Below are 55,598 nucleotides of genomic sequence, written 5' to 3'. Positions count from 1 at the left end.
GAGGACGGGCTCTCGCTGCGCGGCAACGCCGAGGAAATCACCGAGAAGCTCGCCACCGAGTTGCACGCGCGCGTGGAGGCGGCCGGAGTGCGGATCATCGAGTCGCGCTTCACGCATCTCGCGTACGCTCCCGAGATCGCCTCGGCGATGCTCCAGCGGCAGCAGGCCGGCGCCGTCGTGGCCGCCCGGCGCCAGATCGTCGACGGAGCCGTGGGCATGGTGGAGGCGGCGCTCGCTCGCATTGCCGAGCGGGGCATCGTGGAACTGGACGACGAGCGCAAGGCGGCGATGGTGTCCAACCTGATGGTGATGCTGTGCGGGGACCGCGCACCGCAGCCCGTACTGAACACGGGGACCCTCTACCAGTGACGGATCCCTCCGAGGAGACACCCCGGCGCCGGCCGCAGCAGCGCAAGCAGGTGCTGCTGCGGCTGGACCCGCTGGTGTACGAGGCGCTGGCCCGCTGGGCGGGCGACGAACTGCGGTCGGCCAATGCGCAGATCGAGTTCCTGCTGCGCAAGGCGCTGGCGGAGGCGGGTCGCCTACCCCGTGACACCGGTCCCCTGCCGCGCCGGGGCCGGCCGCCTGTCGCAGAACCGTGACAATCGGCCCCCACCTGCGGCGCCGTACGCCCCGCCATGATCTACACACGCCGCGTATACATGCGACGTATACACCGTGTGTAGAGTGCTCGGCATGTCCATCGGTCACACCCTCCTGGGGCTCCTGGAGTCCGGCCCGCGCCACGGCTACGACCTGAAGCGGGCCTTCGACGAGAAGTTCGGTCACGACCGGCCGCTGCACTACGGCCAGGTCTACTCGACGATGTCCCGGCTGCTGAAGAACGGGCTCGTCGAAGTCGACGGGATCGAGGCGGGCGGCGGCCCCGAGCGCAAGCGGTACGCCATCACCGACGCCGGGATCACCGACGTCGAACACTGGCTGGCGACACCCGAGAAGCCGGAGGAATACCTCCAGTCGACCCTCTACACCAAGGTCGTCCTCGCGCTGCTCACCCACCGCGACGCCGCCGACGTCCTCGACCACCAGCGCGCCGAGCACCTGCGCAGCATGCGGATCCTGACCGACCGCAAGCGCAAGGGCGACCTCGCGGACCAACTGATCTGCGACCACGCCCTGTTCCACCTCGAGGCCGACCTGCGCTGGCTGGAACTGACCGCCGCGCGCCTCGACAGGCTCCGTGAGGTGGTGGCCAGGTGAGCGCTCCCGCCGGTTCCCTGCTCGCCGCCGAGCAGTTGCGCAAGGCGTACGGCCCGACCGCCGCGCTCGACGGCGCCGACTTCTCCATCCACCCCGGCGAGGTCGTCGCCGTGATGGGCCCCTCCGGGTCCGGCAAGTCGACGCTGCTGCACTGCCTCGCCGGCATCGTGCCGCCCGACTCGGGGTCGATCACGTACGACGGGCGCGAGCTCGCGACGATGAGCGACGCCCAGCGCAGTGAGCTCAGGCGCTCCGAGTTCGGGTTCGTGTTCCAGTTCGGCCAGCTCGTACCAGAGTTGACGTGCGTGGAGAACGTGGCGCTGCCGCTGCGGCTGAACGGCACCTCCCGCAAGGAGGCCGAGCGGGCCGCCCTGAACTGGATGCAGCGCCTTGAGGTCGACGACCTCAAGGGCAAGCGGCCCGGTGAGGTCTCCGGCGGCCAGGGGCAGCGGGTCGCCGTGGCGCGGGCGCTGGTCACCGGGCCCCGGGTGCTGTTCGCCGACGAGCCGACCGGCGCGCTCGACTCGCTGAACGGCGAGCGAGTGATGGAGCTGCTGACGGACGCGGCCCGGTCCACCAACGCGGCCGTCGTCCTCGTCACGCACGAGGCCCGGGTCGCCGCCTACTCCGACCGCGAGATCGTCGTACGGGACGGGAAGTCCCGGGACATGGAGCGGGCCGTATGAAGGCCGGGCAGTGGGGCCGGGATCTGGCCATGGGGGTCCGGTTCGCCTTCACCGGCGGGCGCGAGGGGTGGATCCGGGTCCTGCTGACGGCCGTCGGCGTGGGACTCGGCGTGGCCCTGCTGCTGCTGACGACCGCGATCCCGAGCGCGCTGAGCGCACGGCACGCGCGCGAGGAGGCCCGGCTGGACTACACGTACGGCAACGCCGTGAAGCGCCCGGCCGACGACACGTTCGTCATCGCCGACGCCGACACGGTCTACCACGACAAGGACGTCCGGGGGCGGCTGGTCGAGCCCGACGGGTCGCGGGCGCCACTGCCGCCGGGTCTCGCGAAGTATCCGGCACCCGGCGAGATGGTCGTCTCGCCCGCGCTGAAGGAGCTGCTCGCCTCCGACGGGGCGAAGCTGCTGCGGGAGCGGCTGCCGTACCGGATCACCGGCACCATCGGGGAGAGCGGTCTTGTCGGCGCGCACGAACTCGCGTACTACGCGGGCGCCGAGGGGCTCGCCGCGAAGATCGACGGCTCCCGGGTGGCCCGTATCGACGCCTACGGCAACCCGAGTCCGACGACCGAGCAGACCGACCCGGTGCTGGTGCTGCTGGTCCTCGTCGTGTTCGCCGTGCTGCTGATGCCGGTCGCCGTGTTCATCGCCGCGGCCGTACGGTTCGGCGGCGAGCGACGTGACCGCAGGCTGGCGGCGCTGAGGCTGGTCGGCTCCGACAGCGGGATGACCCGGCGGATCGCCGCGGGCGAGGCCCTCGCGGGCGCACTGCTCGGCCTGGTCCTCGGCGCCGGCTTCTTCCTGGTGGGCCGTGAGGTCGCGGGCTCCGTGGAGATCCTCGACATCAGCGTGTTCCCCAGCTATCTGAACCCCTCGCCGCTGCTGGCCGTGCTCGTCGGCGTCGCGGTCCCGGCGGCCGCGGTACTGGTCACCCTGCTCGCCCTGCGCGGCGTCGTGATCGAGCCGCTGGGCGTGGTCCGTACGGCACGGCCGGCGCGCAGGCGCCTGTGGTGGCGGCCGCTGCTGCCGCTGGGCGGTCTGGCACTGCTCTACCCGATGATCGGGCAGGGCCGGGACAACGGGAGCTTCAACCAGTACCTGGTCACCGCCGGCGTCATCCTCATCCTCGTCGGCATCACAGCGCTGCTGCCGTGGATCGTGGAGGCGGTCGTCGCCCGGCTCGGGTCCGGCTCGGTCGCCTGGCAACTGGCCGTACGGCGGCTGCAGTTGAGCAGCGGCACGGCGGCGCGCATGGTCAACGGCATCGCGGTGGCGGTGGCCGGCGCGATCGCGCTGCAGATGCTGTTCGCCGGGGTGCAGGGCGACTACACCAAGCAGACGAAGAACGACCTCTCCCGCGCCCAGATGCAGGTGCACGTCCCGCGGGGTGTCCAACTCCACGACGCGGCCGGGAAGTTCGAGGCCACGAAGGGCGTCAGCAAGGTCATCGCCCTGTCCGGTGACGTCGTCGGCGACCGGCGTCGCGACCCCGAGCACACCTCGGAGATGACCATCGGCGACTGCGCGGCCCTGCGCGAGGTGGCGGTGCTGCCCTCGTGCCGTGACGGTGACGTGTTCGTCCTGAGGGGCAGCGAGTACGACTCCGACACCCCGAAGCTCGCCACGGCGGGCCGGACGATGTACTTCGACCCGTCCTACTCCGGCTCGCCCGGCGCGGCCACCCCGTGGACCGTACCGGCGCATCTGAAGCAGGCCCGGTCCATCAAGGACCCCACCGGGATCCGGCGCGGCGGCTTCCTGCTGACGCCGAGCGCGCTGCCCGCCACGGCCAAGTCCGCTCAGGGGCAGCTCTATCTGGCGCTGGACGAGTCCGTCACGGACGTGCGCGAGTACGTGCGCAACACTGCGGCCGGCATCGACCCGATGGCGGACCCGATGGTGTGGGCGGCCACTCAGCAGGCCGGGAAGTTCACCTCCATCCGCACCGGTCTGTTCGTGGGCGCGACCTGTGTGCTGGCGCTGATCGGCGCGAGCCTGCTGGTGTCGCAGCTGGAGCAGTTGCGCGAACGCAGGAAGCTGCTGTCGTCCCTGGTCGCCTTCGGCACCCGGCGCCGCACCCTGGGCCTGTCGGTGCTGTGGCAGACGGCGATCCCGATCGCGCTCGGGCTGCTGCTCGCCTCTGTGGTGGGCCTGACCCTGGGCGCCGTGCTGCTGCGGATGACGAGCACGACGGTGGCCGTGGACTGGGCGAGCGTCCTCACGATGACCGGCATCGGCGCGGCGATCGTGCTCGTCGTGACGCTGCTCAGCATGCCGCCGCTCATGCGGCTGATGCGCGCGGACGGGCTGCGCACGGAGTAGTCACCGCATGTGGGCCCTTCCCCGTCCGGGAGGGGCCCGCATGCCGGCCCACCTGCCCTGCCGTCACAGGCTGCGCTCCCGCACCACCCTCCGGGTCTGCCCGAACAGCATCCCGCACGCGGTCAGCGAGCGGGCGAGCCGGCCGTGGGGGCATATTTCAGCCGGGTATTTCCCACCTGCCCCGAGCTGACCGAAGTTGGACATTAGGGCCCTTCAAGTCGCTTTGTTCGACACGCATTCGATCGATTGCAGACGTGTTTGAACGCCTCGCTCAGGCGTCCGGACCGAGGACCCGAACCGGCAACGGACGCAGCGCCTCGCGCAGGGCGGCGGCGAGTTCCCGGTACTCGGCGCCGCGCGCCGCGCCGGTCCGCATGACGAGGGCGATACGGCGGCTCGGCGCGGGGTCGGCGAAGTACCCCGTGAGGAGCTGGTTGCTGCGGGTCGTCTCGACCTTGACGGCGGTGCGGGGAAGCAGGGTGCAGCCGAGCCCGCCGGCGACGAGCTGGACCAGCGTCGATAGCCCCGCGGCCGTGGTCGTCACCGGGGCGCCCTCCCGTCTCCCGCCACCACCCTCAACCGAGGGGCTTCGCCCCGCTCCCTTGATTGCCCTCCCCGCCTCCCGGCAGATGTCGAGAGCTTGGTCGCGCAGGCAGTGCCCCTCGTCGAGGAGCAGCAGATTGAGCTCCCTCAGTGCCGGGCGCGGGATGCCCTCGCGGCCGCCGAGCCAGTGGTCGAGCGGGGTGACGAGCACGAAGTCCTCGTCGAAGAGGGGGAGTTCGACGACGCCGGGGATGCCGAGGGGGACGGCGAGCAGCAGCAGGTCGAGCCGCCCGCCGGTCAGCCCGTCCAGCAGGCTTGCGGTCTGCTCCTCGTGCACCTGGAGATCGAGGTCCGGGTACTGGTCGTGGGTGAGGCGCAGCACCGTCGGCAGCAGATACGGCGCGACGGTCGGAATCACCCCGAGCCGGAGCGCCCCGGTGAACGGCGCCCGCACGGCCTCGGCCTCCTCGAGGAGCGCGCCGACCTCCGCCAGCACCGCCTTGGCCCGTACGGCGAGACGCTCACCGGCGGGCGAGAGCAGCACCTTGCGGGTCGTACGCTCGAGGAGGGTGACGCCCAGGGTCTCCTCCAGGGCCGAGACGGCACCGGACAGGGCGGGCTGGCTCATCCCGATGGCGGCCGCCGCGTCCCGGAAGTGCAGATGTTCCGCCACGGCGGCGAAGGCGCGCAGCTGGGCGAGACTCGGCTGTCTCGTCCTGCCGCCATTACCCCTGGTCACCAATAGCCTCCTCCGATCAACCCGACCGAGTGTAGCTATTTCACTGATCAATGCACCTTGTGCCACCATCGACGCCGTCCAACCCATGGGGAACGCCCGCGATCCGGGCGTTTCCTCGCTGCAAGGAGAGCGCGTGCTCACTGTCGGTGACAAGTTCCCCGAGTTCGACCTCACTGCCTGCGTCTCGCTGGAGAAGGGCAAGGAGTTCGAGAAGATCAACCACAAGACCTACGAGGGCAAGTGGAAGGTGATCTTCGCCTGGCCCAAGGACTTCACCTTCGTGTGCCCCACCGAGATCGCGGCCTTCGGCAAGCTGAACGAAGAGTTCGCCGACCGCGACGCCCAGGTCCTCGGCTTCTCCGGCGACTCCGAGTTCGTGCACCACGCCTGGCGCAAGGACCACGACGACCTGCGCGACCTGCCCTTCCCGATGATGGCCGACTCGAAGCACGAGCTCATGCGCGACCTCGGCATCGAGGACGAGGACGGCTTCGCCAAGCGCGCGGTCTTCGTCGTGGACCAGAACAACGAGATCCAGTTCTCGATGGTGACGGCCGGTTCGGTCGGCCGTAACCCCAAGGAGGTCCTGCGGGTCCTCGACGCCCTCCAGACGGACGAGCTCTGCCCGTGCAACTGGAGCAAGGGCGACGAGACCCTGGACCCGGTCGCCCTGCTGGCCGGTGAGTGACGAGATGTCCCTCGACTCCCTCAAGTCCCGGATCCCGGACTACGCCAAGGACCTGAAGCTCAACCTGGGTTCGGTCATCGGCAACTCCGACCTGCCGGCGCAGCAGCTGTGGGGCACGGTGCTGGTGACCGCCATCGCCTCGCGCTCCCCCATCGTCCTGCGCGAGCTGGGGCCGGAGGCGAAGGCGAACCTGTCGCCCGAGGCGTACACGGCCGCCAAGTCCGCCGCCGCGGTGATGGCGACGAACAACGTCTTCTACCGCACCCGGCACCTGCTGTCCGACCACGAGTACGGCACTCTGCGCGCCGGCCTGCGGATGAACGTCATCGGCAACCCCGGTGTCGAGAAGGTCGACTTCGAACTGTGGTCGTTCGCGGTGTCCGCCATCAACGGCTGCGGACAGTGCCTCGACTCGCACGAGCAGGTGCTGCGCAAGGCTGGCGTCGACCGTGAGGTGATCCAGGAGGCGTTCAAGATCGCCTCGGTGATCCAGGCGGTCGGAGTGACCCTGGACGCGGAAGCGATTCTCGCCGAATAAGCCGCGTTGTCGTGGGCCCCGTTCAGCTTTGCTGGACGGGGTCCTCGGCGTTGGCGCGGGCCTCGCCGGGGGCCGCGCCCCCAGACCCCCCTGCGGCCTGAACAGCCTCGTCCTCATGCGCCGGACGGGCTGTTGATTCACCGGCATTGGGCAGTGACAGTCCCAGCGAGTACGCCCGCAGATAGCCCACCACCGTGTTCGTCACCGCCACCAGCGGTACCGTCACCACCGCGCCGCCGATGCCGGCCACCATGGCGCCGGCCGCCACGGACAGCACCACCGCGAGCGGATGCACACGGACGGCGCGGCCGAGGATGAACGGCTGCAGTACGTGGCCCTCGATCTGCTGCACCGCGAGCACCACCGCCAGTGTCATCACCGCGGTGAACACGCCCTGGGTCACCAGTGCGACGACCACCGCCAGCGCGCCGGAGGCGACCGCGCCCACGAGCGGGATGAACGAGAACAGGAAGATGAACACGGCCAGCGGGACGGCCATGGGGACGTCCAGGAAGTAGATGCCGAGGCCGATGAAGATGGCGTCGATCAGGGCCACCAGGACCGTGCCGCGGACGTAGGCAGTCAGGGTGCGCCAGGCGCGCGGGCCGGCGCCGGCCACGCCCGGGCGGGCCGCCGCGGGCACCAGCTTCAGCGACCACTGCCAGATGCGCTCACCGTCGTACAGCAGGAACAGCGTCGAGAAGAACACCAGCAGGATGCCGGTCAGGGCCTCGACGATGACCTGCACGCCCTCGAGACCTGTGGACGTGATCTGGTCGGCGTTGGCGCCGATCGCCTCACGGAGGTTCTTGGCGATCTGGTTGATCTGTTTGTCGGTGACGTGGAAGGGGCTCTTCAGCAGCCAGTTGCGCAGGTCGTCGATGCCGCTCTGGATCTGGGTGGAGAGCGTGTCGATGTTCTCCATGACCTGCCAGGTCACGAACCAGCCGATCAGACCCATCACGACGAAGCCGAGAATCGCCGTCAGCGTGGTGGCGGGACCGCGCGGCACGCCGTAACGCCGCAGCCACGCGACCGTCGGCTGCAGCAGCGCGGTGATCAGCAGCGCGATGACGAAGGCGAAGACAACGAGTTGTACGGCGCTGATGACCCGCATCAGGACCCATACGGTGCCGGCGAGCACCAGCAGCCGCCAGCCCGCCTCCGCGGCGACCCGTACGCCCCACGGCACGGCCTGCGCCGGGTCGGGGCGGGGACCGCTCGGCGGCGCCGGCGTCGGCACGGGGGCGGACGGCGCCGGTACGACGGCACGGTCGGCGGGGACGGGGACGGGGACCGGCTCGGTGTGTTCCTTCTCCACCTCGGCCCTGCGCTCGTCCAGCCGCTCGCTCATCTCGGTCAGTCCGGCACCGAGCCACCCGAGCCACCCTGGCACTCGTGACATGATCCGTCCTTTTCCCCCGTGTCCCCGGGTGCTCCCCACCACTCCCCCCTGGAGTCGTCCGTCCGACCGTACAGTGCAACAGCCCCTCCCCGTAGGACGGGGAGGGGCTGCGCGGGGTTGAGAGCGGAAGGAACTTCCGTGTGTCTCAGTACCAGTGGTTGGCCTGCCAGAAGGACCAGGCCTCACACGGGCTGCCGTAGCGGCTGTTCATGTAGTTGAGGCCCCACTTGATCTGCGTGGCCGGGTTGGTCTGCCAGTCGGCGCCGACGGACGACATCTTGGAGCCGGGCAGGGCCTGGAAGAGGCCGTAGGCACCGGAGGAGGCGTTGACCGCCCGGTAGTTCCAGCTGGACTCGTGGTCCACGATGTTGCTGAAGCACTGGAACTGCCCGCTCGCGACCATCTGACGCGCCATCGCCTGGATCTGCCCGACGCTGTACGAGCTCTGGACGGGAAAGCTGGAGGCACTGACGCTCTTGCTGCGGCTCGCGGCCTCCTCGGCCGCCGCGCGCTCCTTGGCAGCCTGGGCCGCCTTCTCGGCAGCCACCTTCTTGGCGACGGCCGTCTCGGCGGCAGCCTTGCGGGCCGCCTCCTCGGCGTCCTTCTTGGCGCTCGCGTCGGCCTGGATGGCCTGCGCGTCGGCCTGCTGCGTCAGGGATGCGGTCTGCACCTGGGCCTGCTGGCCCGCGGGAATGTCCGCAAGGAGCGTCGTCGCGTCGGCTGCCGTCGCTTGGGCGTCGTTGTTCTGCGCGGTGCTGCCCGAGGCAACGCCGACGACGCTTCCGACAGCGGTGACCGCGGTGGCCGAGGCCACTGCGAATCCCCGGACCGAGATCCGGCTCACACGGTTTCCTTCCAGCATCGCCCGCTTCGGTGACCCTGGCGGACGCAATCGTGCCCCTGGCGCTGGCCTCCCAACTGCGGGGTCACGGGAGGCGCGGGCCCGGTGGGCAACTCTCGCTGGGAGAGCGCCACGTGATGCTCGGGCGGCATACGACGTCAGCTATGGAGTTGGCTGTGGTGCTTCTGTGGTGCCGTACCGCTGGGGGTACAGGTGTGTCGTATGCGGGGCCTGACAGGAGTGAGACTCTGCCGTAACCGGACGCCGCGAGGCAATTCTCTGTTGCGTGTGAAAGCTCACATCCCGTTTGGCTCAGCGGTTTCATGAATGTCCCACACGCCAAGGCGCCGCCCGGCTAGGCTCTGGGCCTTTGCCGGACGGCGCCAACCAGCGAGTAACCAACCCAAGTTGAGCACTCGGGTCAGATGTGTCCGTCCTCCAGCATTTCGGTCACAAGTGCGGCGATCTGGGACCTCTCGGACCGCGTCAGGGTGACGTGGGCGAAGAGCGGATGCCCCTTCAGCTTCTCCACTACGGCGACGACACCGTCGTACCGACCGACCCGCAGATTGTCCCGCTGGGCCACGTCATGGGTCAGAACCACCCGGGAATTCGCGCCGATCCGGGACAGAACGGTCAGCAGGACGTTCCGTTCCAGCGACTGTGCCTCGTCCACGATCACGAACGCGTCGTGCAGCGAGCGGCCGCGGATGTGGGTCAGCGGCAGCACCTCGAGCATCCCGCGCGCGGTGACCTCCTCGATGACCTCGCGGCTGGTGACCGCGGACAGCGTGTCGAAGACCGCCTGCGCCCACGGGCTCATCTTCTCGGCCTCGGTGCCCGGCAGATAGCCCAGTTCCTGCCCACCGACCGCGTACAGCGGCCGGAAGACCATCACCTTCTGGTGCTGGCGGCGCTCCAGGACCGCCTCCAGGCCCGCGCACAGCGCCAGCGCCGACTTGCCGGTGCCGGCCCGGCCGCCCATCGAGACGATGCCGATGTCCGGGTCGAGGAGCAGATCGAGCGCGATGCGCTGCTCGGCACTGCGGCCCTTGATGCCGAACGCCTCCCGGTCGCCGCGCACCAGACGGACGTTGCCCTCCGCCGTCACCCGGCCCAGCGCCTTGCCCCGCTCGGACTGGATCGTCAGCCCGGTGTGGACGGGAATCTCGGACGCCTCCGGCACATACACGTGTCCGGCCTCGAAGAGGACGTCCACCTGCTCGCCGGACAGGGTCAGTTCGGACATGCCGGTCCAGCCGGAGGAGTCCGTGATGGCGAGTTCGGCCCGATACTCCTCGGCGAGGAGGCCCACGGACGACGCCTTGATCCTGAGCGGCAGGTCCTTCGACACGACGGTGACGTCGTACCCCTCGGCCTGCAGGTTGCGGGCCACCGCGAGGATGCGGGAGTCGTTGTCCCCCAGGCGGTAGCCGGTCGGCAGCACGCTGGGGTCCGAGTGGTTGAGCTCGACACGGACGGTTCCGCCGAGTTCCCCGATCGGGATGGGCGCGTCGAGGCGGCCGTGCTGCACCCGGTAGTCGTCGAGCAGACGCAGGGCCTGCCGGGCGAAGTAGCCGAGTTCGGGATGGTGCCGCTTGGCCTCCAGTTCCGTGACCACGACGATCGGGAGCACGACCTCGTGCTCGTCGAAGCGGGTCAGGGCGTTCGGGTCGGCCAGCAGGACGCTGGTGTCGAGAACATACGTGCGCCGGTCGGGCTTACGGCGCTTTGTGCTGGTCACCACGGAAGGACGTACCCCCTCGGATGAGGTCGGGGAGCGACGAGTTGGAAGCCGGGCCGGGAGGGTGAGGAGAACCAGGCCGGTCGTCGGCCGCGCTGCACGCGCGCGGGCCGAGAACCGGCCCTCCGCGGCTGCTTCCGCGCGGTGACCGCACGGTCGGGCTGGTGCAAAGGGCCTCCCGGGCGAACGGCCCCGTGCCGCCCGCTGAGATCCGACACCCGTGGTTCGGGCGTCGACCTGCTTGGCTTATGCCCTCGAACGTGCGAGGCCATGCAAATGCATGGGACGGCGCACTGATGAACTCCTTGTTACTTCCGTCTCAACCGGGTTGTACGGTGCGTTTTCCGTACGGTGTCCGCCGGGGAGCCGGCGTCAGCCGCCGTAGCGCCGGTGACGTGCGGCGTAGTCGCGCAGGGCGCGCAGGAAGTCGACCTTGCGGAAGGCCGGCCAGAAGACTTCACAGAAGTAGTACTCCGAGTGAGCGGTCTGCCACAGCATGAATCCGGACAGCCTCTGCTCGCCGCTGGTGCGGATCACGAGGTCGGGGTCGGGCTGGGCGCCGGTGTAGAGGTGGCGGCCGATCATGTCGATGTCGACGGCCTCGGCGAGGTCCTCCATGGATACGCCCTTGTCGCGGGCGTCCAGGATCATCGAGCGCACGGCGTCGGCGATCTCCTGCCGGCCGCCGTAGCCGATGGCGACGTTGACCAGTATCCCGTCGACGCCCGCGGTGGCCTCCTCGGCCTCCTTCAGCGCGGTCTGCATCGGGGAGGGCAGCAGGTCCGGGGTGCCTACGTGGTGCACGCGCCAGCGGCCGTCGGCGGCGAGGGTGTGCACGACGTCCTCGATGATGCCGAGGAGCGGTACGAGCTCCTCCTGGGCGCGGTCGAAGTTGTCCGTGGACAGCAGCCACAGGGTGACGACCTCGACGTCCGTCTCGCTGCACCAGCCGAGGAACTCCTCGATCTTCTCGGCACCGGCCCGGTGCCCGTGAACGGTGCTGGAGCCCGCGGCCTTCGCCCAACGGCGGTTGCCGTCCATGATGACGCCGATGTGCTTGGGCACCTGAGCGTGGTCCAGGTGGCCTTCCACCCGGCGTGCGTACAGCCTGACCAGAAGGCCGCGCAGCTTGTCGCGCAGGTTCACGAGATTGTCAGCCCCTCCATGCGGTGGCGGTCCCCCATGGGCGGAAGGTTACCCGTCCCGTGCGCGACCGCGGGCTGTGAGGGGCCCGCCGTGCACAAAAAACGGGCCGGTCCGTGGGGGGGAGACGGACCGGCCCGAGGGGGGGTTTCCACCATAACCCTTCGTAAGTGATGCTGCGCGCATCGGCGGGCAACAACTACTCTCCGGAGTCACCCGGCGACGCCCCAGTGGGCATCTTGACCGTTGTTCAGGGGGTGAGTGTGACGGATTCGCAGTGGATTCCCAGGGAAATGGACCACATGGGGAGGGAATGGGAGGGTCTACGGGGGCTCGATGCCCCTTCGGCGTGTCGGTCCGCCGCCCCCCTGAAGGGCTAACCACGGCGCGAACGGCGGCTTGACGGTCGCCTCGGTGCATCACGGCACCGCACAGCCCCCTCCACCGCGCGGTGCCACCCGCGCAGCTTTGCTCACGCGAATTACCTTGGTCTGAACTTACGTGAGGCGTCGTCCGGATGCGAGCCGTTCGCGATAACAATGTGGAAACCCCGTGTCAGTCCCGGGGCTTACGTGCGTCGAAGAGGTGCCGGGTGCTGTGGGCGACGAAGGGACCCTCGGCCTCGATCCGCTCGTGCAGGGCGCGCAGTCGGGGCTCGTACTCCTCGACGGTGAAACCGGGGACCATCCAGATCACCTTGCGCAGGAAGTGGACGACGGCGGCGATGTCGTGGAACTCCATGCGCAGCCGCTCCGCCCGCAGCTCGGCGATCTCCAGCCCGGCCGCCTCCGCGTCGGCGCGCTCGCGGTCGGGGTGACGGACGCCTCGCGCCGCCCCCGGTTGAGGCCCGAGGAAGTACTCGACGAGTTCGACGACGCTGCCGGGTCCCACGTGCTGGGCGAAGTAGGTGCCGCCGGGCCGCAGCACGCGGGCGAGCTCGGTCCAGTGCGGCTGGACGGGGTGGCGGCTGAGGACCAGGTCGAAGGTGTCGTCGGCGAAGGGCAGCGGTGCGTCGTCCGGCGCGGCGACGACCGTGACGCCGCGGGGCCGCAGCAGGGCGCTGGCCTTGATCACGTTCGGCGGCCAGCCCTCGGTCGCGGCGAGCAGCACGGGGCGGGCGGGGGCCGCCGTACGAAGCGCGAAGTCGAGGACTTCGCCGCCGCCGGTCTGGACGTCCAGCGCGGCCGTGGCGCGGGCCAGGCGGCCGGCCGCCGAGCCGGCGTACCCCCAGGAGGGCCGTGCCTCGGTGGCCCGGCCCTCGAACCAGGAGAAGTCCCAGCCCTCGGTGGGCACGGCGGCGCCCTCGGCGACGAGTCGCTCGAAGGTGCGGTCGGCTTCGGAATCGGGGGCGGGGTTGGGGTTGGGGTCCATGGGCCCGATCATGGCAGGGCGTTGTCGGTGGGCGCTGCTAGTTTTCCGCGCCATGACGGCTTACACGGCAAGTGAGAAGGAAACGCTGCACGCGAGTCTCGACCGGCACCGCGATGCCGTGCTGTGGAAACTCGAAGGGCTGGACGACGAGCAGTTGAGGCGGCCGATGACGCCGTCCGGGACGAATCTGCTGGGCCTGGTCAAGCATCTGGGGTCGGTGGAGTACGGCTGGTTCGTGGGCTCGTTCGGCGGCGAGGTCGAGCCCCTGTGGTTCGACCCCTACAAGGGCGAGGACATGAGCGTCGGCCCCGATGAGACGACGGAACAGATCGTCTCCTTCTACGGCCGTGCGCGCGCCGCCGCCGACCGCACGATCACCGGCCACCCCCTGGACGCCCTGGGCCGCCCGGACTGGCGCGACACGTCCGTCTCCCTGCGCTGGGTCCTGGTCCACATGCTCGAGGAAACCGCCCGGCACGCCGGCCACATGGACATCGTGCGCGAACTGATCGACGGCGTGATGGGAGACCGCCCGCCGGTCACACGGACGGCCTGACGGTCACGCTGGCGGCGTGACGGCGGACCGCAGCACGAGCACCACGTACTCGTCGTCGCCGTCCCGCTCTCTGCCCTCCTCCTCGAAGCCGTGTCTCTTCAGGACACGGACGGAGGCCGTGTTGCCACTGAAGGGGTCGGCGTACAGGGGGCGGGTGGACTCCCGTAGGAGGAAGAGGGCCAGGGCCCGGGTGCCGATGCCGCGCGCCCAGTACGGACGGCCCAGCCAGTAGCCCAGGAACCGGCGCTCGCCCGCCCACCACGAGCCGATGTTCCCGGCGGTCTCGCCGTCCACGGTGACCGTCTGCACCAGACAGCCGGGATCCCCGAGGATCCTCTCCCGCCAGTGCGTAAGGAAGGCGTCCCGCGGCCGGGGCGTGAACCTCGACCGCCGGAGGGCCTCCGGATCGTGCTCGTAGGCGAGGAAGACCTCGAGGTCGGCGTCGATGACATCGCGCAGGGCGACGATCTCGCCGGCTTCCGCGCCGGATGCGTGTGCTCCGTTCGTCTCCGTCATGGTGAGGAGTCTGGCAGGGGGTACTGACAGTGGCCCCTGACCTGCGGATGCCCTGTGGCCGGTCTACGGCACCAGGGGCCGGACCTCCTCGGCCACGAACCGCACGAACCCCTCGGGGTCGGGCTCGTCCGCCGTCGGCTGGAGGATCACGGTGTCGGCTCCGGCCTCCGCGAGGCGCTGCACGGCCTTGGCGACGGCTCCCGCGTCCCCGGCGGCACCGAGATCCGGGACGGACTCAAGCCCCTCGGCGGCGAGTTCGGTACGCAGGCGCGGCGCGGCGTCGGCGCCGGTGACGGCGAGCAGGTAGACGACGACCTCGTGCGGGCCGCTCCGCCCGGCGGCCTCCCGGCCCTCGTCGATGAGCCGCCGCGCCCTGCGGACGCCGTCCGGCGGCGTGGCCGCGGTGAGGATCGTGCCGTCGGCGGCCTCGCCGGTCAGGCGCAGGGTCCGGGGGCCGGTGGCACCGGCGAACACGTCGACGGGGCCGGGCGGCGGCCAGTCCAGCGCCACGCTGTCGAGCTTGACGTACTGCCCGTCCACGGTGAGCCGCTCGCCCCTCAACAGGGCGCGCAGCGCGTCGAGATGCTCCCGCAGCAGCGTCAACGGGGACTCGGCGCGGGCACCGACCTGTCCCATCCAGTCCTGTACCCCGTGCCCGACCCCGAGGATCGCCCGCCCCGGGAACAGCCGGTGCAGCGTGGCGGCCTCCATCGCGGTGACGGCGACGTTCCGCAACGGCACCGGCAGCAGCCCGACACCGATCCGCACCCGCTCGGTCCAGGCGAGCGCGGCCGCGGCGGCGGAGATACCGCCCTCCAGGAAACAGTCCTCCCACAGCCACAGTTCCTCGAGCCCGGTGTCGTCCGCGAGCCGGGCGAGGGTCCGGAGCCGCTCAGGGGGGAGTTGGGGACGGAATACGGCGCCTAGGTGAGTCATGGGGCCTTCCTGGTAAGGGTGGGGGTGAGAGTTCCCGGTGCAGTGAGGTGAGTCGTGTGGCGCGTTGGCGGGACGGGCGGGGGACGCTGGCGGTGCGGGGGGTTGACGGTCGGACGGTGGTCGTTCCCCTGGAACTCGCGGTCTCCTATCGGGCGCGTACGAAAGGGCTGTTGGGGCGTGACCGCATCGACGGGGCCATGTTGCTCTCCCCCGCCGGTTCCGTGCACACCTTTTCCATGCGCATCCCCATCGACGTCGCCTATCTCGACCGCGCGCTGAACGTCATCGCCGTACATACGATGCGGCCGGGCCGCCTCGGGCTGCCGCGGCTGCGTTCGCGGCATGTGCTCGAGGCGGAGGCCGGGGCGATGGCGGGATGGGGTTTGGAGGTGGGGGCCCGGGTGACGGTCGAGAGGGAGTGACGGAGTGCCGGTCCCCTCAGGTCTCCGAGCGGGGGAACGAGACCTCCACCCTTCGGTTCTTCTTGCGGCCCGCCTCCGAGGAGTTGTCCGCGATCGGGTACTGCTCGCCGTAGCCCCGCACCTCGAACGTGATGTTCGCGTCGTTCAGGTCCTGGTCCAGGACGGCCTGTACGGCGTTGGCGCGTTGCTTGGACAGGACGTCGCCGTGAGCAGCGGAGCCCAGGTTGTCCGTGAAGCCGAACACCCTGATCTGCGTGGCGCCGTTCTTCTTGATCTCCTCGGCGATCGCAGCGATGCGCGCCTTGGCCTCGTCGCTCAGCTTCGCGCTGTCCTTGCCGAACAGCACCTCGGCCTGGAGCGCGAACTTCACGTCCGCGTTGGTGTCCTCACGGCGCTCGTCCCCGCTCTGGTCCTCCACGACCGACTTGATGTCCAGCACCTTGGGCTGGGCGAGGGTGGCGCCCTCGGGGAGTTTCAGGTCGGGGTCGGTGGGGTCGATCTCGACGGGTGCGGAGGGGGAGGCCTCGGTGCCCGGGGGGACGCTGGGGTTGCCGTCGTCGGCACGGGCGGAGGCGGCGCCGTGGAGGGTGGCGGCGAGGAGGAGGGCGGCGGTGGTGAGGGTCAGGGGGAGGCGGGGCGTGGTGGTCACTGGGGCCTCACCCGGAGATCTGGATCGTGGCGGGGGCGAACATCGGCAGCTGGAAGCTCACCTCTGCCGTGTCGGCGGGAGGCGCCGGGAACTGCATGAAGACCGGGATCGATTCCCCAGGCTTCATCGCCGGCATGCCGGTTGTCGTCAGCGGGCGGCCGTCCGTGTCGCGCAACACGTAATAACGCTTCTTGCCTTTGGAGTCCACCAGGGTGGCTCCGCCGAGCGACCTGCCATTGCGGATGATCTCCGTCTCGTTACCGCTCAACTGGGCAGGCACGTTGGCCGTCTGGCTCCCGTCGTTCTTCAAGGTGCCGTTCACGGTGACGAAGCCGCCGGAATCACGCTGAGCAGAGGTGATCTGGAGCGTCAGGCCATCGGGCCCGCGCAACTCGGCGAGCGGCTCCCCCGACTGCCCTTCCTGAGCGGTCGGTTGTGATCCACCGCCCTTGGAGGCAGAGGCGGTGGCCTCCGGTTTCTTGTCGTCGCCACCACCGCCGCCGCAGCCGGCCACACCGAGGGCCAGCCCGGCCGCAACGGTGAACGCGACCATCCCCCTGCGGGCCTTCGCTGTGAACCGAATGCTCATCACTCTGCTTCCTTCATCACTCGTGGTGCGCGTGTCAGTCGGCCAGGTGGACGTCGAAGAGATCCTTGGGCTGCGGGAGTTCATCGAGATTGTCCGGATCCAGATCCCAGTTCCGGTCCTTGCAGGTGAGTTGCGGGAGTACGTCGTCGCCGGCGTCCTCACCGGGAAGCTCGAACGTGCAGAGCGGCTCGATCACAGCGGTCGCCGATGCTTTGGAGTACGTGTTCTCTGTGCCGGGAACGATGGAGTCTCCGACCGGCTTGTCGGTCCGGATGTCGACCTCGTAGCCCAACGGGCCCGTCGGCGCACACCGCACCACGTGAGCGTCGTTCCGCCCGGCAAGGGCATCGGCGCGCCAGCAGGAAGGAGTGACCGGCACCTCGCCGTCGAAGACGTCCTGCCACTTGGCCGGATCGAGTACGTCCGTCACCCACTGACCCGCGAGCTGGTCCCGGGTGTCCTGAGCCGCTGCCAGCGCTGCCGCGTCGGCCGCCGTCTGGGCGCCGTTCCGATTCGCCGCGGCCTGGCCGACCGCGAGATAGGCGAACGCGAGAAAGAGCAAGCCCGCCACCACCGTGATGTAGATGGGGAAGGCCTGCCCTGAGTCAGCGCGGTTGCGCAACCGCCATGTCAGCCACCGGTGACTTCGGTGATCTTGTCCACGATGGCGTTGTAGATGGTCTGCCCGATGTCCGTACCCGTGATCGCCAGCACGATGGCCACGACCACCGCGATGATCCCGAGGTACTCCACCGCGGTCTGTCCCCTGTCGTTGCGGACGGCGCGGGCCTGCAGATACGCGACGGTGGTGTTGAACCAGTTGCTCATGCTGTTCCCCTCCAGGTTCGCTTCCGGTCCCCCGCATTCCCATTGCATCCCACCCCCAACCACTTCACAGTGGCCTGTGTCCGGATCGCGCCGTGGAGCTTGGCGAAGGCGTGGTTGATGATCTCCGTCCCCCTTGCGCCGAGTTGGCACAGCGACCTCACCGACTCTCCCACATCGAGTTGCATTAGCGAAAGCCTTTGTGAACGAATAGGCCATGAATGATCAGGTAGTTCAGCCCGACCGTGTGCAGTTGCATCCGTTCTCACTTCTTCCCTCACCCCACCCCGCCTACTTCCCCGTGACCGCGCCGAAGTCCACCCCGGACCCCAGAATGAGCCCCGCGCCGAGCAGCAGCATCGTCGCCGGGACCATGAACGTGGTGATCATCAGCGTGGCCTTGGGCACCGCGCGGGCGGCCTTGCGGCGGGCGTTCTGGGCGTCCGTGCGGCGCATGTCCTTGGCCAGGGCGACGAGCGTGTCGACGATCGGCGCGCCCAGTTCCTCGCCCTGCTGCAGCGCCGTGACGAACATGGCGACCTGCTCGGAGTCGTTGCGGCGGCGCAGTTCCGCGAACGCCTGGCGGCGGCTCATACCGAGGTCCATCTGGCGGAGCGTGATGCGGAGTTCATCGGCCCATGGGCCCTCGTACCGCGACGCGACCCGGTCCAGTGCCTGGCGGAAGCCGAGGCCCGCGCTCACCACCACCGCCAGGACGTCCAGGAAGTCCGGCAGGGTCCGCTCGATCACGTCCTTGCGGATCCGGATCGCCGACCAGATGCCGACCTCCGTCCAGAACGCGCCGAAGGCCAGCAGGAGTACGGCCACGAACCACTGGCCGCGCAGGAGGAACACCAGGAAGCCGACGCCGCCGAGCACGCCGTACACCGCCCGGCGGGCCGCGTAGCGGTCGATGGTCAGGCCGCCGGGGTTGCCCGCGAGGTCGATCCTGCGGCGGTACTTGGCGACCTGCTTGGGGCCCATGAGGCGCAGGACGGTGGGTGCGTAGCGCATGCCCATGCGGTCGATCAGGGAGTGCGCGGCGCCGGTGCGGGTCGCGCCGATCTCGAGGGCCAGCGCGAGGTCGTCGGGGAGTTTCGCGTCCGCGCGGTACATGCGGATCCCGGCGAAGGCGCCCCAGACGCCCAGGGCCATGAGCAGTGCCAGCAGGTATGCCATGACAGTGTCGGCCCTCTCCTCAGACGTCGATTCGGCTCATGCGGCGGATGAGGACGAAGCCGACCGCGTACAGCCCGAACGCGATCACCACGCACGCCTGGCCGACCGGTGAGCCGGTCATGCGGTCCAGGGCGCCGTCCTTGACCCCGTTCATCAGGAACAGGGCGCCGACGCCGAGCACGGGGACGGCGTACGACGTCATCGTCACCTGGGACAGCTGGGTGCGGATCTCTCGCCGGGTCTCCTTGCGCTCCTCCAGGGTCTCGGTGAGGTTGCGCAGGGCGCTCACCACCTGGCCGCCGGCCCGGTTGGCCAGGATCAGGGTGGTGACCAGCACGACGAGTTCGCGGGAGGGCAGCCGGTCGGCGAGTTCGCCCAGCGCGTCGTCCATCGACTGGCCTAGGGACAACTGGTCGGCAACCTTGGCGAGTTCCTCGCCGGCCGGTGCCTCCAACTCCTCCGCCGCCATGCCGATCGCGGTGCGCAGGGCGAGGCCGGCCTGGGTGGCGTTGGCCAGGATGCGGGCGAGTTCGGGGAGTTGGCCGATGAACCGCTCGATGCGTTTCTGGCGTTGCCAGTTGAGGAACTGCCAGGCCGCCCAGACGCCGAGCAGTCCGGCGATGGGGCCGAAGAAGGGCGCGAGGGCGGCCTGGCCGATGAGCCAGAGGCCGGCGACGGCGGCGAGCATGCAGGCGAAGAACTCGCCGGGAGTGATGTCCAGGCCGGTCGAGGCGAGGCGCAACTCCAGGCTGCGGCCTAGGCGGGTGCCGCGCAGCCGGCGGTCGAGGTTGCGGAAGTGGCGCCGACGGCCGGTGACCGGGACCTGCCCGGTGTACGACAACCGTTCGACGAGTTCGGCCCGTTGGGCCCGGCCCGCGGCGTAGGTGTGCACGCCGGCGACGGCCAGGGCGCAGGTCAGCAGGGTGCCGCCGGTGGTAAGGGTGACGAGGGTGTGGAGATCCATGGGCGTGGCCTACCTACCTGGCTTCTCGGGTGGCGAGTTCGTGCGCGTGCAGGGCGACGCCGAATGCCTGGGGCAGGGGCTGGCTCGCCATGTAGAGGCGGTCGGCGGTGCGGCGCGGGAGCGGGTGGTACTCGAAGGCGCCGTGGACGCGGCCGTCGGCGGTCATGGGCTGCGCGTGGAAGCGGGCCACGGTCGCCAGCCGGTACGGCTCGCCGCCGTGGCTGTCGAGCAGGGCGATCTCGGTGATGCGACGGGCGCCGTCGGCGAAGCGGGTGAGCTGGACGATGACGTCGACTGCGCTGTTGATCTGGTCGTGCAGCGCGACGAAGGGGACGTCCACGTCGGACATGGAGGCCAGGGTCTGGAGACGGGTGAGCGCGTCCTCCGCGCTGTTGGCGTGGACCGTGGCGAGGGAGCCGTCGTGGCCGGTCGACATCGCCTGGAGCATGTCCAGGGACTCGCCGCCGCGGACCTCGCCGACCACGATGCGGTCGGGGCGCATGCGCAGGGAGTTGCGGACCAGGTCGCGGATGGTGACCTGGCCCTTGCCCTCGACGTTCGGCGGGCGGGACTCCAGGCGGACCACGTGCGACTGCTGGAGCTGGAGTTCGGCGGAGTCCTCGATGGTGATGATGCGCTCGTGCGCCGGGATCAGCCCGGAGAGGGCGTTCAGCAGGGTTGTCTTCCCCGTGCCGGTGGCGCCGGAGACGATGATGTTGAACTTCGCCTGCACCAGGCCGGCCAGCAGGTACACCATGTGCTCGTCCAGCGACCCGAAGGAGACGAGTTCCTGGAGGGTGAAGGAGCGCGGGAAGCGGCGGATCGTGAGGATGGGCCCGGTCAGCGACAGCGGCGGGATGATGACGTTGACGCGCTCGCCGGACGGGAGGCGGGCGTCGACCATCGGATTCGACTCGTCCACACGGCGGTTGACCGTGGACACGATCCGCTCGATCGTCTGCATCAGCTGGTCCTGCGAGACGAACCGGATCGGCAGTTGTTCGACACGGCCGCCGCGCTCGACGAACACGGCGTCGGGCCCGTTGACCATGATCTCGGTGACGGACGCGTCTTCGAGGAGCGGTTCGAGGATGCCGAGGCCCAGCGCCTCGTCGACCACGCGGCGGATCAGCTGCGCGCGCTCGACCGTGGACAGGACCGGTCCCTCGCGGCTGATGATGTGCCCGAGCACCCGCTCCAGCCGTGCCCGGCGCTCGGCCGTGGCGAGCGAGCTCATCTCGGCGAGGTCGATCTCCTCCAGGAGCTTGGCCCGGTAGGAAGCGACGAGATGGCCGTCCTCGCCCCGGCTGCCCTGCTCCTCGGGGGAATTGATGCGTGCCCGCAGGCTCATGTCTCGCGTGCTCCTCGGTCAGTGGTCGAGCGGCATCGTGGCGGACTTGTGGGCGTCGCCGAAGTCCCAGCCGGGGACGACCGACGGGATGTGGACGGTGGCGTCGACGGTGACCTCGTCGCCGCCGTACGCGGACGGGCAGCTGGTGCCGTCGGCGAGCCAGCCGCTGACGGCCGCCCGGCATCCGGCCTCGGCGCTCTGCTGGAGCGAGGCGGCACGTGCGCCCGCCCTGGCCGCCGTACCGGCCTGCTGGGCGGTGTAGGCGATCAGCCCGAGCTGCACCCCGGCCAGCGCCACCAGGACCAGGATCGGGATGAACCCGAGGTATTCGAGGGCGACCTGTCCGGATTCGCGGCGATCACGGTCGTACGGCATCTCAGTCCTTCGCCTCCTCGACCGCGCCCGCGTGGCCGTGCACGGTGAACGGGAAGGCGACCGTGCCGGGGAAGAGCACCGGGACCTTGAGAGTGACGTCGGCCGTCACATAGCCGCTTCCGCCGCAGGTCACCGTCGCGTCCCCCCTCCACGCCGCCGACAGGTCCTTCATCCCGGCCTGTTCGCAGGCGCCCTGCCGCTGTCCCGGCTGCGCGGCGGTGGCCGCGCGTACGGCCTCGTCCGCAGCGTTCCCCGCGAGCGTGTAGGTGTATCCCACGAGCACGCACTGCCACATCAGCACCAGCGTGACCAGGATCAGCGGGGTCATGCCGAGGAACTCGATGCTGACCTGGCCCTCGTCTCCGTCCGGCCGTGTCATCCGCTCACTCCTTCCGCCGCCGGAAGCTCACCGAGCCGCGGTCGCCGCGTGGTCGGCCGCGGTGGGACCCCTCGGACGCGCGGGCCAGGCCGAGTTCGCCGGCGAGGGACCACAGGGCCTGTTTCACCGTGCTCCGGCCGTCCAGCTCGTGGAGGCGTCCGGCGTCCACGACGCCTTGGAGTTCCTTGAAGTTGGCGGGTATCGCCGTGCCGGCCAGGGCGGTGCCGGTGATGCGCTGGATCAGCTGGGGCTGGATCTCGGTGCCGCGGGTGTGGCGGTTGACGACGACGGTGGTCTCCTCGGCCTTGCGGATCTGCAGCCGGTCCCACATGCGCACGGTGCGTTTGGCGGCCCGTACGGCGACCACGTCCGGGGTGGTCAGCAGCAGGGCGGCGTCGGCCAGCTCGACGGCGGTGGCGCCGGCGCCGCTGAGCTGGGCGCCGCAGTCGACCACGACGACCTCGTAGCGGGAGCGCAGGGCGCCGAGGATCTGCCGGGCGGCGCGGTCGGTGACCTCCTCGCCACGTTCGCCCTCGCCGGGGGCGAGCAGCAGGGCGAGCCCGGTGTCGTGGCGGAAGACGGCGTCGGCGAGGACGCGCGGGGTGATGTCGCTGATGGTGGCGAGGTCGACGACCGAGCGGCGGAACTGGATGTCGAGGTAGGAGGCGATATCGCCGGTCTGGAGGTCCAGGTCGACCAGGGCGGTGCCGCGGCCGGACGCCTGGGCGGCGAGGGCGAGCTGGACGGCGGTGAGGGTGGCGCCGACGCCTCCCTTGGCGCCGCTGACGGTGACGAGGGTGCCGCCGACCCCGCCGAACAGGTCGGCGCCGTGGCCGAGATGGCGTCGTACGCCCGTGGACCACTGGGCGACGGCCTGGACGCGGCCGGACAGCTCCTCGTAGCTGAGGGGCAGGGAGACCAGGCCGCGGGCGCCGGAGTCCATGGCGGCGGCGAAGAGGCCGGGGCTGGTGTCGGTGGTGACGAGGACGACGCCGACGGCCGGGAAGCGCAGGGCGACCTCGCGGATCAGCTCCAGGGCCGGTACGGGGCCGATGCGTTCGTGGACGACGACGACCTCGGGCAGTTCGTCGACGGACTCGGCGGCGAGGCGGGCGAGGCTGTCTATCAGCTGAGTGGAGTCGGTGACCGGGGGGACCGGTTCGGCGTCGGGGAGCTGGCTGAGCAGACTGACGAGGGAGCGGGCGACGTCCGGGTCGGCGACGGCCGGGAGGATCCTGGTGGGCATGGGGCCGCCTCTCACTTGTCCGTGGCGAGTTCGTACGTGCGGTCCTTGTCCGGGACGGTGGTCTGGCTGCCGGGTGCCACCAGGGCGAGCCGGACGCGCTGGGCGAACGACTCGGCGTACGTGATGCGCTGGGCGTCGATGGTGGACAGCGCGAAGGTGATCGGGACGGCGTCGGTGGGCCGCTGGCTCCTGCTGTCGGGCTCCAGGGAGGTGAGCTTGCCGACGTCGAGGACCCGGGCGTTGGTCACGATGATCTTGGACTGGTCGGGGGCGCTGAGCTGCTTGCCCTCGAAGGTGGCGTAGACGTTGACCCGCGAACCCGGGGTGATCTTTCCGGCGACCCCGGTGGCCGCGTCGATCATGATCGCGACCTCCTGCTCGCCCGGCTTGAGCGCCGGCTGGTCGACGATCATGTCGGTCTGGAGCAGGGAGCCCTTGCGCAGGGTGGTGACGGCGATCTTGCCGTCGATCTCCCGCAAATTGGTGACGGCATTGGCCGAAAGCCATCGCTTCGGCATCTCGATCTTCTCGAACTGGCCGGTGTCCAGCGTGGTGTACGGCGCCACGTCCGACCTGAGCCGGTACGCGGTGACCTCGGGGCCGACCTTGGACTTCACGTCGTCGATGACGGAGAGCACGCCGGCGAACGCGCCGAGCGCGCAGACGACCGACAGGATCAGGAGTATCACGCCGCGGCGCTGACGGGAGTTCATGAACCGTGCAACCTCATTGGGGGAATCGGTCGAGCGGAAGTGGTCCGGGGTGGATGCTGGGCGGGTCAGGCGGGCGTGCGCTGTTCGAGCGCTCGTGGGGCGGGGGGCTCGTTCAGGGGCGGGGTCGCGGAGCAGAAGACGCAGCGGTCGCCGATGACGTCGATGCCGCACCAGCGGCAGGTGCTCTGCCGTACCGAGGTGACCAGCTGGTAGAGGACCGAGAGGTCGGCGAGATGGCTGCAGAACTCGATGATCCGACCCGTACCCCACCAGCTGGTGGACTCGGCGGGCAGCGGAGCCTCGCGCAGCCCGTGCACGTTCCAGGACTTGGCGAGCGAGCCGACCCACTCGGACTGCAGCTGGCCCTTGGCGACGAGCATCCAGGTGCCGAACTCGGGACCGGCCAGGGTCGCTTCGGGCGCGACGCGCACCAGTTGGGGCTCGGGGTGGGCGATCACCGCGAACTGGCTGCCGGGCACCCAGGACTTGGCGTGCGCCTTGAGCGAGACGGGGACGTGGTCGAGTCTGGCGACCGAGGCGAGGACGGCGCCGGCGTGGATGTAGTGGGTGAGGAGCCGGCCCGCCGAGGCGAGCACGCCGGGGCTGAGGTCGCAGGAGGCGAGCTGACGGAGCTGACGGGCCAGGACCGCGACGCCTAGGGGCGGCAACTCGGGCCGGAACAGGGCGATCCGGTCGCTCTCCATCAGTGAGCGCAGGGTGTGCAGCCGCCGCGTCACGGCCGCCGGGACGGCCGGTGAGCTGACGACGATCACGTGGCCGTGCTGTTCGACGAGCGCGTGGAGTTCGGCCAGGGCATGCTCGAGCGGCCGCTGGTCGAGGTCGCGCAGGACGACGGCGGGCATGGTCCGTTCGTCCTGCGGTGGCAGCGCCATGTCGGCACTGGTCACGGCGATGGCAGTTGGCACGTGCAGCTCCCCGCTCCTCACACGCGTCGGCCCACCGGTGTCACTCCTCTACGCCGGGACGACTTCACTGTGTAACTACCTCAGCACTGTAACCACGCCTTTGTGGCCGGAGAACAGCGTTTGTGGAGCTGGCCTGGATCCGTCTTTGCACAACACCTGTCAAATCGGGGCAGGTTGAACGTCATGCGTGCACCGGTTTTGGTCTGGACCTCTTGACAGCTGGATTGGTCTGGACCAACTTGGGACGCAGCGGTGGCCACCGTCCCTCACCTCTCTCCCCACCAACTCCCCCACCGGAGGCCCCAGTGGACCGCGCACCAGGCACGCCCAGACGCAGACGCCGGATCCGGACCTGGTCCGCGACCGCCGCCCTCGCCCTGTCGGTCGCGGGGCTCGCGAGCACCCCCGCGTCCGCCGCCGACGTCAACAACGTCAAGAACGCCGGCTTCGAGTCGGGCCTGACCAACTGGACCTGTTCCGCGGGCAGCGGTACGACGGTCTCGTCCCCGGTGCACTCGGGCGCCGGCGCGCTGAAGGCGACTCCGGCCGGGCAGGACAACGCCCAGTGCAGCCAGACGGTGGCGGTGAAGCCGAACTCGACCTACTCGCTGAGCGCGTGGGTGCAGGGCGCCTACACCTACCTGGGCGTGACGGGCACGGGCACCACCGATGTCTCGACCTGGACTCCCGAGACGACGTGGAAACAGCTGACGACGAGCTTCACCACCGGCGCGTCGACGACCTCGGTCACCGTCTACACGCACGGCTGGTACGGCCAGCCGGCGTACTACGCGGACGACATCTCGGTGTTCGGCCCCGACGGCGGCGGTGGCGGCGACCCGGCTCCGACCGTGCCGGGCACACCGAGCGGCCTCGCCGTCTCCGGTACGACATCCTCGTCCGTGTCCCTCGCCTGGAGCGCGGTGTCCGGCGCGACGGGCTACAACGTGTACCGCAACGGCACGAAGGTGACGGCGGTGACCGGAACGTCGGCCACGGTCGCCGGACTTGCCGCGTCGACGTCGTACTCCTTCCAGGTCAGCGCCACCAACTCGGCCGGTGAGTCGGCGAAGTCGGGCGCGGTGACGGCGACGACGGCCCCGACCGGCGGAGGCGGGGGCGGCGGCTCCGTGCCGAAGCATGCGGTGACCGGCTACTGGCAGAACTTCAACAACGGCGCGACGGTCCAGAAGATCTCCGACGTCCCGTCGGGGTACGACATCATCGCGGTCGCCTTCGCCGACGCGACGACGACGCCGGGCGCGGTGACGTTCAATCTCGACTCGGCCGGTCTCGGCGGGTACACCGTCGACCAGTTCAAGGCGGACATCCGGGCGAAGCAGGCGGCCGGCAAGAAGGTCATCGTCTCGGTCGGCGGCCAGAACGGCACGGTGTCGATCAACGACTCCACGTCCGCGACGAACTTCGCGAACTCCGTGTACTCGCTGATGCAGACGTACGGCTTCGACGGCGTCGACATCGACCTGGAGAACGGCCTCAACGCGACGTACATGTCGCAGGCGCTGCGCTCGCTGGCGGCGAAGGCGGGCCCGTCGCTGGTCCTGACGATGGCGCCGCAGACGATCGACATGCAGTCGACGTCGGGCTCGTACTTCCAGACGGCGCTGAACGTGAAGGACATCCTCACGGTCGTCAACATGCAGTACTACAACAGCGGTTCGATGCTCGGCTGCGACGGCAAGGTCTACAGCCAGGGCTCGGTCGACTTCCTCACTGCGCTGGCCTGCATCCAACTGGAGGGCGGCCTGTCCCCGTCCCAGGTCGGCCTCGGCCTCCCGGCGTCGACGAGCGGGGCGGGCAGCGGCTACGTCTCCCCGACCGTCGTCAACAACGCCCTGGACTGCCTGACGAAGGGCACGGGCTGCGGCACCTTCAAGCCGTCGAAGACCTACCCCGACCTGCGGGGCGCGATGACGTGGTCCACGAACTGGGACGCGAAGTCGGGCAACGCCTGGTCGAACGCGGTGGCTCCGCACGTGCACGCGCTGCCGTAACACGGTGTTGACGGGGCCGGATTCTCACACCGACCCCATCTGAACCCCACCTGCCCCTGCCCGCGGAGACCGCGGGTGGGGGTGGGGGTGTTTCGGGACGGCGCGTTCCGGGCCGACGCGCCGGTCGCTCACTCGCCGGCGAACAACTCCGTCGCATCCATGGCGTGTACGGCGCGCTGGGCCCACTGCTCCAGCCGGTGGCCGAACTGGACCATCACGCCACGTTCCGCCACGACGTGGCCGTCATCCACGTACCCGGACTCTTCCAGACAGAGGACTACGCCCGCGCGCTCTTCGCCTATATGAACCCGGAGTTCCCAGACGACGAGGTGGACCTACGGGTGGCGCACCGGATGAAGCGGAGAGTAGTCATCGAGGGCGCCGACCCGATTCCGTACGAGACGGTGATCCACGAGGCGGCCCTTCGCATCCAGGTGTCAGGACGCAGCGCTTCGCGGGCTCAGCTCAGCCGCATCCTGGAGATGTCCGAGACCGAGCACATCACCGTCCAGGTCATCCCTCTCACCCTGGACGACTTCGCTGGAGCCGGGAGCACGATGGTGCACTCTGGTGGTCCGCTCCCCCGTCTGGACACCGTCGTACGGGATGCCCCGCATGGCACCGCCTTCGTCAATTCCGAAGCCCAGCTGGAGCACTTTCGAACGCTCTTCCGTAGGGTGAAGGGAGAAGCACTCCCACCAAAGCGATCACGTGACCTCATCCATCAGCTGGCGAAGGAGCTGTGAGGCCGGAATGACAACCCCCTCCTCATGGAAGAAGTCGTCCTTTTCCGGCGGAGGAGAGGGCAACGACTGCGTCGAAGTCGCCGACCTCGACACCCACATAGCCATCCGCGACTCAAAGGCCCCCGCCAGAGCCACCCTCACCTTCCCGGCCAACGCCTTCGCTTCCTTCGTCGAGGCGCTGAAGGCGACTCAGTCCGTCTCGAAGTAGGCGTCCAGCACCGCGTCCAGCTCCGACTCCCACTCCGCGAAACGTGCCCTGGACGTCGCCTCGATCTCTATCGGGTACCAGCGGCGGTCGGGGGTGTGCACCGTGACGGTGAACCGCTTTCCGAAGCGGGGGGACTCCGTCTCGACCGCGCCGATCTCGTCCCAGCTGAACTCACAGGACTCCTCGTCGAGGCTGAGGCGAACGCCCTTGCCGTCGGCCACGATCTTCGCGCGGCGGTCGGCGGCCTCGAAGACAGGCCCTTCGGCCTGCTTCTCGTCCTCTGCCGACTCCTCCGCCGATTCCTCAGGCTGGGCCGACTCGGGCTCCGCGTCCTCGGCACGCGCCGGCTCCGCTTCCGCCTCGGTCGCGGCCGGAGCCGTGATGCCCGGGATGAAGGCCGGGTCGAAACCGGCGCCTGTCACGGGCTCGGCCTTCAACGGCTCGGCCTTCGACGGCTTGCTGCTCGCTCCTGTGCGCTGCTCCACGGCGCAAAGTATGGACGACGTTCCTGTGCCTAAACCAGCCGGACCGCCCTTCACCCCGGTTCAACCCGATTGTTCGGAAGACGCGGGCCGGACGATCAGCCCAGAACGGCCAGCGCGTCGATCTCGATGAGGAGTCCCGCGGGCAGGCCGACGTAGACCGTCGTGCGCGCGGCGGGCGGCTGGGTGAGGCCCTGCTCCTCGAAGTAGGTGTTGTAGAGGGCGTTCATCTCGGCGAAGTGGTCGACGTCGGTCAGATAGACGCGGATCATGATCACGTCGTCCCAGCTCGCGCCGCCCTCCTCCAGGATCGCCTTGACGTTGGCCAGGGTCTGGAGGGTCTGCTCGCGCAGGGTGGGTCCGGCCGGCGTCGGGGGCTTGCCCTCCTCGGCGGGGAGGAACCCGACCTGACCGGCGACCTGGAGGAGGTTCCCCTTCTTCACCCCGTGGGAGAACTTGGCGGGCGGCGTGGTGTGGGTCTTCGGCGTGAGCGCGATCTTCTCGGTCATGCGGGAGTGCCTTTCACTGGGGGTCCTTCACTGGCGTTCTGCCGGAGTACTCACCGCTGACGGCGTCCGCCGTACGGCGTACCTGCGGAAGCAGGGTGAGGAGTTCGTCGGCGGTGACGACGACGTTGGGCGCGGAGACCGACATGGCGGCGACGACGCGTCCGTCGGCGCCCCGGATCGGGGCGGCCACGCAGTTGATGGACTCCTCGTGGCCGCCGAGGTCGGTGGCCCATCCCTGTTCGCGGACTTTCTCCAACTCCTGTAGGAAAGCCGGGGCGTTAGGGGTGGAACGGGCCGTGTACATGGGGTAGTCGAGTTTCTCCGCGAGGGCGCGGCGCTCGGGTCCGGGGAGGTCGGCGAGGAGGAGTTTCGCGACGGCGGCGACGGTGATGGCGACGGGTTTGCCGATGCGGGAGTACATCCGTACGGGGTAGCGGCTCTCCACCTTGTCGATGTAGAGCACCTCGTTCTCCTCGTACACGGCCAGGTGGACGGTGTGGCCGGTCAGCTCGTTGAGGCGTACGAGGTGCGGGTGGGCGATCTCGCGGATGTCGAGGTTCTCCATCGCCTCCTGGGCGAGGGTGAAGAGGCGGGCGCCGAGGCGGTAGCGCTGGTCCGACTGGCGGTAGACGAGGCCGTGTTCGTGCAGGGTGCGCAGGAGGCGCAGCGCGGTGGACTTGTGGACGCCGAGGCGGTCGGCGACCTGACCGAGGTCGGCGGGGCCCTCGGCGAGCAGCGGCAGGATGCTGAGCGCGCGGTCGACGGTCTGGCTCATGGGGTGCGTACCTCCTCGGGGGCCGGCTCGGCTCGCGTCCAGCCGGGGCCGAGTCGAAGTCTTCCCCACGATGCGTTGTCCAGGGCGGCGAGGCGGTCGGCGTGGTCGCGGGACGGGGGTGGTGCGAGGTCACCGGGGACGGTCAGAGCGGCCGCGGCCGTGAGGTGGCCGTGCCGCAGGCGGGCGGCAACCGGGAGTCCGCGCAGGGTGGCGGAGAGGAAGCCGGCGGCGAAGGCGTCGCCGGCGCCGGTTGTTGCTACGACCGTGACGTTGAGGGCGGGTTCGAAGGTGACCGGGGTTGTGGTGGGCCGGGGGTGGGTCGCGCGGCCCGGCGCTGACCGGGTGCCGGCCTTCTGTGGGACGGGCGCCGCCCCAGCGGCACGACTGCCCGTGGACAGACGAGCACGCTCGAACGCAGTCGCTCCCCGCGCCCCGTCCTTCACCACCAGCACCCCCGGCTCCGGCAGCAACTCCCGGATCGCCTCAGGGCCCCCCGTCACCCCCCACGCCTCCCTCGCCTCGTCCTCCCCCACGAACACGATGTCCGCCGCACGCGACAGCTCCAGGAGCGCCCGTCCGCCCTCGTCGTCGCGCCACAATCCCGGCCGGTAGTTGACGTCGAAACTGATCAGCGGGCGGTCGGGAGCGGGGCGGAGCAGTTCGTGGAGCAGGGTCAGACAACCCTCCGACAGTGCTGCCGTGATGCCGGACAGGTGCAGTACGCGGCACGCCCGTGCCGCCGTCAGGTCCACCGAGGCGACGTCCATCGCGGAGGCCGCCGAACCGGCGCGGTAGTACGCCACCTCGTGCGCATCCGTCGCCCGGTCCCCCGCCGTACGGAAGTACACCCCCGTCGGCCGCCCCGGATCCCGCCGTACCGACGACACGTCGACCCCGTACGACCCGACCGCCGCCAGCAGATGGTCGCCGAAGGCGTCCGCGCCGACCCGGCTGACCCAGCGCACCGCGTGGCCGGCGGACGCCAGTACACACGCCACGTTCGACTCGGCGCCGCCGATGCCCCGTTCGAAGCGCGGTACGTCGGCGAGGCGGCCCGGTCCTGACGGGACGAACGTGACCATGGACTCGCCGAGCGCGACGACGTCCACGACGTCCACGCCGTCCGCGACGCTGGGGGCGTTGCGGGGGCCCGTGTCGGTCACCATCGTCCTAGCTCCTCGGTGGGGGTGCGAAGGCTCCGTTGACCCCGCCTGGCCGAGATGTTAGACAGCAGTGAGCGACATACGCAATGACTGTTGCAAGCACTGCAACAGGTCAGATCAGGAGGCTTCATGAGCAGCAGCACCGAAGCACTCGCCCGCCTGGCGGCGGAACGCGTCGACCATCGCTTCAAGGGCCTCCCGCCGGACGCCGACGGGCTCACCGTCGCCGAGCTGGCCGCCCAGCGACGCAACCTCTTCACCGACGGCTTCGCCACGCCCGTGCTCGCGCTGTCCGCCGAGCGGCTGGAGCACAACCTGAAGCTCATGGAGACGTACGCGACCCGGCACGGCCTCGCCTTCGCCCCGCACGGCAAGACCTCCATGGCCCCCCAGCTCTTCCGGCGGCAGATCGAGCACGGCGCCTGGGGCATCACGCTCGCGGTGCCGCACCAGGTTCGCGTGGCGCGGGCCTTCGGCGTCGAGCGGATCTTCCTCGCGAACGAACTCGTCGACGCCCCCGCCCTGCGCTGGATCGCCGCCGAACTCGCCGCCGACCCGGACTTCCGCCTCGTCTGCTACGTCGACTCGGTGCGCGGCGTGGAGCTGATGGACGCGGCGCTGCGGGGATCCGTCCGGCCCGTGGACGTCGTCGTCGAGCTGGGCGCCGGCGAGGGCGCCCGTACCGGGGTGCGGACCGAGGCCGAGTGCGCGGCGGTGGCGGACGCGGTGGCGGCCGTGCCGACACTGCGGCTGGTCGGGGTCGCGGGCTACGAGGGCGAGGTGCCGCGGGCCGATCCGGAGAGGGTGCACGCGTGGCTGCGGCGGCTGGTCGCGCTCGCCGTCGACTTCGACAAGGCCGGGCGGTTCGCCGACGCCGACGAGATCATCGTCAGCGCGGGCGGCAGCGCCTGGTTCGACGCGGTCGCCGACGTCCTCACCGAGATCCCCGAACTCTCCCTCCCTGTCCTGAAGTTGCTCCGCTCGGGCGCCTACGTCTCGCACGACGACGTCCACTACCGCAGGCTGACCCCCTTCAACCGCGTCCCCGAGGAGGGCGCCCTCGAGCCCGCCTTCCGGCTCTGGGCGCAGATCGTCTCCCGCCCCTCCCCCGAGCAGGCCTTCGCCAACGCGGGCAAGAGGGACGCGGCGTACGACCTCGATCTGCCCGTGGTCCGGGTGGCGCGCCGGGGCGAAGCCGAGCACCCGGCGGCCGGGATCGAGGCGACCGCCCTGTCGGACCAGCACCTCTGGCTGCGCACCGGACCCGAGGCGGACCTGGAGGTCGGCGACTGGATCGGCCTGGGTCTGTCCCACCCGTGCACGTCGTTCGACAAGTGGCAGCTGATCCCGCTGGCCGAGGCGGACGGCACCGTCGTCGACTACATCCGTACGTTCTTCTAGGAGGCGCCGCCGTGGAGGACCTGGTCATCCGGGACGCCGACGTGGTGGACGGCACGGGCGCGCCCGCTTACCGCGCCGATGTGGTCGTCGACGCCGGGCGCATCGTGTCGATCGTCCAGGAGGCGGCGGCAGCCGGCTGCCAACGCCCTACGGCGACCCGTGAGTTGGATGCCGAGGGGCTGGTCCTCGCGCCCGGCTTCATCGACATGCACGCCCACAGTGACCTCGCCCTGCTGCGCGACCCGGACCACAGCGCGAAGGCCGCGCAGGGGGTGACGCTGGAGGTCGTGGGCCAGGACGGGCTGTCGTACGCGCCCGTCGACGACCGCACGCTGGAGGAGGTCCGCCGGGCGATCACCGGCTGGAACGGGTACGGCGACGACATCGACTTCGACTGGCGGTCGGTCGGCGAGTACCTGGACCGGCTCGACCGGGGCATCGCGGTCAACGCCGCCTATCTCATCCCGCAGGGCACGGTCCGCGCGCTCGCCGTCGGCTGGGAGGACCGCGCGGCCACGCCCCAGGAGCTGGACCGGATGCGGCACTTGGTCGCGGATGGCCTGGAGCAGGGCGCGGTCGGCGTGTCCTCCGGGCTCACCTATACGCCCGGCATGTACGCCCGGGACGCCGAACTCACCGAGCTGTGCCGGGTGGTGGCCCGCTACGGCGGCTACTACTGCCCGCACCACCGCTCGTACGGCGCGGGCGCGCTGGAAGCGTACGCGGAGATGGTCGAGCTGACCCGCGAGGCCGGCTGCGCGCTCCATCTCGCCCACGCCACCATGAACTTCGGCGTGAACAAGGGCCGGGCGCCCGAACTCCTCGCGCTGCTCGACGAGGCGCTCGCCGCCGGGTCGGACATCAGCCTCGACACCTATCCGTACACCCCCGGCTCCACGACCCTCGCCGCTCTGCTGCCGAGCTGGGCGAGCGAGGGCGGGCCGGAGGAGATCCTCGCCCGGCTCACCGACGAGGCGATCGCCGAGCGGATCCGGCACCACCTGGAGGTCGTCGGCTCCGACGGCTGCCACGGCGTGCCCGTGGAGTGGGACACGATCGAGATCTCCGGCGTGAGCGGACCGTCCCTCGGCGACCATGTCGGCCGTACGGTCCTGGAGTCGGCGGACCTGCGCGGCGAGACCCCGTGGACGACAGCCCGCAGACTGCTGGTCGAGGACCGCCTCGGCACCACGATCCTCCAGCACGTAGGCCACGAGAACAACGTCCGCGCGATCATGCGGCACCGCGCGCACACCGGCGGCTCGGACGGCATCCTGCGGGGCGCCAAGCCGCATCCGCGCGCGTACGGCACGTTCCCGCGGTATCTCGGCCACTACGTACGGGAGTTGGGCGTGCTGTCCCTGGAGGAGTGCGTCGCCCATCTCACCTCGCGGCCCGCGGCCCGGCTGCGCCTGCCGGACCGCGGGGTGGTGCGTGAGGGTCACCGCGCGGACCTGGTCCTGTTCGACCCGGCGACGGTCGCGGCGGGGTCCACGTTCGAGCGGCCGCGCGCGCTGCCCGTCGGCCTTCCCTACGTCCTGGTCGACGGCCGCTTCGTCATCGAGGACGGACGCCGTACGGACGTGTTGGCGGGGCGGTCGGTCCGCCGGACCCCGGTGTGATCGCGCGCGGGCGCTACGGCTTGGGCAGGGTGCAGCCGCTGAGGGTGAGGTCCAGGCGGTTGCCGGTGGTGAAGCAGCCCGGGATGTTGTAGGTCTCCTCGGCGTAGTTGATGCCCTGGCGGACGGTCACGGTGCCGTTCGCGTCGACCTCGCACGGGTTGTTCTCGGTGCAGCGCTGGCCGTCCTCGTTGCCGGTGTTGTTGACGGCGACGACCTTGCCGGTGGCGTTGTCGATCACCGGGGAGCCGGAGGTGCCGCCGATGGTCTGGCAGGCGGAGGTGTAGCGGACCGAGTCCTTCCAGGTCCAGTCGCCCTCCTTGAGGCGGTACACGAACCCGTCGATGCTGCAGGCGTAGGTGCGCTTCCAGTAGCCGGAGACGACCGTGATGGCGGTGCCGGTGGTGGGATGCGTGTCCTGCAGCGTCAGGGCGTTGATGCCGTACGAGTTCTTGATCGCCGCGTAGGTGGTCGTGGTGCGGTAGAGCGTGACGTCCGTGTCCGTCATGGTCGAGTAGACGACCTGGTTGGCGCGGAGTGTGGCCACCCTGGTGCCGACGGAGTTCAGCAGGCCGAAGGTGCGGCTGGACGACTGGCCGGTGATGACCTCGCCGGGCTCCGGGAAGCCGGTCTCGAGGCAGTGACCGTTCGTCATCACCAGCGCGGGGTCGGTGTCCGCGGAGGCCGGGAAGCGGACGACGGAACCGGAGCAGTTGCTGAGCGAGACAGTACCGGCGAAGTTCACGGCCTGGATCGCGGGTGCCGCCTTCCCGGGGGCGGGAGCCGCGACCGCGGGTGCCGCGCCCGCCCCGGAGATCACCAGGGCGGCGAGCGTGGCAAGGAGAGGCTTGTTCATGTGGGGGTCCCCTCTGCAGACGTGAGCGACCGGAGATCTTCCGGTCGCTCGCTTTGTCATGCACATTCTTATGTCTGCGAGGGGTGGCGGCAAGAAGTCGTATGCGATCCGCGCGTCGCGGACCGCATAGCCAACTCTTCGCTCGTTACGGCTACTTGGGGCGCTTGGGGTTGCCCCGCCCGTTCCCCGGACGGGTGGGGGGACTGCTCGGCTCGGAGACGGTGGTGGCACTGGACGACGGGCGGACCGTGGCACCGGCAGTGGCACTCGCCGCCGGCGCGCCGCTCCCCCGCCCCCCCGCGCCGGCGCTCGCCGACGTGCCGGGCCGCGCACTCGCGGAGCCGGTCGGCGCGCCGCTCACCGGCGAGCCGGTGGCGGAGGGCACGGTCGACGACCGGGCATCGTCGGGCGCCCCGGAGTCATCGGCACTCGTCCCGGTGTGCTTCGCCCCGCCCTGCTGCTCGCTGGACGGTGACCCGGAGAAGGCGAACCCGGCGATCACGGTGGCCAGCGCGGCGGCACCCGCGGCCCCGGCGGCGATCACGATCCGCCGCCGCTGCGCCGCACCCCGCCCCTGCCGCGCCCGACGCGCGGCGGCCCGCCCCTGCGGACCCTCGGCGGCGGGCGGATCGACGGGCATGCCAACGGGCGACAGGTCGGCCGTCGGCGGGTCGGCCGGTACGGGAGGGAGGTCGGCCGGAACAGGCGGCAGTTCACGCGTCTCGTCATACGCGTTCTGCCAGCCGTGCGCGGCCGCCGGATCGGCGTACTCGTCGTACGCCGGGGTCGGTGCGGCCTGCGGGTGATAGACGTTCGGCGCCCCTGTGGGCTCGCCGGACGCCCCGCTGTCGTACTGAGCGTGCCTGGGCATGGCGGGAAAGTGTAGGTACGGCGGGGGTGCCGGGGACAGCTACCGGCGATAACAGCCCAAACCACACCGTCTCACGTGGTGGAAAACACGGCCCAAGGGGCGTTACCGGGCCGTAAGCTCACGGACATGCAGGTGATCCAGTCGACGAAGCTCGCCAACGTCTGTTACGAGATCCGGGGCCCGGTGCTCGAGGAGGCGATGCGGCTCGAGGCGGCCGGTCACCGGATCCTCAAGCTCAACACGGGCAACCCGGCGGCGTTCGGCTTCGAGTGCCCGCCCGAGATCCTCGAGGACATCCTCCGCAACGTGTCCACCGCGCACGGCTACGGCGACGCGAAGGGCCTGCTGGCCGCGCGCCGGGCGGTCGTCATGCACAACCAGACCATCGGCATCGAGACGGACGTCGAGCACGTCTTCGTCGGCAACGGCGTCTCCGAGCTGATCGTGATGGCGATGCAGGGCCTGCTGGACGACGGCGACGAGGTCCTCGTACCGGCGCCGGACTACCCGCTGTGGACGGCCGCGGTGTCGCTGTCCGGCGGTACGGCGGTGCACTACCGCTGCGACGAGCAGTCCGACTGGATGCCCGACCTCGCCGACATCGAGCGCAAGGTCACCGACCGCACCAAGGCGCTCGTCATCATCAACCCGAACAACCCGACGGGTGCGGTCTACGACGAGGCGATGCTCAAGGGCCTCACCGACATCGCCCGCCGGCACAATCTGCTGGTCTGCTCGGACGAGATCTACGACAAGATCCTCTACGACGGCGCCACCCACACCCCGACCGCCAAGGTCGCCCCGGACCTGCTGACGCTCACCTTCAACGGCATGTCGAAGGCGTACCGGGTGGCCGGCTACCGGGTGGGCTGGATGTCCATCTCCGGTCCGCGCGCGCACGCCGACTCCTACATCGAGGGTCTGACGATCCTGGCGAACATGCGGCTGTGCGCGAACATGCCCGGCCAGCACGGGGTGGTGGCCGCGCTGAGCGGACGTCAGACGATCAACGACCTGGTGCTGCCAGGTGGGCGACTGAAGGAGCAGATGGACGTCGCCTACGAGCTGTTGACGCAGATCCCGGGTGTGACGTGCGTACGGCCGAAGGGGGCGCTGTATCTCTTCCCGCGCCTGGACCCGAAGGTCTTCAAGATCAAGGACGACCGGCAGATGGTCCTCGACCTGCTGCGCCAGGAGAAGATCATGGTCGTGCAGGGCACCGGCTTCAACTGGCCGGAACCGGACCACGTCCGCGTGGTGACGCTGCCGACGGTCGGGGATCTGCGGGACGCGGTCACCCGAATGGGCACCTTCCTGGACGGCTACAGCCAGCCGTGACGGCGGCCGGCCGTAGCCGGCGGACCCCGCTCCGTGGCAGCGCTCAACTTTAGACGAAATCTAAGCTAGGATGGCTTCCTGTCAGAGCACAGGAGGCCATCTCCCATGTACGAACCGAACCGCACCGGGCCTGACCGCAGGTCCGTCCACCCCGCGATGGCCGGCACCCCCTCCGACTTCCCCCACCGCTCGCGCGAGGAGGAGCTGGACATCCAGCTCGCGGGACACCTCGCGGCGCTGCTCGCCGTCACCGACGAAATGCGTGCGCTGACGCCGTCGTCCGACCTGGACGCGGCGGCCGCGCGGCTCACCGAACAGGTGACCCGGCTGAGGGGAGGACGTACGCCGGTCCGCGCGTCCGGCGCCCCGACCGACCCGCGCACGGCGGCCCTGCACCAGCGGGCGCACACCCTCGCGGGCCGTGCCCTCGTCGTCGCCGCCTCGCGCGCCGACACGACGGCGGCGATCCTCGCGGCCGAACGCATGGACGCGCATTCCGCCGCACTGAGCGAGCCGAAGGAACTCAGCGCGGCCCACTGAGCGCTCCGCTGGAAGAGCGGTGACGAACCCGCGGGCCGGTAGGGGCTGGTCGCGCCCCGCGGCGCAGCCGCATATCGACACCGCCCCGCACCCCTGGCGGGGCGCGGTACCGCACAGGAGTTCGCCAATACCGCTCGGCCCCTCCGGGGGTCCCCCGATCGGCCCCGGTCCGCGTGCACCCGCAGCGACGCGCGGACCGGGTTGCCATACTCGTCCCACTTCACTCGTCCCACTTCCGGAGTGGTTGATTCCCGTTGCATAACGGGAACGGTCCGTCACTCCCTGTTCACCTTCACCGGCACGGAATGTTGGGTTCCGGGAGCACGCTCCACCGCGTGAGACGTATCGCAGGAATAGTCCTCGCTGTGTTGCTGATCGGCGGAGTGGTGGCTGCCGTCGTCGCAGGCCGGCAAGACGGGGACAAGGGCACGGCAACGAAGACCGTGCGCGCGGTGATCGGCTCGGAGAAGGCCGACTTCTTCGCCGATCCGGATGTGGTGAAGGCCCTCGCCGCCAAGGGCTACACCGTGAAGACGGAGACCTCCGGGTCCTGGGCCATGGAAGGTCTCGACCTCAAGGGGTTCGACCTCGCCTTCCCCTCCAGCCAGGCACCCGCGGACGCGATCGCCGCCAAGTACCACGTGCGGCAGCCGCTCCCGAGGCCCTTCTACTCCCCGCTCGTCGTCGTCGCCCACCGCAGCGCCGCCCAGGTGCTCGCCGCGAACGGCCTGGCGACCCTGGACCAGCACCGGGGCCTGCTCAAGATGAGCGCGTACCTCGACGCCGCCCGGCACGACCGGACCTGGCAGCAGCTCAAGGGGAGCAACAAATACGGGGAGTTGACCGGCACGGTCTACATCGCCAGCACCGACCCGGAGACCTCCAACTCCGGCGCCCTCTACCTCGCCGCCGCCTCCTACGTCGCCCAGGGCGGGAAGGTCGTCGCGAACAACGCCGACGTCGACCGCAACGCGCCCCTGATGCGCAAGCTGATCAGCGTCCAGGGCGCCCAGCAGTCCAGCTCGGACGCGCCTTTCCGGGACTTCGTCAGCGGTGCCGGAAACCCGCTGGTCCTGGTGTACGAGTCCCAGGTCGCCTCGCTGCTGATCGGCAAGCAGGACCCCGGCGACCTCACCGTCCTCTACCCGGACACCACGGCCACCAGCGACCACACGGTCGTACCGCTCACCCAGGAGGGCCGCGACCTGGGTGAACTCCTCACCACCGACCCGGCGTTGCGTCGGCTGGCCGTGCGGCACGGCTTCCGGCCGGCGGGCGACACCGCCGAGTTCAAGGCGGCCACCGCCCCGTACACCTCGTACCTCAACCAGACACGGACCGGCGTCCGGCAGGCGCCCGTGCCCACCTCCGCGGTGCTGCACGAGATGGCGCGCCGAGCGCGCGGCTGACGGGGGGACAGCAGGAATGACCAGTTACAACATCAGTCAGAACACCAGTGGGCACACGCTGAGCGGGGACGACGTGTTCACGCTCACACCGCCCGAGGCCGTCGCGCCCGTGCCGAAGGAGAAGGCCGGCGCGCTCGTCCCGGTGGACGACAGCGTGCGTACGGACATGGCGCGCAAGGCCTCCGAATACGTTCAGGGGCTCGCCTCCCTCGACGCCCGCTCGCCCGAGTTCGCCGGCAAGGTCGGCGAGATCACGAACCTGGGCGCAGGCGAGATGCGGACCGCGACCCAGCAGTCCAACCGGATGCTGGAGCGCACGGTGCGCAGTCTGCCGAGCAAGGGCGGGGACGCGCAGGCGCAGGTCGCCGGATCGCTCGTCGAACTCCGGCGGGTCGTCGAGGACCTGGACCCGCGTGATCTGCCCGCGAGCAAGGGGCGCAAGTTCCTGTCCAAGTTGCCGGGTGGCAACAGACTGCGCGACCACGTCGCCAAGTACGCCTCCGCGCAGGGCACGTTGAACAAGATCGTGGGCTCGTTGCGCGGCGGCCAGGACGAACTGCGGCGCGACAACGCGGCGTTGCAGACCGAGCGGGTGCGCCTGTGGGAGACCATGGGCAAGCTCCAGGAGTACGTGGTGCTGACCGAGGCCCTGGACAAGGCGGTCGAGCAGCATGTCGCCGGGGTGGAGGCGGGCGATCCGCAGCAGGCCGACAGTATGCGCGCGGACGTGCTCTTCCCGGTCCGGCAGAAGCACCAGGACCTGCTGACGCAGCTCGCGGTGTGCGCGCAGGGCTACCTCGCCATGGACGTCGTACGTCGCAACAACGACGAGCTGATCAAGGGGGTCGACCGCGCGGCCACGACGACCGTGTCGGCGCTGCGGATCTCCGTGATGCTGGCTTCGGCCCTCGACAACCAGAAGAAGGTCGTCGAGCAGGTAAACGCCCTGCGCGGGACCACCGAGGATCTGATCCGCGGCAACGCGGAGATGCTCGCCACGCAGAGCGGGGAGATCCAGCGCATCGCCGCCGACCCTGCCGTGGGCGCCGAGACGCTGCGCAACGCCTTCCAGCAGATCTACCGGACCCTGGACGCGATCGACACGTACAAGGTCCAGGCGACCGAGGCGATGGCGACGACCGTCGAGAGCCTCACCTCCGAACTCCAGAACGCCAGCGCCTACTTGGAGCGCAGCCGGTCCCGTGGCGCCCTGGACGGAGGCCTCGCGTGAGACGACGCCTCGCCGTCCTCGCGGCGACCGCCGCCCTGCTGACCGCCTGCACGTCCGCCCAGGAGCACGACGACAAGCCGCAGGACGCCAAGCCGGTGCCCGGCACCCTGCGCGTCCTCGCCTCCAGCGAACTGAGCGACATGGCGCCGGTCCTGGACCAGGTGCAGAAGGACACCGGTATCACGGTCAAGCCCACCTACATGGGCACCCTCGACGCGGTCGACCTGGTCGCGAAGGGCAGGGCCGACAAGGCGTACGACGCGCTGTGGCTGTCGTCCGACGACTATCTGCGGCTGCGCCCGGACGCGGCGAAGAAGATCGTGTCCGAGACGCCGGTCATGTCGAGCCCGGTCGCGATCGGCGTCAGGACGGAGGCGGTCGCCCGGCTGCACTGGAAGCCCGAGGACGTCACCTGGTCCCAGATCGAGCAGGCCGTGCAGGACGGGAAGCTGACGTACGGCATGACTGATCCGGCGCGCTCCAACTCCGGTTTCTCCACGCTGGTCTCGGTGGCCTCCGCGCTCTCCGGCGCCCAGTCCGCCCTCACCGACGCGGACGTGGCGAAGGCGACGCCGAGGCTGAAGGAGTTCTTCAAGGGGCAGAAGCTGACCTCGGGTTCGTCGGGCTGGCTGGCGTTGGCGTACAAGCGGCGCGGCAACGTCGACGCGCTGCTCAACTACGAGTCCGTCCTCAAGGGCATCCCCGGCCTCACCGTGATCCGCCCCCGCGACGGCGTGATCACCGCCGACTACCCGATCTCCACCCTCGCCGCGAGCAGCGCCGGCACCCGTGATGACGTCCGCAGGCTGACCGAGGCGCTGCGCAGCGAGTCCCTGCAGAAGCTGATCACCGAGCGCACGCACCGCCGCCCGGTCGTCCCCTCGGTACGGCCCGCGGCCGGCCTCGACACGAGCCGACGGCGTGAACTCCCCTTCCCCGGCAGCCGTTCCGTCGCCGACGGGCTGCTCGACTCGTACGAGAACAAGCTGCGCCGGCCCTCGCGGACGGTGTACGTCCTCGACACCTCGGGCTCGATGGAGGGCGACCGCCTGGAGCGGCTGAAGAAGGCCCTCACCAGGCTGACCGGGGACTTCCGGCAGCGTGAGGAGGTCACGCTGATGCCGTTCGGGTCGGACGTGAAGAGCGTCCGCACCCATGTCGTCAGCCCCTCCGACCCGCAGAGCGGTCTGAAGGCGATCCGTCAGGACACCGACGCGCTGACCGCGGACGGCAACACGGCGATCTACACGTCGCTTCAGAAGGCGTACGAGCATCTGGGCGGCGGCGAGGACACGTTCACGTCGATCGTGCTGATGACGGACGGCGAGAACACGACCGGCGTCAAGCCCGGGGACTTCGACGCCTTCTACCGCGGACTCACCTTGGCCCAGCGGGAGACGCCCGTCTTCCCCATCCTCTTCGGCGACTCCGACCAAGCGGAGCTGCAGCACATCGCCGACCTGACCGGCGGCCGTCTCTTCGACGCCCGGCAGGGCTCGCTCGACGGCGCCTTCGAGGAGATCCGTGGCTACCAGTAAGGTCCTGGGCTACCTGGAGTCCCGCAAGAACCTGACAGGCGCCGCCTGCGGGCTGGCCGGCCTGGCGCTGACCTTCGCGGGCGTCGCGGGCCCGTACTGGCCGGTCGTCGTGGCGGGGCTGTACGGCGCGGGCGCGCTGATCGCCCCGCCGGAGCGGCCCGCGCTGCCGGACTTTCCCGACCCGTCGGCCCAACTCGGCGCGGTGCGAGCCGATTTCGAGAAGCTGGGCGGCTATCTCGCCGACGTGGAACTGCCGCCGGCCGCCGCGGGCCGGCTCACCGAGCTGACCGAGCTGCTGACGGCCCTGCTGGACCCGGGCTGGGGCACCGAGCTGCTCGCCCAGGACCCGGAGGGCGTGCACACGCTCTCCCGGGTCGTACGGCAGGACCTTCCGGAGGCGGTCGACACCTTCGTACGGACCCGCTGGTGGACCCGGCTGGCCCCGGGGCAGGAACCCCCGGAGCGGCATCTGGAGCGCCAGCTGGGCCTACTCCGGGCCGAGGCCGAGCGGCTGGCGGCGGACCTGCGGGAGACCGAGGCCCGCCGCCAGGAGTCCCACACCCGGTATCTGGAGGAGCGGGGCGGGAGCGGCGGGATCAGCGCGTGACGTTGACCGTCACCGAGGCCTCGGACGCCTCGTGCAGGTCGTCGCCCGGCCAGCTCACCGTGTACGTCACGTCGCGCCGGGCGCGCGGGATGTCGTCGATGGTGAACGTGCCGTCCGCGGCGACGGTCACCGACGAGAGCGTGCCCGTGCCGAGCTTGTCGGTGCGTACGACCTTCAGCACCGCCCGGTCCGGCAGTGCCTTGCCCTGCGCGGTGAAGGTGCCGGTGAGGTGGACGCCGTCGAGCGTCGCCTGCGCCGGGGCGGTGAGCGCGATCGAGGTCGGCGCCTTGGCCACGGACACGGTGTGGACGACGTCGGTGGCGGGCCGGTGGGTCAGGTCGCCGAGGTAGGACACCGTGTACGTGGCGTCGCCGACGAGGTCCGGCTCGTCGAGGACCGTGAAGGTGCCGTCCTCCTTGACGGTGGCGGTGCCCAGGTCGTGGACGCCGTTCGCGTCCGTGCGGGTCGCCGTGACCTTCAGCGGGGTGCCGGGCGCGGGACCGTCGAACTCCAACTTGCCGCGCACGGACAGCGGTTCGCCCGCGACCGCCTGGGCGGGGCTGTGGGTGAGACCGGCCAAGAGTCGGACGTCGTACTGGATGGCCGGGGGCTGGATGATGTGCAGCCAGAACTGGCTGCCGGCCGCGTTGGTGGTGACCGCGAAGAGCCGGGAGCCGTCGGCCGCCCACTCCATGCCGCGCGGGGCGACCCGGTCGCCGTCGAGAGCGCCCTCGAAGACGAACTCCAGCGGAGCCGTGGAGTCGGCGGGGTCGGCGGGCTGGAGCAGCAGGTCGGGCGTGGAGCCGGTGGCCGCCGCGCCGCGCGCCAGGTACTTTCCGTCGCCGCTGAAGGCGACCGAGCTGGCGGTGGCGCCGGCCGGGAGCGCCGGGTAGCCGGTCGCCGCGTCCGAGAGGTCGTCGGTGTTGAGCAGCCGGGTGCCGTAGGAGGCGTCGGCGACGGCGACCTTGCTGCCGTCGGCGGAGAACGACACGTCCTTGAAGTTCAGCGCGCCCTTGCCGTCGGCGTCGGCGAACCGGCGGGAGGCGACCTTGACCGGACTTCCGCCACTGGTGTCGAACACCCCGAGGTAGGGGTCGGTCGCCTGCGCGTTGAGCGGCTGGCCCATGGCCATCCGGTCGCCGGGACCGCCCTCCAGCTGGAGCCTGCCGTAGTCGTACCAATCGGTGCGTGCCGCGCCGGTGCCGTCGTAGGAGTCCAGCTCGCTCAGCGCGGTGTCGCACTGCGAGGTGTAGCCCGCGTACGCCACGGTGAAGTACGCCTTTCCGCCGGAGAAGGCGCCGCTGCCACCGCAGGTGTCGGTGGCGACGTACACCACGCCGGCGACCTCGTAGGTGGTGGTGTCGTACTTCAGGAGCTGGTCGCGCGCGCCGACGTAGAGGAAGGAGCTGTCGGCGCTGAGCGCGAGTCCGGAGACGTGGTGCGATGTGGTGATCGTGCGGACCAGGGCGCCGTCGAAGCTGTAGACGGCGATGATGCCCTGGTTGTAGTAACTGCCGATGTTGCTGTCGGCGACGTACACACGCGCGTGCACGGAGTCGACCGCGAGCGCCGAGTAGGACGAGATGGGCAGCTTGGCGACCGCGTCGTACGCCGCCGCCTGTGCGGCGGGCGCGGCGGCGACCGTCAGGCCGGTCCCTGCGAGTGCGGCGGCGAGGATGCCGGCCGCGAGGCGTCTGGGACGGTGTGCTGTATTCAACTGTGCCCCCCACAGGCTGAGTTGGGTGCCAAGTGAGGCACCCGTGATGAACATCAAACAGCCGTGAAGATCTCTGATCAAGGGGGCACGGGCGAGGGCCCGTCGCCGTCCCTTTCCGTCGGGGCGGACGGGGTGGACGGCGGCGGGCCCACAGCCCCGCACGCCGTTGTGCGGGGCCTCGCCGGTGTGCACCGCGGCCGGCCGTGACGATCACTGGTCAGGGCATCCGTGCCGGCCGCGGAGTTTTCGGGGGCGGGTCAGCCCAGGCGCTGCACCAGGGCCCGGTACTCGTCCCACAGCTCCTTCGGCGTGTGGTCGCCGAAGGTGTTGAGGTGCTCGGGGACCAGCGCGGCCTCCTCGCGCCAGATCTCCTTGTCGACCGTGAGGAGGAGGTCGAGATCGGAGTCGGCCAGCTTGAGCCCGTTGGTGTCGAGGGCGGTGCGGGTCGGCAGGATGCCGATCGGGGTCTCGACGCCCTCCGCCTTGCCGTCCAGGCGCTCCACGATCCACTTCAGGACGCGGCTGTTCTCGCCGAAGCCCGGCCAGACGAACTTGCCCTCGTCGTTCTTGCGGAACCAGTTGACGTAGTAGATCTTCGGCAGCTCGGACTGGTCCTTGTCCTTGGCCACGTCGATCCAGTGGGCCATGTAGTCGCCCATGTTGTAGCCGCAGAAGGGCAGCATCGCGAAGGGGTCGCGGCGCAGCTCGCCGACCTTGCCCTCGGCGGCGGCGGTCTTCTCGGAGGCGACGTTGGCGCCGAGGAAGACGCCGTGGTTCCAGCTGAGGGACTCGGTGACCAGCGGGACGGCGCTGGCGCGGCGGCCGCCGAAGAGGATCGCCGAGATCGGCACGCCCTTGGGGTCCTCCCACTCGGGCGCGATGATCGGGCACTGCGAGGCGGGGACGGTGAAGCGGGCGTTGGGGTGGGCGGCCGGGGTCTCGGACGCCGGAGTCCAGTCGTTGCCCTTCCAGTCCGTCAGGTGCGCGGGCACCTCCTCGGTCATGCCCTCCCACCACACGTCGCCGTCGTCGGTGAGCGCGACGTTGGTGAAGACCGCGTTGCCCCACAGCGTCTTCATGGCGTTGGCGTTGGTGTGCTCACCGGTGCCGGGCGCGACGCCGAAGAAGCCGGCCTCGGGGTTGATCGCGTACAGGCGGCCGTCCTCGCCGAAGCGCATCCAGGCGATGTCGTCGCCGATGGTCTCCACGGTCCAGCCGGAGATCGTGGGCTCCAGCATGGCGAGGTTCGTCTTGCCGCAGGCGCTCGGGAAGGCGGCGGCGACGTACCTCGACTGACCGGTGGGCGGGGTGAGCTTGAGGATCAGCATGTGCTCGGCGAGCCAGCCCTCGTCGCGGGCCATGACGGAGGCGATGCGCAGGGCGTAGCACTTCTTGCCGAGCAGGGCGTTGCCACCGTAGCCGGAGCCGTAGGACCAGATCTCGCGGGTCTCGGGGAAGTGCGAGATGTACTTGGTCCGGTTGCAGGGCCACGGGACGTCCGCCTGGCCCTCCTCCAGCGGGGCGCCGACCGAGTGGACGGCCTTGACGAAGAAGCCGTCGCTGCCCAGCTCGTCGAGGACGGCCTTGCCCATGCGCGTCATGGTGCGCATGGAGACGGCGACGTACGCGGAGTCGGTGATCTCGACGCCGACCGCGGAGAGCTTCGAGCCGAGGGGGCCCATGCAGAAGGGGACGACGTACATGGTCCGGCCGCGCATGGAGCCTCGGAAGACGCCCTTGTCACCGGTGAAGACCTCGCGCATCTCGGCGGGGGCCATCCAGTGGTTGGTCGGGCCGGCGTCCTCCTCCTTCTCGGAGCAGATGAAGGTGCGGTCCTCGACGCGCGCGACGTCGGTCGGGTCGGAGGCCGCGTAGTAGGAGTGGGGGCGCTTGATCGGGTCGAGCTTTTTGAAGGTGCCCTTGGCGACGAGTTCCTCGCTCAGCCGCTCGTACTCGGCCTCGGATCCGTCGCACCAGACCACGCTGTCCGGCTGCGTCAGTTCGGCTATCTCGTTGACCCACGAGATCAGTTCCTGGTGGGTGGTGGGAACGACGGGGGGAGCCGCGATGTCGCGCGCCACGGTTGCTCCTAGGTGAGGGATTTTGTCCTGATATGTACTTCGTTGCCCCGTGGGGGCTGCGGCCCGGACGCTGCTGCGCGCTCATCCGGTGCCGACCGCACTCATTTGATCATCCGACGCCACTGCGCATATGTCCAGAGGGCCTCACAACTGAGCGGCGTGAGGAAGGCCACGATCACGGGCTCTCCCTGCGCTTCTTTACGTGCACATGGCGTTCGCCTGAAGGTCTTTTTGAGTTGGGGCCCATGAGAGGATGGCCACTCTCCAGGGGGCATCGAGTCGCGCTCATCCGCAACTTACGGTTCCGTAGGTAGCATGCCGGACATGACAGCGCCCGCCCCCGACGCGCCCACGGACCGGCCGGCCGCCGCCGGCGAACCCGTGGCGCCCTCCCCGCCGCACCAGATCAAGCCCAAGCTCCGCGGCTGGCTGCATCTCGGGATGTTCCCTGCCGTACTCGTCGCAGGTCTGATCCTCACCGCTCTCGCCGACTCGAGTCGGGGCCGGATCGCCTGCGGGGTGTACGCCCTGACAGCCTGCCTACTCTTCGGCGTGAGCGCCCTCTATCACCGGGGCAACTGGAGCCCGCGCATGGACGGCGTCCTGCGCAGACTCGATCACGCCAACATCTTCCTGATCATCGCGGGCACATACACCCCGCTGACCCTGCTGCTCCTGCCCGGCACCAAGGGGCAGTGGCTGCTGTGGGGCATCTGGGCCGCAGCGGCCGCGGGCATCGTCTTCCGCGTCTTCTGGGTCGGCGCCCCTCGCTGGCTCTACACCCCCTGCTACATCGCGATGGGCTGGGCGGCCGTCTTCTTCCTGCCGGACTTCATGCGCACGGGCGGCATCGCCGTCCTGGTGCTGGTCATCGTGGGCGGACTCCTCTACAGCGCGGGCGGCGTGATCTACGGCATCAAGCGGCCGAACCCGTCACCGCGCTGGTTCGGCTTCCACGAGGTGTTCCACTCCTTCACCCTGGCGGCGTTCGTCGTGCACTACGTCGGCATCTCACTGGTGGCGTATCAGCACGGGTGAACCCACCTCCCTCGTCCGAGTGGCCACGGCTTGCGAGCCGTGGCCACTTTTCATTGCCCGACACCAGTCTTCTCTGCCTGACATCAGCTCCCCATCGATAGTGCCTAAATTTTGATAGCCACTCTCATTTCACGGCTACTGTCACTCAATCTGTCACCCCCACCCCCGACGCCCGCCGCTGGTGGGCCCTCGCCGCCCTGCCCGCCGACCGCACCGGCTGGGGCACCCCCACGCCCTCAAGGCAGTGGGGGAGGCGGAGGGCTGCTCATGATCCTGCGGCAGGTGGGCGGCGCCATCGGCATCGCCCTGCTCGGCAGCCTGCTCGCGGGCGTCTTCCGCGACCGGCTCGACGTCACCGGGCTGCCCACGAAGGCCGCCGACGTCGCCGGGGACTCCGTGGTCGCCGCGCACCTCGTCGCTGGGCCGGGCTCGGCCCACCTCGCGGCCTCGGCGGACAGCGCGTACGTCCACGGCATGGGCCTGGTCCTGCTGGTCTGCGGCGTCGCGGCGCTCGTCTCGGCCCTGCTGGCCGCCGCGCTCCTGCCCAGCACCCCGGCCGTACGCGCCGCCGAGACCGCGCCGTCCCCGGACGAGCCGCTCACGAGCGCCGACCTGGCCGTGGCCGACTCCGAGGCCCATGCCGGACAATGAGCGGCATGACGGCCCGCACCTCCTCCCCCACCGACCGCCCGCAACTCGGCCTGCGCGAGCGGAAGAAGATCAAGACCCGCGAGACGATCCGCGCGGCGACGTACGCCCTGGTCGAGGAGCAGGGCTACGACGCCACGACGATCGAGCAGATCGCCGACCGGGCCGAGGTGTCGCCGTCGACCGTCTTCCGTTACTTCCCGACCAAGGAGGACATCGTCCTCACGGACGAGTACGACGCGATCCTCATGGAGGAGCTGCGCGCCCGGCCCGCCGGCGAGCCCTGGCCGGACTCCCTGCGGTACGTGATGCGCAAGGCCGTCCGGCTGGGCGTCGACGACGACCCCGAGGTGGCCCGGCTGCGCACCCGGCTGACGGTGGAGGTGCCCACGGTGCGCTCCCGGGTGATGGAGAGCATGTCGGTCACCGGCCGGATGCTCTGCCAGATCATCGGCGAGCGCACCGGCCGGGACCCGCAGGGTCTGGAGGTCCGGGTCTATGCGATGTCGCTGATCGGCGGCCTGATGGAGGCGTCCCTGTACTGGGCGGAGAACGGCCACCGCGACGACCTCACGGATCTCGTCGACCGCGCCCTCGACGTCCTCGCCGAGGGCCTGACCGCCCGAAAACCCTGAGGTCCCGCCCGCCTCGCCGTGCCATCCTGGCCAGGTGAACGGTCCCGAGATCCACGTCGAAGTCGCCGCCGAGCTGCGGCTGTTCGTGCCGCACGCCCGGCGCCGGGGCGCCACCCCGCTCGCCACCGACGGCGTCTCGACCCTCGGCCACGTCGTCGAGTCCCTCGGCGTCCCGCTGACCGAGGTCGGCGCACTGATCGTCGACGGCCGCGAGGTCCCGGTGTCGCACGTCCCGGCGGCCGGCGAGAGCGTGAGCGTCCGGGCGGTCGAGCGCCCCCAGCGGGTGCCCGGCGCTCCCCTGCGCTTCCTCCTCGACGTCCACCTCGGCACCCTCGCCCGCCGGCTGCGCCTGCTCGGCGTGGACACGGCGTACGAGTCGATGGACATCGGCGACCCGGCCCTCGCCGCCCGGTCGGCCGCCGAGAAGCGGGTCATGCTCAGCCGCGACCGCGGTCTGCTGCGCCGCCGCGAACTGTGGGCGGGCGGCTATGTCTACAGCACCAGCCCCGAGGACCAACTCCGCGACGTCCTCGACCGGTTCGCGCCCGACCTGCGCCCCTGGACCCGGTGCACCGCCTGCAACGGCCTGCTGAAGGACGCCACCAAGGACGAGGTGGCCGACCAGCTCAAGGGCGGCACGCAGCGGTCGTACGACGTCTTCGCGCAGTGCACCGAGTGTGGGCGGGCGTACTGGAAGGGCGCGCACCACGAACAGCTGGAGGCCATCGTGGAGCGCGCCCTGGCGGAGATCGCCGGCCGGAGCTGATCCCGGCCACTAACGCTTCGTCACATCACCCTTTCCGCAGGCGATTCCGTCCCTGTTGCGGTCGAGGCCGAGCGGATCGTCCTTGCCGTTGACCTTCAGCCGGCCGTAGTCGTTCTGCTTCAGCCAGGTGCAGCGGGCGGCCGTGGTCTTCTTCACCTCGGGCGGGAAGACGGTCGGCACGCAGACGTTGATCGAGCCGTAGTGCCGGTCGCAGCCGGAGATCGTGGTGCTCACCTTCTGCGACGTCTTCTTCTTGCCGGCCGTGGCGACCTTGCCCTCCAGGGAGTCGGCGAAGGAATGGACGTGGGCCGAGGCGTCGGCGGCGCTCAGCGCGGCCGGGCCCTGCAAGTGCACCCACTTGGCCACCGACGGGACCCCGTTGGCGTCGACCGCGAAGAGCATGTACCAGCCGGGCGGGGCCAGGTTGGGGTTGCTCGTCACGTTCAGGTCGACGTTGTTGCCGTCGACGGTCAGCGGCAGATCGACGAACCGCTGGTTCGGGTCGGAGGAGTGGGTGACCGCGGCCGGGCGGATCAGCTCGGCCTTGGCGATGGGCCGGTCGACCGTGATCCGCTGGGTGTCGCCGTAGACCCACTCGCTGTCGATGACCGAGGTGATCGTCGGCCGGGTGCCCTTGTAGAGGTAGGGCGGGGTGTAGATCGACACGTTGTGGTTCCAGGTGCCGTTGCCCGGGTTGTCGCCGGTCGACATCACCCGGCCGTCGGGCAGCAGGAACGAGGAGGAGTGGTAGCCGCGCGCCTCGGGGTCGGCGGCCACCGGGTCGAAGGCGTTGGTGGCCGGGTCGTAGATCGAGGACTCGTACACCGGGTTGGCGCGGTTGTGCAGCGCGCCGCCGGTCTCCAGGACCTTGCCGTCGGGCAGCAGCACGGCGGAGACGTACATCTTGCCCTGGGCGCCGGTCTCGGGCTGCGGGCCGTTGCCGAGGTCGACGGTGCCCTGTGGGAGCGGCGGGCCGGCGACGTACGCCGGGTTGGCGTCCTTGAGGTCGATCACGTCGGTCAGCCGGCCCGCATCCGGGTTGGAGTCGATGTTGCCGCCGCCGATCGTGAGGACCCGCTGGTCCTGCGCGGGGGGCAGCAGCACGCTCGCCGACTGGTCCCGCCCGTCCTTGTTCTGCAGGCCCGGGATCTGCGTGATCGTGTTGGCGCCGTAGTCGTAGATCGCGCTGCCGGTGCCCGGGATGTTGTTGCCGAAGACATGGCTGCCCGAGTAGAAGAGGCGGCCGTCCTGCATCAGGATCATCGACGGGTACAGACCCCAGTACGACCAGGTCTGGTTGACCTGCCACAGCGGCAGCCACTGCTGCTGGGCCTCCGACCACAGCTCGGCGGTGACCGAGCCGGTCGAGTCCTCGCGCAGGCCGCCGAAGGAGATGACGTCACCGTTGCCCAGCTCGGTCGCCGAGGGGTACCAGTGGCCGTCGTTCAGATCGTTGGTCCTGCTGTACGTCTCGGTGACCGGGTCGAATATGTACGAGTCCTTGAAGCCCTCGTAACCGTGACCGCCCGCGACCGGATACGCCTTGTTGCCGCTCATCACGAGCACGCGCCCGTCCTGGAGCTGGACATGCCCGGCGCAGAACATGTCCTTCGGCGTCGGGATGACCTTGTAGGTGCCGCCCGCCGGGTCGTAGACCGCGGAAGTGAAGGTCCCCGCGTTGAACTGCTCCTCGCTGTTTCCGGACCCGGCGATCAGCAGCACCTTGCCGTTGTTGAGGACGACGGAGTGCATGGAACGGACCGGGTTCTGCGTCGGCAGCACCGACCAACTGCCGTTCGTGCACTGGTCGTTCGTGCCGGTGCACTGGGCGGGCGGGAGCGTGTCGGGGACCTGCTCCATGGTGTAGTCGTCGGTGGTCGCCGAGCCGGTGCCGTACACCGAGACGCCCCAGGTGATGCGGTCGGTGCCGGCCGGGACCTCAGGCGTGCGCACGCTCGCCCGGGTCCAGTTCGCGGCCATGTCAAGGGTCTTGAGGTCGGTCCAGTACTGCCAGCCCGCCGTCGCGTCGTGCCGGAACAGCGTGACCGCGGTGTCGGGCGTGGTCGACTTGTACCAGAGCGCCAGGTCGTACTGCTTGCGCGCCGACACCACCGGCGCGCACTGCGTCGACTCGGTGATCAGCGCCTTGCGGTCGCCGTCGACGCGTCGGGTGAGCGTGACCTTCATGGCCTTTCCACCGGAGTGGGCGTCGGCCGTCGTCTCGAAGCTGAAGTCGTTGTCGCCCCAGCCGGACTTCTCCCAGCAGTACGGCATGCCGTCCGTACCGGCCGTCTCGAAGCCCGCGTTCTGGACGAGGTTGGCGGCCTCGGCGGACTGGGGCGAGGTGAGGAGCAGCCCGGCGGTCAGGGCGCCCACCCCGACCAGCGCGGTTCTCCTGCGGTGCTTGTTCACACGGCTCTCCTTGCGGCAGTTCGAACCCCGCGACGCGGGAGGTACACCAGCGCTTCGGTCCCGACGAAGCGCAGGACGAACGTCGTCACCAGCGCGAGCGCGGTGGCGGTCAGGGCGCCCATCCCGAACCGGTCGACGAACACCGCGATCAGCGGGATGCGCAGCACCAGGTCGGCGTTGGCCAGCAGCGCGAACCGGCCCACCCGGTCCCACCAGCGGCGGTGCATACGCCGGTCGCGGAACAGCAGCTGCTCGATGAGCAGGAAGTTCCAGGCGACGCCGAACTGGTTGGCGAGGATCTCGGCGGGGACGTAGTGCAGGCCGAGCGCCGTCAGCGCCCACAGGCCCACCAGGTTCGGCACGAAGCCCGAGGCGCCGATCAGGCCGAAGGCGACCATGCGGGCGACGGGCGAGGAGGTGCGCAGGCCGACCAGATGACGCAGGAAGCGGAAGCCTTCCCGCGCACTCGACTTGGACTCGCCCGCGAACCGGTCCTGGAAGACGAACGGCACCTCGGCGACCCCGCGCGGCCTGCTCCGTACGGCGAGTTCGAGGAGGATCTTGTAGCCGAGCGGCTTCAGCACCTCCGCCGTGACCGCGCTGCGCCGGATCGCGAAGAAGCCGCTCATCGGGTCGCTGATGCCGTGCAGCCGGCGCGGGAACAGGAACTTGGTGAGCCAGGTCGCGCCGCGCGAGACTGCCACCCGGTAGCTGCCGGCGAGCCCGGCGCGGCTGCCGCCCTTGATGTACCGGGAGGCGACGACGAGCCCGGCGTTCGCCCGCTCACCGGTGGCCACCAACTCCGGCACCAGGGACGGCGGATGCTGGCAGTCGCCGTCCATCACGACGATCCACTCGGACGTGGCCGCCTTCAGTCCCTCCACGACCGCCCCGCCGAGCCCGCCCACCGGCTCCTCGCGGTGCAGTACGGCCACCGGGAACGGGCAGTCCTGCGCGGCCTCCCGGATGACCTCGGGGGTGTCGTCGGTGGAGTCGTCCACGAAGACGACCTCGCACGGCAGCCGACCTGGCACCGACTCGGTGATCCGGCCCAGCAGTTGGCGGATGTTCGCGGACTCGTTGAAGGTCGGCACGACGATGGTGACGGCGCCGGGTTCAGGGATCTCGGCCGCCCGTACGGCCGGATCGCCCAGCTCGTCCGGGACGGTGTCCTCGTGGCTGCTCATCGCCGGCCTCCCGCCGCGCTGGTGTCGATCTGCCGGATCTCGATGCGGTCGACTCCGGCCCCGAACGTGGCTACCGGCTTCGAGTGCTGGATCGCTGCCCTGACATCGGGCAGGTCACGCGCGTCGCGCCGTACCGTCGGGGAGGCCACGACGTAGTCGAGGTCCTTCCAGCCGTGCGGCATCGTCTTGGTGACCGCCGGGTCGAGGTCGGCCTTGTAGAACCAGATGGCGCCGAGTCCGGGCCGGTATCCGGCGTGCACGAGGTCCAGCCAGAGGGCGTCGTCGACGAGGACCCGGGTGTCCTTCGGGTTCTCGACCTCGGTGCTGAGCCACGTCGAGGCCTGCCGGTAGGGCTTGTTGGCGTCGGCGGTGACGGCGGTACGGTCACCGTCGTACCAGTGCGGGATCACATAGGCGCCGGCGGCGACGGCCAGGACCGCGGCGAGCGCGTACCGGCCGCCGGTGACGTACCGTCGCTCGCCCTCGGCCCGCCATCTGCGCAGCACGGCGTGCGCGACCGAGGCGGCGCCGCCGGCGAGGACCAGCGCGAGGAAGGGCAGGGCGCCGATGACGTACATGGCCGGCAGATAGCCGCTCGGCCGCATGGCCACCGCCGCCAGGATCGCCACGGTCAGGGCAGGACCGGCCAGCGCGCGGGCGGTCACCGACCAGCGCCAGGTGGCCAGGAGCAGCAGCGCCGCGGCGAGGCCGCCGAGGGGCAGGACACGGTCGTAGTACAGCCAGGAGTGGAGCACGCCGTACGACCCGGACGACGGGTCCAGGATGAAGCCCGAACCCGGCCTGGACATCTGGTACTTGACCCCGTCCCACAGCGACACATGCCCGCTGCCGGGGAACAACTCGCCCTTGAGCAGGGCGAAGAGGGGGTACGAGCAGCCGATCAGGACGCAGGCGGTGACCGCGCCGGTGAGCGCGAACTTGCGGGTGTCGCGGTGACTGTGCCGCCACATGGTGACGAACAGGGCGGGCAGGACGACGAGCATCGTCTCCTTGGTGAGCACGCCCGCCGCGGCGGCGAGACCCGCGCCGAAGTGGTGCCACAGATGCCGGCTCGGCGATGCGGCCAGACAGAACGCGAGCAGCAGCCACATCACGGAGATGTTGTCGAGGAAGATCTCGCGCTGGAGGACGACGGAGAGCGGCGAGAGGCCGAACAGGGCCATGCCGAGGCCGGCGGCCCAGCGGGGCAGGGACAGCCGCCGGCCGAGGACGTACACCAGGACCGCGCTGACGCCGCTGACCACGAGCATCGCGAAGCGCATCGTGCCGACGGTCATCGCACCGGGGTCGATCGCCGACGGGATCCAGGTGAGCAGGGCTATCTGGATCCAGCCGAGCGGCGGGTGGTCGTACCAGTACGTGTAGTGGGCCAGTCCCTTGCCCTCCTGGACGGCCCAGGCCTGGGCGAGATAGGTGCCTTCGTCGTCGCTGAGGGTCGGGTAGTCGGCGATGTTCCAGCCCTGCACGGCCAGGATCAGTACGAGCAGGACTCCGCACAGGACGAGGTCGGTGCGAGAGGAGCGGAGGCGGACCGGCGGGGCCGTTCGGCCCGTCGAACGCGCTTCAGGGACAGGTGTGCTCTGCGCGGGGACCGTCTCGGTGGTCACCGCGGGGAGAGTGGAGGTCACGCAGGAACGTCCTCTCGGATGGGCTCGGCCGCGATGAGGTGCGCGCCGACGTGAGTGGTCAACTCCCAGTCGTTGCGGCCGCGCTGCTCACGCCATACGGCGCGCATGGCGGCCCCCGCGAGCAGGACCTGGTAGAAGGGCCCGCCCACGATGAGCTTCACGTAGTGCACGAGACGGACGCGCAGCCCGTACTGCTTGCCGAAGTCGTGCAGCCCGACCACCTCGAAGACGAAGGTGACGGCGGCCGTGACGAGCGGCAGGAAGGTGAGAAACGCGATCCCGACGGGCACGTCGAGGAAGAGCGCGACGGCGGCGTTCAGCGGGATGATCACGCCGGAGAAGGCCTGCAGGAACGGCGTCATCAGGGTGTAGCGGGCGAGCAACCGCTGGCCGAAGCCCGGGAGTTGCTGCCAGTCCTTCTTCCGGTAGACCTGGAGGAAGCCCTGGTTCCAGCGGGTGCGCTGCTTCAGCAGCGACATCAGCGAGCCCGGGGTCTCCTCGCGCGTGACCATGTCGGAGTCGTAGGCGACGACGACCTTCTTGCCGACGCTGGACAGCCGCACACCGAGGTCGCAGTCCTCGGCGAGGCAGTTGGGGTCCCAGCCGTCGGCCTCCCGCAGCACATCGGTCCGCACGAAGACGGTGTTGCCGCCGAGCGGGATGAAGCCCTTCTGCGCGTGCAGATGCAGCCGGGAGCGGAACCAGAAGAAATACTCCAGGCAGTTGCGCAGGCTGTACCAGCTGGAGTGGAAGTTGATCAGCTGGACGCCGCCCTGGACCACATCGGCTCCGGTGGTCCGGAAGGCGTGGTCGACGTGGGCGAGCAGCTCTGGGTGGACCTGGTCCTCGGCGTCGAACACCCCGACGACGTCACCGCGGCAGTACGGCAGCGCCGTGTTCATCGCCTTCGGCTTGTTCTTCTTCTCATGGGTGTCGACGACGACACGGACGCGCGGGTCGCGTTCGGCGGCCCGCTCGGCCACCGCCGTGGTCTCGGGGTCGTCGTGCCCCACGATCACGATGATCTCGAAGTCGGTGTGCGTGGACTCCAGCAGCCGCTGGATGGTGTGGTCGAGCACGGCCTGCTCGTGCCGCGCCGGCAGCAGCAGCGAGAACGACACGTGCTCGTCCCCGTCCGGCCTGCTGAAGCGGGTGGAGGCCAGCACCTCGGGCGTGCGCCACGCGTGCATCTGCCACCACAGAGTGAAGGCTGCCATCCAGAACAGGGCCAGTGAAACGGCAGTGATGAAGACAGACGTCAGCAAAAAGATCCCCCCAGATCCCCAGA

Annotated in this window: 55 protein-coding genes and 1 pseudogene (1 of these 56 only partly in view); 24 read left to right on the top strand and 32 right to left on the bottom strand. The window is 70.2% G+C overall.

The window, feature by feature from the left end:
- The 5 genes from ACFYXB_RS03155 to ACFYXB_RS03135 form a co-directional block, all read left to right on the top strand.
- A protein-coding gene (locus tag ACFYXB_RS03155) for an SPFH domain-containing protein (RefSeq protein WP_389577136.1) crosses the window boundary here: on the top strand, positions 1–369 show its 3' portion. Its footprint begins 552 nt before the window's first position; only the last 369 of its 921 coding nucleotides appear in the window; its start codon lies beyond the left edge, outside the window; it ends in the stop codon at positions 367–369.
- On the top strand, positions 366–602 hold the full coding sequence (locus ACFYXB_RS03150; RefSeq protein WP_351344209.1) for a hypothetical protein: 237 nt from the start codon (positions 366–368) through the stop codon (positions 600–602). Before ACFYXB_RS03155 ends, ACFYXB_RS03150 begins: the two co-directional genes overlap by 4 nt.
- Positions 603–696: 94 nt before the next feature.
- Positions 697–1,221 (top strand): PadR family transcriptional regulator, encoded by a 525-nt coding sequence (locus ACFYXB_RS03145; protein WP_389577134.1) that lies wholly within the window; start codon positions 697–699, stop codon positions 1,219–1,221.
- Complete coding sequence (locus ACFYXB_RS03140) at positions 1,218–1,907, top strand: ABC transporter ATP-binding protein (RefSeq protein ID WP_389577132.1); 690 nt, start codon at positions 1,218–1,220, stop codon at positions 1,905–1,907. Before ACFYXB_RS03145 ends, ACFYXB_RS03140 begins: the two co-directional genes overlap by 4 nt.
- The gene (locus ACFYXB_RS03135) at positions 1,904–4,231 is read left to right on the top strand and encodes an ABC transporter permease (RefSeq protein WP_389577130.1); all 2,328 of its coding nucleotides are present in this window, start codon (positions 1,904–1,906) and stop codon (positions 4,229–4,231) included. Before ACFYXB_RS03140 ends, ACFYXB_RS03135 begins: the two co-directional genes overlap by 4 nt.
- Before the next feature lie 271 nt (positions 4,232–4,502).
- On the opposite strand, the gene ACFYXB_RS03130 is transcribed toward ACFYXB_RS03135, so the two are convergent.
- Positions 4,503–5,513 (bottom strand): LysR substrate-binding domain-containing protein, encoded by a 1,011-nt coding sequence (locus tag ACFYXB_RS03130; RefSeq protein ID WP_389577128.1) that lies wholly within the window; start codon positions 5,511–5,513, stop codon positions 4,503–4,505.
- Between the two features lie 133 nt (positions 5,514–5,646).
- Here ACFYXB_RS03130 and ACFYXB_RS03125 point away from each other — a divergent pair, with 133 nt between their 5' ends.
- Entirely contained in the window at positions 5,647–6,201 is a 555-nt protein-coding gene (locus ACFYXB_RS03125) for a peroxiredoxin (RefSeq protein WP_388506420.1), read from the top strand.
- 4 nt (positions 6,202–6,205) lie between these two features.
- The gene (locus ACFYXB_RS03120; RefSeq protein ID WP_389577444.1) at positions 6,206–6,739 is read left to right on the top strand and encodes an alkyl hydroperoxide reductase; all 534 of its coding nucleotides are present in this window, start codon (positions 6,206–6,208) and stop codon (positions 6,737–6,739) included.
- A 22-nt stretch (positions 6,740–6,761) separates the two neighbouring features.
- Here ACFYXB_RS03120 and ACFYXB_RS03115 read toward each other — a convergent pair whose 3' ends face one another.
- The 5 genes from ACFYXB_RS03115 to ACFYXB_RS03095 form a co-directional block, all read right to left on the bottom strand.
- Positions 6,762–8,144, bottom strand: coding sequence for an AI-2E family transporter (locus ACFYXB_RS03115; protein ID WP_389577126.1), 1,383 nt, complete (start codon positions 8,142–8,144; stop codon positions 6,762–6,764).
- 145 nt (positions 8,145–8,289) lie between these two features.
- Positions 8,290–9,006: a transglycosylase SLT domain-containing protein gene (locus ACFYXB_RS03110; protein ID WP_389577124.1), complete on the bottom strand. Its 717-nt coding sequence runs from the start codon at positions 9,004–9,006 to the stop codon at positions 8,290–8,292.
- 400 nt (positions 9,007–9,406) lie between these two features.
- Complete coding sequence (locus ACFYXB_RS03105) at positions 9,407–10,732, bottom strand: PhoH family protein (protein WP_389577122.1); 1,326 nt, start codon at positions 10,730–10,732, stop codon at positions 9,407–9,409.
- A 369-nt stretch (positions 10,733–11,101) separates the two neighbouring features.
- Positions 11,102–11,875: an isoprenyl transferase gene (locus tag ACFYXB_RS03100; protein ID WP_389577120.1), complete on the bottom strand. Its 774-nt coding sequence runs from the start codon at positions 11,873–11,875 to the stop codon at positions 11,102–11,104.
- A 552-nt stretch (positions 11,876–12,427) separates the two neighbouring features.
- The gene (locus ACFYXB_RS03095) at positions 12,428–13,243 is read right to left on the bottom strand and encodes a class I SAM-dependent methyltransferase (RefSeq protein WP_389577118.1); all 816 of its coding nucleotides are present in this window, start codon (positions 13,241–13,243) and stop codon (positions 12,428–12,430) included.
- Positions 13,244–13,295: 52 nt separating this feature from the next.
- On the opposite strand from ACFYXB_RS03095, the gene ACFYXB_RS03090 reads away from it, so the two are divergent.
- Complete coding sequence (locus ACFYXB_RS03090) at positions 13,296–13,799, top strand: DinB family protein (RefSeq protein ID WP_389577116.1); 504 nt, start codon at positions 13,296–13,298, stop codon at positions 13,797–13,799.
- 3 nt (positions 13,800–13,802) lie between these two features.
- Here the strand turns inward: ACFYXB_RS03090 and ACFYXB_RS03085 are convergent, their stop codons facing one another.
- On the bottom strand, positions 13,803–14,315 hold the full coding sequence (locus ACFYXB_RS03085) for a GNAT family N-acetyltransferase (protein ID WP_389577114.1): 513 nt from the start codon (positions 14,313–14,315) through the stop codon (positions 13,803–13,805).
- Positions 14,316–14,378: 63 nt separating this feature from the next.
- Positions 14,379–15,251 (bottom strand): LLM class flavin-dependent oxidoreductase, encoded by an 873-nt coding sequence (locus ACFYXB_RS03080; protein ID WP_389577112.1) that lies wholly within the window; start codon positions 15,249–15,251, stop codon positions 14,379–14,381.
- 56 nt (positions 15,252–15,307) lie between these two features.
- Between ACFYXB_RS03080 and ACFYXB_RS03075 the strand changes: the two genes are divergently transcribed.
- Positions 15,308–15,673 carry a DUF192 domain-containing protein gene (locus ACFYXB_RS03075; RefSeq protein ID WP_389577110.1) on the top strand — a complete coding sequence of 122 codons (366 nt, stop codon included), beginning with the start codon at positions 15,308–15,310 and terminating at the stop codon, positions 15,671–15,673.
- A 16-nt stretch (positions 15,674–15,689) separates the two neighbouring features.
- Here the strand turns inward: ACFYXB_RS03075 and ACFYXB_RS03070 are convergent, their stop codons facing one another.
- From ACFYXB_RS03070 to ACFYXB_RS03015, 12 genes are all read right to left on the bottom strand, one after another.
- Positions 15,690–16,322 (bottom strand): OmpA family protein, encoded by a 633-nt coding sequence (locus ACFYXB_RS03070; protein ID WP_389577108.1) that lies wholly within the window; start codon positions 16,320–16,322, stop codon positions 15,690–15,692.
- A 7-nt stretch (positions 16,323–16,329) separates the two neighbouring features.
- Positions 16,330–16,911 (bottom strand): hypothetical protein, encoded by a 582-nt coding sequence (locus ACFYXB_RS03065; protein ID WP_389577442.1) that lies wholly within the window; start codon positions 16,909–16,911, stop codon positions 16,330–16,332.
- Between the two features lie 34 nt (positions 16,912–16,945).
- A complete protein-coding gene (locus ACFYXB_RS03060) occupies positions 16,946–17,545 on the bottom strand; it encodes a pilus assembly protein TadG-related protein (RefSeq protein ID WP_389577440.1) in 600 nt (199 codons plus the stop codon).
- The gene (locus ACFYXB_RS03055) at positions 17,542–17,739 is read right to left on the bottom strand and encodes a Flp family type IVb pilin (protein WP_389577106.1); all 198 of its coding nucleotides are present in this window, start codon (positions 17,737–17,739) and stop codon (positions 17,542–17,544) included. The genes ACFYXB_RS03060 and ACFYXB_RS03055 overlap by 4 nt, the downstream gene beginning before the upstream one ends.
- A 288-nt stretch (positions 17,740–18,027) precedes the next feature.
- Positions 18,028–18,915, bottom strand: coding sequence for a DUF5936 domain-containing protein (locus tag ACFYXB_RS03050; protein ID WP_389577104.1), 888 nt, complete (start codon positions 18,913–18,915; stop codon positions 18,028–18,030).
- Positions 18,916–18,934: 19 nt separating this feature from the next.
- Positions 18,935–19,879: a type II secretion system F family protein gene (locus ACFYXB_RS03045; RefSeq protein ID WP_389577102.1), complete on the bottom strand. Its 945-nt coding sequence runs from the start codon at positions 19,877–19,879 to the stop codon at positions 18,935–18,937.
- Positions 19,880–19,892: 13 nt separating this feature from the next.
- Entirely contained in the window at positions 19,893–21,230 is a 1,338-nt protein-coding gene (locus tag ACFYXB_RS03040) for a CpaF family protein (protein WP_389577100.1), read from the bottom strand.
- 18 nt (positions 21,231–21,248) lie between these two features.
- Positions 21,249–21,605: a TadE/TadG family type IV pilus assembly protein gene (locus tag ACFYXB_RS03035; protein WP_351344268.1), complete on the bottom strand. Its 357-nt coding sequence runs from the start codon at positions 21,603–21,605 to the stop codon at positions 21,249–21,251.
- A gap of 1 nt (position 21,606) precedes the next feature.
- Positions 21,607–21,984 carry a TadE family protein gene (locus tag ACFYXB_RS03030; protein WP_351344271.1) on the bottom strand — a complete coding sequence of 126 codons (378 nt, stop codon included), beginning with the start codon at positions 21,982–21,984 and terminating at the stop codon, positions 21,607–21,609.
- A gap of 4 nt (positions 21,985–21,988) precedes the next feature.
- Positions 21,989–23,230: a CpaE family protein gene (locus tag ACFYXB_RS03025; RefSeq protein WP_389577098.1), complete on the bottom strand. Its 1,242-nt coding sequence runs from the start codon at positions 23,228–23,230 to the stop codon at positions 21,989–21,991.
- Between the two features lie 11 nt (positions 23,231–23,241).
- Complete coding sequence (cpaB, locus tag ACFYXB_RS03020; protein ID WP_389577096.1) at positions 23,242–23,943, bottom strand: Flp pilus assembly protein CpaB; 702 nt, start codon at positions 23,941–23,943, stop codon at positions 23,242–23,244.
- 65 nt (positions 23,944–24,008) lie between these two features.
- Complete coding sequence (locus tag ACFYXB_RS03015; protein ID WP_389577438.1) at positions 24,009–24,836, bottom strand: hypothetical protein; 828 nt, start codon at positions 24,834–24,836, stop codon at positions 24,009–24,011.
- Positions 24,837–25,174: 338 nt separating this feature from the next.
- Between ACFYXB_RS03015 and ACFYXB_RS03010 the strand changes: the two genes are divergently transcribed.
- The 3 genes from ACFYXB_RS03010 (at position 25,175) to ACFYXB_RS03000 (ending at position 27,838) form a co-directional block, all read left to right on the top strand.
- Positions 25,175–26,884 (top strand): glycoside hydrolase family 18 protein, encoded by a 1,710-nt coding sequence (locus ACFYXB_RS03010; RefSeq protein WP_351344280.1) that lies wholly within the window; start codon positions 25,175–25,177, stop codon positions 26,882–26,884.
- Positions 26,885–27,048: 164 nt separating this feature from the next.
- Positions 27,049–27,630, top strand: a complete 582-nt coding sequence (locus ACFYXB_RS03005; RefSeq protein ID WP_389577094.1) for a DUF5753 domain-containing protein — start codon at positions 27,049–27,051, stop codon at positions 27,628–27,630.
- A gap of 7 nt (positions 27,631–27,637) precedes the next feature.
- Positions 27,638–27,838 (top strand): DUF397 domain-containing protein, encoded by a 201-nt coding sequence (locus ACFYXB_RS03000; protein WP_389577092.1) that lies wholly within the window; start codon positions 27,638–27,640, stop codon positions 27,836–27,838.
- Here ACFYXB_RS03000 and ACFYXB_RS02995 read toward each other — a convergent pair.
- The 4 genes from ACFYXB_RS02995 to ACFYXB_RS02980 all read right to left on the bottom strand — a co-directional run bounded on the left by ACFYXB_RS02995 (position 27,820) and on the right by ACFYXB_RS02980 (position 30,770).
- Positions 27,820–28,323, bottom strand: a complete 504-nt coding sequence (locus ACFYXB_RS02995; RefSeq protein WP_389577090.1) for a hypothetical protein — start codon at positions 28,321–28,323, stop codon at positions 27,820–27,822. The genes ACFYXB_RS03000 and ACFYXB_RS02995 overlap by 19 nt on opposite strands.
- 95 nt (positions 28,324–28,418) lie before the next feature.
- Positions 28,419–28,829 (bottom strand): RidA family protein, encoded by a 411-nt coding sequence (locus tag ACFYXB_RS02990; protein WP_351344295.1) that lies wholly within the window; start codon positions 28,827–28,829, stop codon positions 28,419–28,421.
- Between the two features lie 13 nt (positions 28,830–28,842).
- Complete coding sequence (locus ACFYXB_RS02985) at positions 28,843–29,604, bottom strand: IclR family transcriptional regulator (protein ID WP_389577087.1); 762 nt, start codon at positions 29,602–29,604, stop codon at positions 28,843–28,845.
- Positions 29,601–30,770, bottom strand: coding sequence for a sugar kinase (locus ACFYXB_RS02980; protein WP_389577085.1), 1,170 nt, complete (start codon positions 30,768–30,770; stop codon positions 29,601–29,603). Before ACFYXB_RS02980 ends, ACFYXB_RS02985 begins: the two co-directional genes overlap by 4 nt.
- Before the next feature lie 126 nt (positions 30,771–30,896).
- Here ACFYXB_RS02980 and ACFYXB_RS02975 point away from each other — a divergent pair, with 126 nt between their 5' ends.
- Together ACFYXB_RS02975 and ACFYXB_RS02970 are read left to right on the top strand one after the other, a co-directional pair.
- Positions 30,897–32,168, top strand: a complete 1,272-nt coding sequence (locus ACFYXB_RS02975) for an amino acid deaminase (RefSeq protein WP_389577083.1) — start codon at positions 30,897–30,899, stop codon at positions 32,166–32,168.
- Between the two features lie 11 nt (positions 32,169–32,179).
- Positions 32,180–33,790, top strand: a complete 1,611-nt coding sequence (locus ACFYXB_RS02970) for an amidohydrolase family protein (RefSeq protein WP_389577081.1) — start codon at positions 32,180–32,182, stop codon at positions 33,788–33,790.
- A 13-nt stretch (positions 33,791–33,803) separates the two neighbouring features.
- Here ACFYXB_RS02970 and ACFYXB_RS02965 read toward each other — a convergent pair whose 3' ends face one another.
- Both ACFYXB_RS02965 and ACFYXB_RS02960 read right to left on the bottom strand, forming a co-directional pair.
- Positions 33,804–34,643, bottom strand: coding sequence for a trypsin-like serine peptidase (locus ACFYXB_RS02965; protein ID WP_389577079.1), 840 nt, complete (start codon positions 34,641–34,643; stop codon positions 33,804–33,806).
- Between the two features lie 151 nt (positions 34,644–34,794).
- Positions 34,795–35,514, bottom strand: coding sequence for a hypothetical protein (locus ACFYXB_RS02960; RefSeq protein ID WP_389577077.1), 720 nt, complete (start codon positions 35,512–35,514; stop codon positions 34,795–34,797).
- Between the two features lie 126 nt (positions 35,515–35,640).
- On the opposite strand from ACFYXB_RS02960, the gene ACFYXB_RS02955 reads away from it, so the two are divergent.
- The 6 genes from ACFYXB_RS02955 to ACFYXB_RS02930 all read left to right on the top strand — a co-directional run bounded on the left by ACFYXB_RS02955 (position 35,641) and on the right by ACFYXB_RS02930 (position 42,177).
- Entirely contained in the window at positions 35,641–36,852 is a 1,212-nt protein-coding gene (locus ACFYXB_RS02955; RefSeq protein ID WP_389577075.1) for a pyridoxal phosphate-dependent aminotransferase, read from the top strand.
- Positions 36,853–36,957: 105 nt separating this feature from the next.
- Positions 36,958–37,392, top strand: a complete 435-nt coding sequence (locus ACFYXB_RS02950) for a hypothetical protein (protein WP_389577073.1) — start codon at positions 36,958–36,960, stop codon at positions 37,390–37,392.
- Between the two features lie 335 nt (positions 37,393–37,727).
- Positions 37,728–38,801, top strand: a complete 1,074-nt coding sequence (locus tag ACFYXB_RS02945; RefSeq protein WP_351344319.1) for a substrate-binding domain-containing protein — start codon at positions 37,728–37,730, stop codon at positions 38,799–38,801.
- Between the two features lie 16 nt (positions 38,802–38,817).
- The gene (locus tag ACFYXB_RS02940) at positions 38,818–40,032 is read left to right on the top strand and encodes a toxic anion resistance protein (RefSeq protein ID WP_389577071.1); all 1,215 of its coding nucleotides are present in this window, start codon (positions 38,818–38,820) and stop codon (positions 40,030–40,032) included.
- Entirely contained in the window at positions 40,029–41,570 is a 1,542-nt protein-coding gene (locus tag ACFYXB_RS02935; protein WP_389577069.1) for a substrate-binding domain-containing protein, read from the top strand. Before ACFYXB_RS02940 ends, ACFYXB_RS02935 begins: the two co-directional genes overlap by 4 nt.
- The gene (locus tag ACFYXB_RS02930) at positions 41,557–42,177 is read left to right on the top strand and encodes a hypothetical protein (protein ID WP_389577068.1); all 621 of its coding nucleotides are present in this window, start codon (positions 41,557–41,559) and stop codon (positions 42,175–42,177) included. The genes ACFYXB_RS02935 and ACFYXB_RS02930 overlap by 14 nt, the downstream gene beginning before the upstream one ends.
- Here ACFYXB_RS02930 and ACFYXB_RS02925 read toward each other — a convergent pair.
- On the bottom strand, positions 42,167–43,894 hold the full coding sequence (locus ACFYXB_RS02925; RefSeq protein ID WP_389577066.1) for an Ig-like domain repeat protein: 1,728 nt from the start codon (positions 43,892–43,894) through the stop codon (positions 42,167–42,169). The genes ACFYXB_RS02930 and ACFYXB_RS02925 overlap by 11 nt on opposite strands.
- Before the next feature lie 257 nt (positions 43,895–44,151).
- Positions 44,152–45,975: a phosphoenolpyruvate carboxykinase (GTP) gene (locus ACFYXB_RS02920; protein ID WP_389577064.1), complete on the bottom strand. Its 1,824-nt coding sequence runs from the start codon at positions 45,973–45,975 to the stop codon at positions 44,152–44,154.
- Between the two features lie 324 nt (positions 45,976–46,299).
- Here ACFYXB_RS02920 and ACFYXB_RS02915 point away from each other — a divergent pair, with 324 nt between their 5' ends.
- The 4 genes and pseudogenes from ACFYXB_RS02915 to ACFYXB_RS02900 all read left to right on the top strand — a co-directional run bounded on the left by ACFYXB_RS02915 (position 46,300) and on the right by ACFYXB_RS02900 (position 49,062).
- Complete coding sequence (locus ACFYXB_RS02915) at positions 46,300–47,013, top strand: hemolysin III family protein (protein WP_389577062.1); 714 nt, start codon at positions 46,300–46,302, stop codon at positions 47,011–47,013.
- Positions 47,014–47,235: 222 nt separating this feature from the next.
- Positions 47,236–47,664 (top strand): annotated as a pseudogene (locus ACFYXB_RS02910) (MFS transporter); the annotation flags it as partial.
- Positions 47,661–48,296, top strand: coding sequence for a TetR family transcriptional regulator (locus ACFYXB_RS02905; RefSeq protein WP_351344340.1), 636 nt, complete (start codon positions 47,661–47,663; stop codon positions 48,294–48,296). The pseudogene ACFYXB_RS02910 and the gene ACFYXB_RS02905, both read left to right, overlap by 4 nt.
- Positions 48,297–48,330: 34 nt before the next feature.
- Entirely contained in the window at positions 48,331–49,062 is a 732-nt protein-coding gene (locus ACFYXB_RS02900; RefSeq protein WP_389577060.1) for a Mut7-C RNAse domain-containing protein, read from the top strand.
- Positions 49,063–49,071: 9 nt separating this feature from the next.
- On the opposite strand, the gene ACFYXB_RS02895 is transcribed toward ACFYXB_RS02900, so the two are convergent.
- The 4 genes from ACFYXB_RS02895 to ACFYXB_RS02880 are packed head-to-tail and all read right to left on the bottom strand — an operon-like array spanning position 49,072 to position 55,575.
- A complete protein-coding gene (locus tag ACFYXB_RS02895) occupies positions 49,072–51,474 on the bottom strand; it encodes a galactose oxidase-like domain-containing protein (RefSeq protein ID WP_389577058.1) in 2,403 nt (800 codons plus the stop codon).
- Positions 51,471–52,661, bottom strand: coding sequence for a glycosyltransferase (locus ACFYXB_RS02890; RefSeq protein WP_389577056.1), 1,191 nt, complete (start codon positions 52,659–52,661; stop codon positions 51,471–51,473). The genes ACFYXB_RS02895 and ACFYXB_RS02890 overlap by 4 nt, the downstream gene beginning before the upstream one ends.
- Entirely contained in the window at positions 52,658–54,310 is a 1,653-nt protein-coding gene (locus tag ACFYXB_RS02885) for an ArnT family glycosyltransferase (RefSeq protein WP_389577054.1), read from the bottom strand. Before ACFYXB_RS02885 ends, ACFYXB_RS02890 begins: the two co-directional genes overlap by 4 nt.
- The gene (locus ACFYXB_RS02880) at positions 54,307–55,575 is read right to left on the bottom strand and encodes a glycosyltransferase (RefSeq protein WP_389577052.1); all 1,269 of its coding nucleotides are present in this window, start codon (positions 55,573–55,575) and stop codon (positions 54,307–54,309) included. The genes ACFYXB_RS02885 and ACFYXB_RS02880 overlap by 4 nt, the downstream gene beginning before the upstream one ends.
- Positions 55,576–55,598 lie beyond the last annotated feature (23 nt).

It is taken from the genome of Streptomyces sp. NPDC002619 (genome assembly GCF_042889305.1).
Lineage (GTDB): Bacteria > Actinomycetota > Actinomycetes > Streptomycetales > Streptomycetaceae > Streptomyces.
Note: the sequence above shows the minus strand (reverse complement) of the source record. Positions and strands in the feature narration are given on the sequence as shown.

What these genes read in the sequence shown, in the direction of transcription:
- ACFYXB_RS03025 (WP_389577098.1), bottom strand. Translation starts at nt 23,230, where the DNA reads ATGCCCACCAGGATCCTCCCGGCCGTCGCCGACCCGGACGTCGCCCGC.
- ACFYXB_RS03135 (WP_389577130.1), top strand. Translation starts at nt 1,904, where the DNA reads ATGAAGGCCGGGCAGTGGGGCCGGGATCTGGCCATGGGGGTCCGGTTC.
- ACFYXB_RS02960 (WP_389577077.1), bottom strand. Translation starts at nt 35,514, where the DNA reads ATGCCCAGGCACGCTCAGTACGACAGCGGGGCGTCCGGCGAGCCCACA.
- ACFYXB_RS03095 (WP_389577118.1), bottom strand. Translation starts at nt 13,243, where the DNA reads ATGGACCCCAACCCCAACCCCGCCCCCGATTCCGAAGCCGACCGCACC.
- ACFYXB_RS02965 (WP_389577079.1), bottom strand. Translation starts at nt 34,643, where the DNA reads ATGAACAAGCCTCTCCTTGCCACGCTCGCCGCCCTGGTGATCTCCGGG.
- ACFYXB_RS03145 (WP_389577134.1), top strand. Translation starts at nt 697, where the DNA reads ATGTCCATCGGTCACACCCTCCTGGGGCTCCTGGAGTCCGGCCCGCGC.
- ACFYXB_RS02940 (WP_389577071.1), top strand. Translation starts at nt 38,818, where the DNA reads ATGACCAGTTACAACATCAGTCAGAACACCAGTGGGCACACGCTGAGC.
- ACFYXB_RS02980 (WP_389577085.1), bottom strand. Translation starts at nt 30,770, where the DNA reads ATGGTGACCGACACGGGCCCCCGCAACGCCCCCAGCGTCGCGGACGGC.
- ACFYXB_RS03030 (WP_351344271.1), bottom strand. Translation starts at nt 21,984, where the DNA reads ATGACACGGCCGGACGGAGACGAGGGCCAGGTCAGCATCGAGTTCCTC.
- ACFYXB_RS03090 (WP_389577116.1), top strand. Translation starts at nt 13,296, where the DNA reads ATGACGGCTTACACGGCAAGTGAGAAGGAAACGCTGCACGCGAGTCTC.
- ACFYXB_RS02975 (WP_389577083.1), top strand. Translation starts at nt 30,897, where the DNA reads ATGAGCAGCAGCACCGAAGCACTCGCCCGCCTGGCGGCGGAACGCGTC.
- ACFYXB_RS03110 (WP_389577124.1), bottom strand. Translation starts at nt 9,006, where the DNA reads ATGCTGGAAGGAAACCGTGTGAGCCGGATCTCGGTCCGGGGATTCGCA.
- ACFYXB_RS03085 (WP_389577114.1), bottom strand. Translation starts at nt 14,315, where the DNA reads ATGACGGAGACGAACGGAGCACACGCATCCGGCGCGGAAGCCGGCGAG.
- ACFYXB_RS03120 (WP_389577444.1), top strand. Translation starts at nt 6,206, where the DNA reads ATGTCCCTCGACTCCCTCAAGTCCCGGATCCCGGACTACGCCAAGGAC.
- ACFYXB_RS02990 (WP_351344295.1), bottom strand. Translation starts at nt 28,829, where the DNA reads ATGACCGAGAAGATCGCGCTCACGCCGAAGACCCACACCACGCCGCCC.
- ACFYXB_RS03015 (WP_389577438.1), bottom strand. Translation starts at nt 24,836, where the DNA reads ATGGCGCTGCCACCGCAGGACGAACGGACCATGCCCGCCGTCGTCCTG.
- ACFYXB_RS03115 (WP_389577126.1), bottom strand. Translation starts at nt 8,144, where the DNA reads ATGTCACGAGTGCCAGGGTGGCTCGGGTGGCTCGGTGCCGGACTGACC.
- ACFYXB_RS02915 (WP_389577062.1), top strand. Translation starts at nt 46,300, where the DNA reads ATGACAGCGCCCGCCCCCGACGCGCCCACGGACCGGCCGGCCGCCGCC.
- cpaB (WP_389577096.1), bottom strand. Translation starts at nt 23,943, where the DNA reads ATGAACTCCCGTCAGCGCCGCGGCGTGATACTCCTGATCCTGTCGGTC.
- ACFYXB_RS03080 (WP_389577112.1), bottom strand. Translation starts at nt 15,251, where the DNA reads ATGACTCACCTAGGCGCCGTATTCCGTCCCCAACTCCCCCCTGAGCGG.
- ACFYXB_RS02985 (WP_389577087.1), bottom strand. Translation starts at nt 29,604, where the DNA reads ATGAGCCAGACCGTCGACCGCGCGCTCAGCATCCTGCCGCTGCTCGCC.
- ACFYXB_RS03045 (WP_389577102.1), bottom strand. Translation starts at nt 19,879, where the DNA reads ATGGATCTCCACACCCTCGTCACCCTTACCACCGGCGGCACCCTGCTG.
- ACFYXB_RS03040 (WP_389577100.1), bottom strand. Translation starts at nt 21,230, where the DNA reads ATGAGCCTGCGGGCACGCATCAATTCCCCCGAGGAGCAGGGCAGCCGG.
- ACFYXB_RS03000 (WP_389577092.1), top strand. Translation starts at nt 27,638, where the DNA reads ATGACAACCCCCTCCTCATGGAAGAAGTCGTCCTTTTCCGGCGGAGGA.
- ACFYXB_RS02905 (WP_351344340.1), top strand. Translation starts at nt 47,661, where the DNA reads ATGAGCGGCATGACGGCCCGCACCTCCTCCCCCACCGACCGCCCGCAA.
- ACFYXB_RS03050 (WP_389577104.1), bottom strand. Translation starts at nt 18,915, where the DNA reads ATGGCATACCTGCTGGCACTGCTCATGGCCCTGGGCGTCTGGGGCGCC.
- ACFYXB_RS02955 (WP_389577075.1), top strand. Translation starts at nt 35,641, where the DNA reads ATGCAGGTGATCCAGTCGACGAAGCTCGCCAACGTCTGTTACGAGATC.
- ACFYXB_RS03035 (WP_351344268.1), bottom strand. Translation starts at nt 21,605, where the DNA reads ATGCCGTACGACCGTGATCGCCGCGAATCCGGACAGGTCGCCCTCGAA.
- ACFYXB_RS02890 (WP_389577056.1), bottom strand. Translation starts at nt 52,661, where the DNA reads ATGAGCAGCCACGAGGACACCGTCCCGGACGAGCTGGGCGATCCGGCC.
- ACFYXB_RS03065 (WP_389577442.1), bottom strand. Translation starts at nt 16,911, where the DNA reads ATGAGCATTCGGTTCACAGCGAAGGCCCGCAGGGGGATGGTCGCGTTC.
- ACFYXB_RS02950 (WP_389577073.1), top strand. Translation starts at nt 36,958, where the DNA reads ATGTACGAACCGAACCGCACCGGGCCTGACCGCAGGTCCGTCCACCCC.
- ACFYXB_RS03055 (WP_389577106.1), bottom strand. Translation starts at nt 17,739, where the DNA reads ATGAGCAACTGGTTCAACACCACCGTCGCGTATCTGCAGGCCCGCGCC.